Origin of the sequence: Thiohalomonas denitrificans (assembly GCF_900102855.1) — a bacterium.
GTDB classification, from domain to species: domain Bacteria; phylum Pseudomonadota; class Gammaproteobacteria; order Thiohalomonadales; family Thiohalomonadaceae; genus Thiohalomonas; species Thiohalomonas denitrificans.
Genome location: NZ_FMWD01000005.1, coordinates 102,874 through 160,544 on the forward strand (window position 1 = coordinate 102,874; position 57,671 = coordinate 160,544).

At 58.8% G+C, this 57,671-nt stretch carries 51 protein-coding genes (2 of these 51 only partly in view); 22 read left to right on the forward strand and 29 right to left on the reverse strand.

Features of this window, described 5'->3' with window-relative positions:
- Both BLP65_RS09040 and BLP65_RS09045 read left to right on the forward strand, forming a co-directional pair.
- Window positions 1-637, forward strand: the 3' portion of a protein-coding gene (locus BLP65_RS09040; RefSeq protein WP_092995728.1) for a DUF305 domain-containing protein. Its footprint begins 269 nt before the window's first position; 637 of the gene's 906 nt are visible here — the last part of the coding sequence; its start codon lies off the left edge, out of view; it ends in the stop codon at window positions 635-637.
- Window positions 638-1,084: 447 nt separating this feature from the next.
- Entirely contained in the window at window positions 1,085-2,530 is a 1,446-nt protein-coding gene (locus tag BLP65_RS09045) for a sensor histidine kinase (RefSeq protein WP_092995731.1), read from the forward strand.
- A 69-nt stretch (window positions 2,531-2,599) separates the two neighbouring features.
- Here BLP65_RS09045 and BLP65_RS09050 read toward each other — a convergent pair whose 3' ends face one another.
- Window positions 2,600-2,956, reverse strand: coding sequence for a hypothetical protein (locus BLP65_RS09050; RefSeq protein ID WP_217631954.1), 357 nt, complete (start codon window positions 2,954-2,956; stop codon window positions 2,600-2,602).
- A 208-nt stretch (window positions 2,957-3,164) separates the two neighbouring features.
- Entirely contained in the window at window positions 3,165-3,317 is a 153-nt protein-coding gene (locus BLP65_RS09055; RefSeq protein ID WP_217631955.1) for a hypothetical protein, read from the reverse strand.
- A 389-nt stretch (window positions 3,318-3,706) separates the two neighbouring features.
- Between BLP65_RS09055 and BLP65_RS09060 the strand changes: the two genes are divergently transcribed.
- The 8 genes from BLP65_RS09060 (at window position 3,707) to BLP65_RS09095 (ending at window position 13,323) form a co-directional block, all read left to right on the forward strand.
- On the forward strand, window positions 3,707-4,348 hold the full coding sequence (locus BLP65_RS09060) for a hypothetical protein (protein WP_092995734.1): 642 nt from the start codon (window positions 3,707-3,709) through the stop codon (window positions 4,346-4,348).
- Window positions 4,349-4,356: 8 nt separating this feature from the next.
- Entirely contained in the window at window positions 4,357-4,890 is a 534-nt protein-coding gene (locus BLP65_RS09065) for a GTP-binding protein (protein WP_092995737.1), read from the forward strand.
- Between the two features lie 6 nt (window positions 4,891-4,896).
- Entirely contained in the window at window positions 4,897-6,243 is a 1,347-nt protein-coding gene (locus tag BLP65_RS09070; protein ID WP_092995740.1) for a phosphatase domain-containing putative toxin, read from the forward strand.
- A 20-nt stretch (window positions 6,244-6,263) separates the two neighbouring features.
- A complete protein-coding gene (locus BLP65_RS09075; RefSeq protein WP_092995743.1) occupies window positions 6,264-6,677 on the forward strand; it encodes a hypothetical protein in 414 nt (137 codons plus the stop codon).
- Window positions 6,678-6,747: 70 nt separating this feature from the next.
- Window positions 6,748-7,167 carry a roadblock/LC7 domain-containing protein gene (locus tag BLP65_RS09080; RefSeq protein ID WP_092995746.1) on the forward strand — a complete coding sequence of 140 codons (420 nt, stop codon included), beginning with the start codon at window positions 6,748-6,750 and terminating at the stop codon, window positions 7,165-7,167.
- A 1-nt stretch (window position 7,168) separates the two neighbouring features.
- A complete protein-coding gene (locus BLP65_RS09085) occupies window positions 7,169-8,035 on the forward strand; it encodes a 2Fe-2S iron-sulfur cluster-binding protein (protein WP_092995749.1) in 867 nt (288 codons plus the stop codon).
- A gap of 423 nt (window positions 8,036-8,458) precedes the next feature.
- Window positions 8,459-10,624, forward strand: a complete 2,166-nt coding sequence (locus BLP65_RS09090) for a DctP family TRAP transporter solute-binding subunit (protein WP_092995751.1) — start codon at window positions 8,459-8,461, stop codon at window positions 10,622-10,624.
- Complete coding sequence (locus BLP65_RS09095) at window positions 10,621-13,323, forward strand: EAL domain-containing protein (protein ID WP_092995754.1); 2,703 nt, start codon at window positions 10,621-10,623, stop codon at window positions 13,321-13,323. The genes BLP65_RS09090 and BLP65_RS09095 overlap by 4 nt, the downstream gene beginning before the upstream one ends.
- A 333-nt stretch (window positions 13,324-13,656) precedes the next feature.
- On the opposite strand, the gene BLP65_RS09100 is transcribed toward BLP65_RS09095, so the two are convergent.
- The 5 genes from BLP65_RS09100 to BLP65_RS09120 form a co-directional block, all read right to left on the reverse strand.
- The gene (locus tag BLP65_RS09100) at window positions 13,657-14,043 is read right to left on the reverse strand and encodes a cupin domain-containing protein (RefSeq protein WP_092995757.1); all 387 of its coding nucleotides are present in this window, start codon (window positions 14,041-14,043) and stop codon (window positions 13,657-13,659) included.
- A 618-nt stretch (window positions 14,044-14,661) separates the two neighbouring features.
- The gene (locus BLP65_RS09105) at window positions 14,662-15,786 is read right to left on the reverse strand and encodes an ABC transporter permease (RefSeq protein WP_092995760.1); all 1,125 of its coding nucleotides are present in this window, start codon (window positions 15,784-15,786) and stop codon (window positions 14,662-14,664) included.
- Between the two features lie 2 nt (window positions 15,787-15,788).
- A complete protein-coding gene (rbbA, locus tag BLP65_RS09110; RefSeq protein ID WP_092995763.1) occupies window positions 15,789-18,554 on the reverse strand; it encodes a ribosome-associated ATPase/putative transporter RbbA in 2,766 nt (921 codons plus the stop codon).
- Window positions 18,551-19,579: an HlyD family secretion protein gene (locus BLP65_RS09115; protein ID WP_092995766.1), complete on the reverse strand. Its 1,029-nt coding sequence runs from the start codon at window positions 19,577-19,579 to the stop codon at window positions 18,551-18,553. Before BLP65_RS09115 ends, rbbA begins: the two co-directional genes overlap by 4 nt.
- A gap of 599 nt (window positions 19,580-20,178) precedes the next feature.
- The gene (locus tag BLP65_RS09120; protein WP_092995769.1) at window positions 20,179-20,403 is read right to left on the reverse strand and encodes a hypothetical protein; all 225 of its coding nucleotides are present in this window, start codon (window positions 20,401-20,403) and stop codon (window positions 20,179-20,181) included.
- Between the two features lie 338 nt (window positions 20,404-20,741).
- Here BLP65_RS09120 and BLP65_RS09125 point away from each other — a divergent pair, with 338 nt between their 5' ends.
- The 4 genes from BLP65_RS09125 (at window position 20,742) to BLP65_RS09145 (ending at window position 25,260) form a co-directional block, all read left to right on the forward strand.
- The gene (locus BLP65_RS09125; protein ID WP_092995772.1) at window positions 20,742-21,572 is read left to right on the forward strand and encodes an alpha/beta hydrolase; all 831 of its coding nucleotides are present in this window, start codon (window positions 20,742-20,744) and stop codon (window positions 21,570-21,572) included.
- Window positions 21,573-21,938: 366 nt separating this feature from the next.
- The gene (locus BLP65_RS09130) at window positions 21,939-22,556 is read left to right on the forward strand and encodes an SCO family protein (protein ID WP_245688281.1); all 618 of its coding nucleotides are present in this window, start codon (window positions 21,939-21,941) and stop codon (window positions 22,554-22,556) included.
- 28 nt (window positions 22,557-22,584) lie between these two features.
- Window positions 22,585-23,073, forward strand: coding sequence for a copper chaperone PCu(A)C (locus BLP65_RS09135; protein WP_245688282.1), 489 nt, complete (start codon window positions 22,585-22,587; stop codon window positions 23,071-23,073).
- A gap of 882 nt (window positions 23,074-23,955) precedes the next feature.
- Entirely contained in the window at window positions 23,956-25,260 is a 1,305-nt protein-coding gene (locus BLP65_RS09145; RefSeq protein WP_139181462.1) for a hypothetical protein, read from the forward strand.
- Window positions 25,261-25,458: 198 nt separating this feature from the next.
- Here the strand turns inward: BLP65_RS09145 and BLP65_RS09150 are convergent, their stop codons facing one another.
- The 4 genes from BLP65_RS09150 to acnB form a co-directional block, all read right to left on the reverse strand.
- Window positions 25,459-26,670 (reverse strand): phosphorylase family protein, encoded by a 1,212-nt coding sequence (locus BLP65_RS09150; protein WP_175452506.1) that lies wholly within the window; start codon window positions 26,668-26,670, stop codon window positions 25,459-25,461.
- Window positions 26,671-26,681: 11 nt separating this feature from the next.
- Window positions 26,682-27,155: a response regulator gene (locus BLP65_RS09155; RefSeq protein ID WP_092995787.1), complete on the reverse strand. Its 474-nt coding sequence runs from the start codon at window positions 27,153-27,155 to the stop codon at window positions 26,682-26,684.
- A 4-nt stretch (window positions 27,156-27,159) separates the two neighbouring features.
- Window positions 27,160-30,672 (reverse strand): hypothetical protein, encoded by a 3,513-nt coding sequence (locus tag BLP65_RS09160; protein ID WP_139181463.1) that lies wholly within the window; start codon window positions 30,670-30,672, stop codon window positions 27,160-27,162.
- 702 nt (window positions 30,673-31,374) lie between these two features.
- Complete coding sequence (gene acnB / locus BLP65_RS09165) at window positions 31,375-33,942, reverse strand: bifunctional aconitate hydratase 2/2-methylisocitrate dehydratase (RefSeq protein WP_092995793.1); 2,568 nt, start codon at window positions 33,940-33,942, stop codon at window positions 31,375-31,377.
- 330 nt (window positions 33,943-34,272) lie between these two features.
- Between acnB and BLP65_RS09170 the strand changes: the two genes are divergently transcribed.
- The 7 genes from BLP65_RS09170 (at window position 34,273) to BLP65_RS09200 (ending at window position 41,437) form a co-directional block, all read left to right on the forward strand.
- The gene (locus BLP65_RS09170; protein ID WP_092995796.1) at window positions 34,273-34,503 is read left to right on the forward strand and encodes a hypothetical protein; all 231 of its coding nucleotides are present in this window, start codon (window positions 34,273-34,275) and stop codon (window positions 34,501-34,503) included.
- A 153-nt stretch (window positions 34,504-34,656) separates the two neighbouring features.
- Complete coding sequence (gene purB / locus BLP65_RS09175; protein WP_092995799.1) at window positions 34,657-36,024, forward strand: adenylosuccinate lyase; 1,368 nt, start codon at window positions 34,657-34,659, stop codon at window positions 36,022-36,024.
- 229 nt (window positions 36,025-36,253) lie between these two features.
- Window positions 36,254-37,414, forward strand: a complete 1,161-nt coding sequence (locus tag BLP65_RS09180) for a cupin domain-containing protein (protein WP_092995802.1) — start codon at window positions 36,254-36,256, stop codon at window positions 37,412-37,414.
- Between the two features lie 2 nt (window positions 37,415-37,416).
- Entirely contained in the window at window positions 37,417-37,845 is a 429-nt protein-coding gene (locus BLP65_RS09185) for a GNAT family N-acetyltransferase (RefSeq protein ID WP_217631956.1), read from the forward strand.
- A gap of 126 nt (window positions 37,846-37,971) precedes the next feature.
- Complete coding sequence (locus BLP65_RS09190; protein WP_092995808.1) at window positions 37,972-38,481, forward strand: DUF7931 domain-containing protein; 510 nt, start codon at window positions 37,972-37,974, stop codon at window positions 38,479-38,481.
- Between the two features lie 170 nt (window positions 38,482-38,651).
- Window positions 38,652-40,460: a M61 family metallopeptidase gene (locus BLP65_RS09195; protein ID WP_092995812.1), complete on the forward strand. Its 1,809-nt coding sequence runs from the start codon at window positions 38,652-38,654 to the stop codon at window positions 40,458-40,460.
- A 35-nt stretch (window positions 40,461-40,495) separates the two neighbouring features.
- Window positions 40,496-41,437: a peptidase MA family metallohydrolase gene (locus BLP65_RS09200; RefSeq protein WP_092995815.1), complete on the forward strand. Its 942-nt coding sequence runs from the start codon at window positions 40,496-40,498 to the stop codon at window positions 41,435-41,437.
- A gap of 95 nt (window positions 41,438-41,532) precedes the next feature.
- Here BLP65_RS09200 and BLP65_RS09205 read toward each other — a convergent pair whose 3' ends face one another.
- The 4 genes from BLP65_RS09205 to BLP65_RS09220 form a co-directional block, all read right to left on the reverse strand.
- Window positions 41,533-42,417, reverse strand: coding sequence for a DUF4382 domain-containing protein (locus BLP65_RS09205; protein ID WP_092995818.1), 885 nt, complete (start codon window positions 42,415-42,417; stop codon window positions 41,533-41,535).
- A gap of 115 nt (window positions 42,418-42,532) precedes the next feature.
- Complete coding sequence (locus BLP65_RS09210; RefSeq protein ID WP_245688283.1) at window positions 42,533-43,582, reverse strand: succinylglutamate desuccinylase/aspartoacylase family protein; 1,050 nt, start codon at window positions 43,580-43,582, stop codon at window positions 42,533-42,535.
- On the reverse strand, window positions 43,582-44,487 hold the full coding sequence (gene rimK, locus BLP65_RS09215; RefSeq protein ID WP_092995821.1) for a 30S ribosomal protein S6--L-glutamate ligase: 906 nt from the start codon (window positions 44,485-44,487) through the stop codon (window positions 43,582-43,584). Before rimK ends, BLP65_RS09210 begins: the two co-directional genes overlap by 1 nt.
- Before the next feature lie 87 nt (window positions 44,488-44,574).
- Window positions 44,575-45,024, reverse strand: coding sequence for an ATP-dependent zinc protease family protein (locus tag BLP65_RS09220; RefSeq protein WP_092995824.1), 450 nt, complete (start codon window positions 45,022-45,024; stop codon window positions 44,575-44,577).
- Between the two features lie 126 nt (window positions 45,025-45,150).
- Here BLP65_RS09220 and BLP65_RS09225 point away from each other — a divergent pair, with 126 nt between their 5' ends.
- Complete coding sequence (locus BLP65_RS09225; protein WP_092995826.1) at window positions 45,151-45,687, forward strand: hypothetical protein; 537 nt, start codon at window positions 45,151-45,153, stop codon at window positions 45,685-45,687.
- A 70-nt stretch (window positions 45,688-45,757) separates the two neighbouring features.
- Here the strand turns inward: BLP65_RS09225 and BLP65_RS09230 are convergent, their stop codons facing one another.
- The 14 genes from BLP65_RS09230 to BLP65_RS09295 all read right to left on the reverse strand — a co-directional run.
- Window positions 45,758-46,954: an iron-containing alcohol dehydrogenase gene (locus BLP65_RS09230; protein WP_245688284.1), complete on the reverse strand. Its 1,197-nt coding sequence runs from the start codon at window positions 46,952-46,954 to the stop codon at window positions 45,758-45,760.
- 8 nt (window positions 46,955-46,962) lie between these two features.
- Window positions 46,963-48,093 (reverse strand): NAD(P)/FAD-dependent oxidoreductase, encoded by a 1,131-nt coding sequence (locus BLP65_RS09235; protein WP_092995829.1) that lies wholly within the window; start codon window positions 48,091-48,093, stop codon window positions 46,963-46,965.
- A gap of 64 nt (window positions 48,094-48,157) precedes the next feature.
- Complete coding sequence (locus tag BLP65_RS09240; protein ID WP_092995832.1) at window positions 48,158-48,568, reverse strand: hypothetical protein; 411 nt, start codon at window positions 48,566-48,568, stop codon at window positions 48,158-48,160.
- A 79-nt stretch (window positions 48,569-48,647) separates the two neighbouring features.
- Window positions 48,648-49,316, reverse strand: a complete 669-nt coding sequence (locus BLP65_RS09245) for a TVP38/TMEM64 family protein (protein ID WP_245688285.1) — start codon at window positions 49,314-49,316, stop codon at window positions 48,648-48,650.
- A gap of 30 nt (window positions 49,317-49,346) precedes the next feature.
- Window positions 49,347-49,727: a holo-ACP synthase gene (gene acpS / locus BLP65_RS09250; RefSeq protein ID WP_092995835.1), complete on the reverse strand. Its 381-nt coding sequence runs from the start codon at window positions 49,725-49,727 to the stop codon at window positions 49,347-49,349.
- Entirely contained in the window at window positions 49,724-50,488 is a 765-nt protein-coding gene (gene pdxJ / locus BLP65_RS09255; protein ID WP_092995838.1) for a pyridoxine 5'-phosphate synthase, read from the reverse strand. The genes acpS and pdxJ overlap by 4 nt, the downstream gene beginning before the upstream one ends.
- Window positions 50,489-50,493: 5 nt before the next feature.
- Window positions 50,494-51,237, reverse strand: a complete 744-nt coding sequence (gene recO, locus BLP65_RS09260; RefSeq protein ID WP_092995841.1) for a DNA repair protein RecO — start codon at window positions 51,235-51,237, stop codon at window positions 50,494-50,496.
- Entirely contained in the window at window positions 51,227-52,126 is a 900-nt protein-coding gene (era, locus tag BLP65_RS09265) for a GTPase Era (protein ID WP_092995844.1), read from the reverse strand. Before era ends, recO begins: the two co-directional genes overlap by 11 nt.
- Entirely contained in the window at window positions 52,119-52,796 is a 678-nt protein-coding gene (gene rnc, locus BLP65_RS09270; RefSeq protein ID WP_092995847.1) for a ribonuclease III, read from the reverse strand. The genes era and rnc overlap by 8 nt, the downstream gene beginning before the upstream one ends.
- The gene (locus BLP65_RS09275) at window positions 52,793-53,161 is read right to left on the reverse strand and encodes a DUF4845 domain-containing protein (RefSeq protein WP_092995850.1); all 369 of its coding nucleotides are present in this window, start codon (window positions 53,159-53,161) and stop codon (window positions 52,793-52,795) included. The genes rnc and BLP65_RS09275 overlap by 4 nt, the downstream gene beginning before the upstream one ends.
- A 278-nt stretch (window positions 53,162-53,439) precedes the next feature.
- Window positions 53,440-54,270, reverse strand: coding sequence for a signal peptidase I (gene lepB / locus BLP65_RS09280; protein WP_092995853.1), 831 nt, complete (start codon window positions 54,268-54,270; stop codon window positions 53,440-53,442).
- Entirely contained in the window at window positions 54,267-56,072 is a 1,806-nt protein-coding gene (gene lepA / locus BLP65_RS09285) for a translation elongation factor 4 (protein ID WP_092996305.1), read from the reverse strand. The genes lepB and lepA overlap by 4 nt, the downstream gene beginning before the upstream one ends.
- Before the next feature lie 162 nt (window positions 56,073-56,234).
- The gene (locus BLP65_RS09290) at window positions 56,235-56,483 is read right to left on the reverse strand and encodes a glutaredoxin family protein (protein ID WP_281180197.1); all 249 of its coding nucleotides are present in this window, start codon (window positions 56,481-56,483) and stop codon (window positions 56,235-56,237) included.
- Window positions 56,483-57,671, reverse strand: partial view of a DegQ family serine endoprotease gene (locus BLP65_RS09295; protein ID WP_092995855.1) — the 3' portion only. 245 nt of this gene lie beyond the right edge of the window; only the last 1,189 of its 1,434 coding nucleotides appear in the window; its start codon lies beyond the right edge, outside the window — the gene reads right to left on this strand; it ends in the stop codon at window positions 56,483-56,485. Before BLP65_RS09295 ends, BLP65_RS09290 begins: the two co-directional genes overlap by 1 nt.

A 57,671-nucleotide genomic window follows, 5' to 3' on the forward strand; every position in this document is an offset into this window, starting at 1 on the left:
GAGCGGTGAGAGCTACATGCGAGCGATGATCCCACACCACTCCATCGCCATTCTCACCAGCAAACGTGCACAGATAACCGATCCACGCGTTCGCAAGCTGGCCGAAGAGATTGTCGAGGCGCAGGAGCGGGAGATTGCGGAGATGCGTTACCTCATCGCCGAGCTGCCTGGGAACATAGATCCGGAAATCTATAAAGGAAAGCCGGCCGAGGTCGCCTCGCTCGATGAGGCGCTCAGTAGCCCCGAGATCGCCACGCTCGATGCGGCGCCGATGCAACCAGCAGAGTTCAACAAGGTCCTTCCCGCCGCCCCGGGTTGCAGTTTCTCGCTGACCGCCACCGGACCGCCTGTGCTTGTCGCGCGGGCAACCGCGGGGCAAGGTGTCGCGGCCGAGGCGGTGACCAAGCTGAGCGGAACGCTGGTGCCATTACAGTCGGAAACGGCCACTGGCTTCGAGGGGCTGCTTCGTGGCCCGACGCTGCACGCCGACGGTATCCGCATGGTGGTCAAGCCGGTTCCGGATGAGGAGCCGGAAGCCATCAACGGCGTACGGCGCTGGAAGGCTGATCTTCGTTTGGAACTCGAACAGGGGCTCCGTGTCGGCTATCGAGGGTTTTACTTCTGCGATCCGGGCTGATGTGGCACCTCTCAATCTGGTTTCCTCGCAAACCATCTGACCGGTGGTAAAGAAGGCACTTTCGACAAAGCCTTCATGGCACTCAGGCCCGCATCCAACAAAAAGAGCGTACTGATTCCCCGGATGGGCGAGGAGAAAAGGTGTGCCGTGAGCGTGAGGTAGGTCTTGAGGATCTGTCCGGCCGTCACCGGACGTCACTTTCATCTACTCCAGTATAGAGCGTTCGACTCACAGTCCCCCTGGCCACTCCAAACGAAAGTTTTCTGGACTGGCCCTATCGGTGTATCGCCGCCCTTGCCGCACTGCGGCTCCCCAGAATCGCTCCGCAGGCTGAGAAAATGACACTTCAGCAACAGTTGATACTATTAACTGAGTGTTCCGAGTCAGCGGCATCATCCTGCAGGAGCGCCTCCGGAAAGGACATTCCCATACACCCGAGCGGGAGCCATGCCAGGACAGAACGAACAAAAGGACAAGTCCGTCAATAGCCATACACCATATGCGCCGTTGATCCTCGCCGAGCAGGTCAGACAGCTTTACACCATTGCTCCCATAGGCTTCGTGGCGAGCCTGCTCAATTCGCTTCTCGTGTTCTTCGTCACCAAGAGTGTGATGAGCTATCCAGTCATCGCCACTTGGCTCGCGAGTATATGGATCATCACACTCCTGCGTATGGGCCTGGTGGTATGGTTTCGCTCAATCCCTTTTGAGACCGAAACGGCGATCCTCTGGAAAAGACGGTTTCTTATCTCGCTTGTCCTCACTGGAGCCGCCTGGGGAAGTATCGGGCTTTTCCCACTTGCGGAAGCCTCTCTCGCCCACCAGGTTTTCCTCGCCTTTGTGCTCGGAGGAATGGCCGCAGGTGCATCTTCCACCTATTCCATGGTGAAGTCCGGTTATGCTGCATACACCATCCCCGCCCTCCTCCCGCTGGCCATACACTTCATCTTGCTGAACGATGACTTTCACTTCGCAATGGCAGCCATGGTTTTTCTGTTTGGAGGACTGCTATGGAGGATTTCCCTGCACAACTATTCTGTAAACAGGACATCACTTCTGCTGCGTTTCGAAAACCAGGAGATGATACACAGGTTGAAGGCAGCGAAAGAGCATGCGGAGGGGCTCAATAAGAAGCTTGTGGCTGAGATTGATGCCAAGCTCAGCGCCGAAGCCGAACTCAGACAATACCATGAACACCTCGAACGAATTGTCGAGGAGCGGACCGCAGACCTCAGCACGGCAAACAGGGAACTGGAACAGTTCGCCTACGTCGCCTCCCACGACCTGAAGGCACCGCTTCGCGCGATAGCCAATCTCGCGCTGATCATCGACGAAGATGCCTCCGAAAGGCTGGAACCCGAAAACCGGCGCCACCTCAAGCTGATGCGCGAGCGGGTCCGGCGCATGGATGATCTCATCGAAGGAATGCTCACCTATGCCCGACTGGGCCAACCGGCTGCCGGGCGGGATAGCGTGGCACTTGACGATCTTCTGAACGATCTCCTCGCTGACCTGCCGCTACCTGCGGACTTCGATCTGGAATTGCAGCAGCCGCTGCCGCGCCTGAATGCCGATCCTTTACATGTACGGCAGATCTTCCAAAACCTGATCAACAACGCAGTCCAGCATCACGACCGGCCCATCGGCCACGTGTGGGTCCGTGCCCGTGACGCGGGCGAACATTGGCACCTTGAGGTGGTGGATGATGGGCCGGGCATTCCCGAGAAGGAGCGGCAGCAGGTGTTTCGTATGTTCGCCACCGGCAGCAAAGAGGCACACACCGGAATCGGTCTCGCGGTAGTCCGAAAACTCGTACTCGGCTATGGGGGGCAGGTGGAAGCCCTGCCGAACCATCCGCGAGGTACCGTCATCCGCATCACCTGGCCCAAGTAGTCACAACCCTACCTGCTTCAATCCCTCGCCCCAAATCCAAGTGATGAGCTTCATCTATTCACTTGCAGGTCAGTCTACCAGCAATCTCACCCGCGCTTCCGCCGTTGCTTTATCCAATTCGATTTCCACCTCGCAGTACTCGTGAAGTTCGTCCACAGGGGTGGGGTCATCGGCACAGTTGCAACCGGCAATGATGCTGAAATAGTGGATGCCGACCCGTGCGTGAATCATCCCGGGACTCTCCGATACCGTCAGGATCATCACCTCAAACTGATCGCCACTCACATAGCTACCGTGTGAGAGCCCCTGTTGCAGGGGCAATGCATCGGGTGCCAGATTCTCCAGCTCCGATTTCAGAGTGTCCGCGAAATCCGAGGTTCCCCACGCTGTAACGGCCTCGGGCAGCCTTGAAATCGATACGTTCATCTCTCCTCCGCGTTTTACGTTTCCATGGCCGGCCACCAGATTGACTTCGAATCGCCCAGAGGCTGGGCTCCTGTCCGACACGCACGATGACGGCTGCCTTGAGCCCCGCCTTAGCCTAAACTGGCAACAAGCCACACAGGGAAAGAGTGTCATGCCCACGGAGAAAGGACGACCGGAAGGGATGAATTGGCTAGTGGGGAATACGTCTTTAGTGCTGTGTATCCTTTCCAATCTGTTCGGCGCGGGCACGCTGCCGCTCTTCTTGGGCCCGCAACTCGGGCGTGAACTCGGCCCCGAAATCCTCCGCCTCAAACACCGGGCGCAGTTCAATCCCGGTTAGCTCTTCGGTGGTTGGTATCACGCGAGCCTCGGAATATTTGGAAACACTCGGCTACCGACGAACACCCGGGATTCGCGCCTGCCGAACCGGCTGGAGCAGCGCACTTTCCTTCCTATCACGCTGGTCGCCAGACCGGCGAATTACGCTCGCGACAATTGCCCGTTTTTCCCTGTTAGTTAAGATAACCTGCAGCTATTTAGAATAAGTCTAGATTTTTGTGACGCAATTCACGATAATGGCAGCTCAGCCGGAATCCTATTCCAAAAAAATTGCCGGTTAGAAAAACCGGGTCGGTACTGCGCGACGTAATTTTTCTTTCTCACTTGCGTGTACCTGTGGAAATTCAAACCGGCCAATGAATAAAAAATTAACCAGTCCGGGCGTTCAAGGTCCGAGAAAAGGGGGAGAAAATGGGGGCCACCGAATATCGTGTTAATGATGAGATCCGTAAGAGCGGAGTGGACTACTTCGATCCTGAGGAGTATCTGATCGATAGTGTTCGCCGTGCCACAGTGAATGAACAAAACGTCGCCATTTCCCTCCTTGGGGCGGGTGAACTCATTGTGCTCAGCACCCGGGGCGAATACTTTGTCGATGGTCCCTCCCTGGAGCCTTTCTGCCGTGCGCCTGCCGACCAGCTGGAGGTGACGGTTCTCGCCAAAGCCGACCCGCGCATACTTTCTATCAAAAGGGGTCGTGATATCGACGAGCTGATGTGGCAAGCCGGTTTTCACGCATCCGCGGGACGTCTGATGGATGGCTGCTATCGGGACGATGTCATTAAACTGAGCCACTGGCCCAACCTCAGCCGTCTGCCGACCACCCCAAACACTACCCGTCTCTGCGCGGTGTTGACCCGCTACCCGACTTCAGTCGTGCTAATCGGCTCTTTGCTAAAAGTGCCGAGCGATGAACTCTATCAGTTCTACAGTGCGGCTCGATGCGCCGGGCTTGCTCACACCGTAAATCGCGAGCCCGACGAGCCAGCCCTGCCACCCCATCGCAGCCAAACCCTGCTCTCCAAACTGATCGACCGAATCATGAGGCTATAGGAGACGCTATGGAACACAAACTTACCTTTGCCGGCCCGGTCGGCGCAGGCAAAACCACTGCGATTGAATCCATCAGCGATATCGAAGTGGTACGCACAGACGCAGGCGCTACCGACGACACGCTCTTGCGCAAGGCCAGGACGACCGTGGCCATGGACTATGGCATGCTCAACCTTGAGGGTGGGGTGAAATTGCACCTTTACGGCACTCCCGGTCAGGAGCGCTTCAGTTTCATGTGGGACATCCTGGCCCAGGGGAGTATCGGGCTGGTACTACTGGTGGACAACTGCCGCGAGGATCCGTTGGCAGATCTGGAACTCTATCTCGACTCCTTCAACTCGTTCGTCCAGAAAAACGCTGTCGTGGTCGGCGTTACCCGCATGGATATCGAGGGCCGACCCGGGCTCAACGCCTATCACAGTAAACTGGCCGAGATGGGTCTGAATCTGCCGGTACTCGAGATGGATGCCCGCGAGCGAAGCGATATCAAGGCGCTGCTACTAGTGCTGATGTCCATTCTCGACCCCACTCTCAAACGTTGAGCCACCATGACTACCCCCATTCTTTCCCTGCAAGGATACGGTGTCGCGTTTGGTGAACGAGTCATCCTCAGTTCGCTGGCGCTGGAAATCAACGATCGACAGATTACGACCTTATTGGGACCTGCAGGGACGGGAAAGTCGACGCTGCTGCGTACCCTTGCTGGTTTTAACGACGCTAATCCATCACTTCGCACCTGGGGAAGGGCAACTTACCTGGGCGAAGAGTTAAACCAAGTGGGACGGCCAGCGCTGGTTTCCCAAAGCGCGCAGCTGATGATGTCCAGTGTTCTGCAAAACCTGGTTCAGGAACTGCCGGAACGGCATACTCTCACACCTTTTCAGCAGCGCGAACTGGCCCAGCGATTGCTCAGTGGCGCAGGTCTTGACTCCCTTGTGGATCGACTTGATGAACAGGTGGTACGCCTGCCCCTGGCCATCCAGAGGCACCTGGCCATCCTGCGCCTGACGGCCACCGGTGCCCGGCTACTCTGTATCGACGAGCCAACAACCGGGCTCGAGCGCGACGAAGCTCACCGGCTCCTGGATTATATCCGCAAGGAGAGCGCCAACCGTGCCATCGTCGTGGTGCTGCATAGCCAGGAACAGGCTCGACATATGGCCGGTGAGATCGCGCTGCTTGCTGGTGGGATGATTCAGGAGATCCGCCCCAATTCAGCCTTCTTCGAAGAACCGGAGAGTAAAGCCGGCAAGCAGTTCGTCCAACACGGCACCTGTTGCGTCCCGGCACCGGACGCCGACCCGAAGACTCTCGACGAAGCCATACTGCCGCCTCCTCCTTTGCCCAAAGAGGCAACCACCTTTGTCAGCGATGCGTTCGGTCCCCGCGGATTTCTCTGGCTCAAAAAAGGCTCGCTCGCAGGAACACCGCGGCCGGGGATCTTTCTTGATATGGATTACGACTTGAAGTCGTTGCGCCGGGTCGGAATCAACACCTTGATTTCGCTCACCCAGACACCGGTAGATCCGGAGGTGCTCAAATCCCACGGCATCAAATCATTACGTTTTCCCATCATAGACATGCAGGCCCCCGACTATGCGTTCGCCGTCGACATTTGCGAACACATAGAGGTCCTGCTGGGGCAAGGAGAGGTTATCGCCGTCCACTGCCGCGCTGGTCTCGGCCGTACCGGCACTGTCCTCGCAGCCTATTTAATCTGGGAAGGGAAATCGGCGCTCACCGCACTGGAACAGGTGCGACGTGTAGAACCCCGCTGGGTCCAGTCGCAGGAGCAAGTAGCATTTCTGGATGATTTCGCAGCCCAGCTGGCCGACAACCGTGCGGAGCGGGGATGCTCCGGCGGAGATAGCAATCCAACGGCATCAAACCAATAAACTTACTTAGGAGAAAACACATGGCGAACGACCTCAATGCAGCCTTGCAAGCGTCAGTGGCATCCATTCCCGAATGCCTGGCAGCAGGCTATGTCGACCTGAGCACCGGCATGCTCTTGGACATCAGAACGGTGGACTCTCATCCCAACGAGGTGTTGGAGCTCCTCGCCGCTGCCACTGCCGATCTTTTCCAGGGCCAGAATGTGCAAACCATAGAGAACCTGTTCAAGCGTTCCCGTGGGCTACCGGAAAACGACGGCCATCACTATTTCCAGGAAATGATCATCAACAGCGACAACCTTATTCACATTTTCCTGCGCGGCAAAACGAACCCCGAGCACGTCGTCACCTTCGTCTGCCGTTTATCAGCCAACCTCGGCATGGTATTGACAAAGGCGCGCTCATCGATGCCCAGTATAGAGAATGCTTTATAACAAAAAGGGCCAGGACCGCCGGCAAAAAGTGCCGGCAGTCTCCCCTTTCACGACTTAACAGGTTACCGAAATGGTTACAATTCCGGAGAGTGGCGCCCACCCCAAGGCTAGCCAGGTACGTTCCGTGCTGCGCGCGCTCAATGCCACCAACAATGATATCGAGGCTGCTGCCGCAGTCACAACGGACGGATTGATTATCGGTTCGGTCCTCGGGGATGAAATCGATCAGGACCGTTTTGGCGCCATGTCCGCCTCGCTACTGGCACTGGCGGAACGGGCAGCAGCGGAAGTGGCGCGCGGTCAACTCAAGCAGGTACTCATCGACGGGACCTCTGGCTTAATGCTGCTGGTGCAGGCGGGGTCGGACGCAGTGCTAGCCCTCGCTGCCAAGCCGACACCCAATCTCGGGCGGGTATTCATCGATGCCCGCACGACCGCCGAGAAGATCAATATCCTGATCAATACCTCAAGCACTGGCAAGGAGCACTGACATGACACTCATTGAATACAACGGCGACCACTATGAATGCCGAAAGGGTGAAGTACTCCTCGATGCACTGTTGCGCCAAGGCGCCGATGTCGCTTTCTCCTGCCGCAACGGCATCTGCCGTGTCTGCCTGAAACGCTGCACAGAAGGAAAGATTCCCCCACAGGCGCAACAAGGGCTGGCCCCTGAGCTTTGCGCCGCGGGTGAATTCATGCCCTGCCGCTGCGTACCTACCAACAACATGGTGATCACGGACAGCGCGGCTGCATCCGCGCATAGTGCACCAAAGAAGGCAAATTCCGGCCCACGCCTTCCTGATCCCGACCTATGGGCCGCCCTCGGCAACGGCGTGGTCCTGCGGCAAATCCTCGAAGACTTCTACACCCGGGTCTACGGCGACGAAAGGCTGTCTCCCTTTTTCAAAGACACAACCAAAACCCGCTCCGTCGATAAGCAGTACCTTTTTATGCGCCAGTTGATCAGCGGCGAAAAGGTGTTCTTCGGCGACCGGCCCAAGAACGGTCATCACTGGATGGTCATCTCCGATGAGTTGTTCGACTACCGCCGGGACCTGATGATGGAATGTCTGGGCCGCTCCGGTTTACCCGACTCACTCATCGCCCGCTGGATGCAGATTGAAGACAGTTTTCGCGATGACATCGTCAAGAGCAAGCCCCACCCGAAAGTGATCGATGGCATGGAACAGCCGCTGGACGGCTTCGGAGAAGAGACCCTTGACGTCGGCTCACTCTGCGACGCGTGCGGCGAGGAGATCGATCCCGGCGTTACCGTCCGTTACCACCTGCGACTCGGAACGATCTACTGCCCTACCTGCGCGCACTTGACCCCGACCTCGATGACGACTGCATAGGCCGGTTTAGCAGCCAACCGGCCAGGCCGAGCATCCAATGGCCAGGGCCGGTTGCCAGTCCAGCGCCCTGACTTCCCGGCCAGGAACTCCGCTCGATCTCACGCAGCAAATTTCCCGCAGCAAGTCCAGATTCGCGCCGCCTCCACCTGCGTGAGGAGCACAGCAGGTGATCAGGGTCCACCAAAGTTAGCTCTCAAAAACCGGCCATCTCTAACGATGGGTGTCCATGCTGGTTCCTTTTTCCCGTCGTCTATTGCCCAAGCGGGTAACCCACGTCGCCCCCTGGCGCATGCGGCACATTCTCGTTGATGGCCGTCCGGGATTCGGCGTACTATGTGACCTGGTGAACAAACCACCAATCGGCCCTTCGCCATGAATCCCTAACACTTCCGTGGAACATTCGGCGCACCAGAGGGCAGCACCATGAATAGACTTGCGGCAGCGATGGGGCTCGCACTCCTTTTCGCTGTCATTTATGTCATCTGGCCCGCGCCGAGGCCAGGCTCCGTGGCGCCGGAGACGCCCTCCACCACCGGAGCCGAGTGGGTTTTACGTTTCGGCCACAACATTCCCGCCGACAGCGCACTGCACCAGGCCTCCGTCCGCTTCGCCGAGGAGGTCCAGAGCAGGAGCGGCGGCCGGGTCCGGGTCGACGTCTATCCGGCACAGCAGCTCGGCAACGATCACCAGATGGTGGAGATGGCGCGTGCCGGCGAACTGGATATCATCCTGACGCCGACCGCCAAGCTGAGCGTCCCGTTGCCGGCGATGCAGTATGCCGACCTCCCCTTCTACTTCCCGTCGCGAAATGATCTCTACGAGATGCTCGACGGGGAGCCCGGACAGATACTGCTCGACAAGCTTCGCAGCATCGGCCTCATCGGCGTCACCTTCTGGGAAAATGGCTTCAAACAGTTCACCGCGAATCGTCCGCTGCAGCGTCCCGAGGATTTCGCCGGCCTAAACATGCGGATCATGAAAAGCCGCATCCTGATGGAACAGTTCAGGGCGCTCGACGCCCACCCCATTCCAATCGACTTCCATGCCACCCGCGAGGCGCTGCACGATGGTGTGGTCGATGGCCAGGAGAACCCGCTGGTCGCCATCGTCAGCATGGGCATCCACCAGGAACAGTCGCATCTGACGCTGAGTAATCACGGCTACATGGGCTACGTCTTCTCCATCAGCGCCGCGGTGTTCGAACGGCTGCCCCAGGAGATCCGCTCAATCCTGATCGATACCGCCCGTGAGTTGACCCCGTGGGAACGTGCGGAGACCCACCGCCGCGAGGAGATGCTGCTCGAGGCAATTCGCGAGGCGGGCGTTACCATTCATCGGCTCGACAGCGAGGCACAGCAGGCGTTTGCCGAACGCACCACCCATATCGCCGACATCTTCGAGCCGGTGATCGGCGCCGATCTGCTCTCCAGGACCCAGGAGCTGCTCGACCGAAAATACAGCGGCAAGGGGAACCGTTCCATCGTGGTGGGGCTGGACGCCGATCTGTCAATGGATGGCGGGAGCTCGGGGCTCGCTCTCAAACGCGGCGCCGCGCTCGCCATCGAGGAGATCAACGTCGCCGGCGGCGTACTCGACAAGCGCCTCAAGCTGCGCACCCGGGACCACAAGGGGATGCCGAGCCAGGGGGTGCGCAATCTGAGCCGTTTTATCGATGAGCCCGAGGTTATCGCCGTCATCACCGGCCAAAACAGCCCGGTGACCACCGCACAATTGCAGCCGGCGCACGAGGCCGGGCTGCCGCTGCTGGCCGCCTGGTCCTCCGCCACCGGCGTGGTCGAAAACCGCTACTCCCCCAATTTCGTTTTCCGGGTCTCGGCCAACGATCGGTTGGTCGCACCGTTCATGCTTGATCATCTGCTGCAAGCGTACCGGCGACCGGCGATTCTGCTCGAAAACAGCGTCTGGGGCCGCAGCAGTCTCAAGGCGATGAGAGAGGCCCTGGCGAAGCGCGGCCACACATTTGCGCATACCGAATCGTTCAACCGCGGAGAGACCGAGTTTGCCCCCTATCTGACACGTATAGAACAGAGCGGGGCCGATGTGATCGTGATGGTCACCAACCCGCATGAGGGGCAGCTCATCGTCGACGTACTGGCGCAGCGCACTGCTCCCCTGCCGCTCTTCTCCCACTGGGGTATTACCGGCGGCGACTTCTGGAGTGCCAACCGGGAGGCGCTCGAGCAAATCGACCTCACATTCTTTCAGACCTTCTCCTTTCTCGAGCCGCGGGGCCCCGCCAGCGCGCATCTCGCCAGCCGCTATAAAGAACGCTATGCCGTCTCTTCCGATCGGAAGATCCTCGCACCGGCCGGAGTCGCCCACGCCTACGACCTGGTGCACCTGCTCGCCGCCGCCATTGAGCAGGCCGGCTCCAGCGACCGCGCTGCAGTGCGGGACGCTCTGGAGCGGTTGAAGCGCCACGATGGTGCCGTGAAACGGTATTCACCGCCGTTCACGCCCGAGCGCCACGACGCGCTCGGCCCTCGGGACTACCGCATGGCACGGTTCGCAGAGGATGGTGCCATCATTCCCCTGCGCCCCGGCCCCGATGACGGAATCGCTCCATGAGAGCGCATGCCGCCAGTGAGCGAAAATTCAGCTTGAAGCGCAAGCTGATGCTTCAGACTTCCGTCTTTGTGGCAGCCATCATGATGCTGGTGACGGTGCTGGTCGCCGTCCTGCTCAACGGCTACCTGAGCCGGCAGATGCATGCGACGCTCGAGGACGTCAGCCGCTCGGCACAGATGCTGCTGGAGCAGCGCATCGCCTACCTGGTAGAGAATACCGGACGGCTCGCAGGCAGCCAGCTGGTCATCAACGGCCTGCTCGACCCCCAGGGGCGCCAGACCTACCTGCCGGAACTGGCGAAAAATTTTGCCGCCGGGGGCGACGTCGCCGCCTTCTCACTGGTCGACTTCGACGGCCGGCCGATCTACCAGAGACAGAGCGAACTGCGCGAGTACAACCGTTCCACCGAACTCCGTGGGGCGCTCGCCATGGGTCAGCTCACCCTGTTCATCCGTCCTTCAGAAGAGCGCCTGATAGTCGCCGCGCCCGTCGAGTACTACGCCACCACCCAGGGCGCACTGGTGGTCGAATTCGATCTCGACGCCATCAGCCAGCGCAGCCGGCTGTACCAGAGCGAGGGCTATTACAAGCTGCTGGTCGGCGGAGAGGAGGTCGTCTCCCACCGCCACTCCCCAGACGAACGCTATATCAGCCAGCGCGTAAGCGCCGACAGCCGCACACCACTGCTCAACACTCTTGGGCTTGAGGTTGAAGTCGGGTTTCCCGAAAGGATCTATCTGGCGCCGGTATGGGACGCGGTCCAGCGGTTTATCTTGCTGGGTGCGGTGCTGACCCTGGCGGCGGTTTTCGTCTCCGCCTGGATCGGCAACACCATCGCCCGCCCGATTCTGGCGCTGCACCGCCGCGTGACCGCCGACGAGTCTCCCGAACTTCTCGGGCGCCCCCTCGGCACCGGAGATGAACTGGAGGAGCTCGCCCAAGGGTTTGCGCACCACGCCGCCGAACTCCAGCGCCAGCAGCAGAGCCTGGAACAGATGGCGCACTTCGACTCGCTGACGCGACTCCCCAATCGCGTACTGCTGGCCGATCGGATACAGCAGGCACTCGCACGGGCCAAGCGCTCCAATACGCTACTGGCCATCTGCTATCTCGATCTGGACGGCTTCAAGCCGGTGAACGACAACTACGGCCACGACATTGGTGACCTGCTGCTGGTCAATGTGGCCGAGCGCCTGCACCGTTCGGTGCGTGGTGCCGACACCGTCGCACGCCTCGGCGGCGACGAGTTCGTACTGCTCTATGGCGATCTGCATCAAGTCGAGGAGGCGGAGCAGGCGCTGGAGCGCCTCTTGAAGACACTGGCACACCCCTACCGTCTCGGGGCCGAGCGCAAGGTGGAAGTGTCGGCAAGCATCGGCGTCACCCTTTTCCCATACGACAACAGCGATCCAGACACACTGCTGCGCCATGCCGATCAGGCGATGTATCTGGCCAAGCAGAACGGCCGAAACCGCTACCACCTGTTCGATCCGGAACATGACCGCGAGGTCCGCACCCGGCGCGAGGCGCTCGGCCGGCTGGAACGGGCGCTGGTCAACGGCGAGTTCGTCCTCCACTACCAGCCGAAGGTGGATATGCGCAGCGGAACCCTTGTCGGCGCCGAGGCGCTTATCCGCTGGCAGCACCCGGAACGCGGACTGGTTCCGCCCGGCGAGTTCCTGCCGCTACTGGAGAACACCGACCTTATCGTCAGCATCGACCAATGGGTGCTGGATCAGGCGTTAACCGATCTGGCGGCGTGGCGCACGGCGGGAATCGACCTGACCGTCAGCATCAACATCTCCGGACGGCACCTGCAGAAATCCGATTTCCGCGCCAATCTCGAAGCGGCATTGATGGCCCACCCCGAGGTGCCGCCGAGTGCGGTGGAATTGGAGATCCTGGAAACCACCGCCTTTGCCGACATACGCCAGGTCTCCGTCGTGCTCGAGTCATGCCGCAAGCTCGGCGTCAGTTTCGCCCTGGATGATTTCGGCACCGGCTACGCGTCGCTGGGTTACCTGAAAAAGCTGCCGGCCCAGACCCTCAAGATCGATCAGTCCTTCGTGCGGGACATGCTCACCGACAGCCAGGACCTGGCGATCGTCGAGGGTATCATCGGCCTCTCCCGCGCCTTCCACCGGCAGGTTATCGCCGAAGGGGTGGAAACCGAAGAACACGGTGCCGCACTACTCCAGCTCGGTTGTGATCTCGGGCAGGGCTACGGCATCGCCCGTCCGATGCCGGGCTCGGATTTTCCCTCCTGGTTCGAGGATTATCGCGCCCGCCCCTTCAGCACCGCGAGCACTCCGCCCCTCGGGCATGCACTCTCGCCGGTGACGGCCGAATTCGAACACCGGCGCTGGGTCCGGGAGCTGATCGCCTGGCTCGAGGAGGAGAAAGGCACCCGCCCCCTGCCCGCCCTGGACGAACACGCGTGTTACGTTGGCCGCTGGCTTGCACAGCAGCGCGGGACAACCCTCGGCAACCGCCCTGAACTCAAGCAGCTCGACGCGATCCACCACGAATTCCATGCACTGGCGGTGGAGCTGTCGCAATCACACCACAGCAGCCGCAGAAATCTGCAGAAATACCGCGCCGCCCTCCTTCGCCTCCGCGACCGGCTGGTGACACAGCTCCGCAGCCTGCCATCGAAACCCGAAACGGAGATAACCTCAGTCACACCACGGAAAACGTGATCACATATTTCTGGCTATTCACCTGACCATCTCCCTTGGCATCACGATCCCGAGTTCCCGCAGTTCCGCTGAAGCGCCAGAATCGAAGCTACGCCTCTATGCCGGACACCGCCGATCCAGTCAGCAGGCTCCCGATGGACTCGTCCCGGGGATAGTTGTGGCCCCCGGTTTTGATGTTTTTTTATCAGTTTCGACACCTTCACAATGGTTCGCTTGTACTCGTCTTCTCGATCCACCGGGCTGCTGCGGCACACACAACTATCCTGACACAAGGGGCCGAACCCCAGCCGCCGCCCCCAGGCAAGAGGGCGGCAGTTCTTCGATAAGACCGGGTTAAGAGTGGAGCTTGCGATTGATGTGATCGAGCACGGGGGTATGCTCGTGTTGAGGGCTGAACAGGACGAATTCGGCATCCTGCGTCGCCTTGACCGTGTGGCCCGGCGGCCAGTAGAACAGGTCTCCCGAGCCCACCGCCTCCTCACTGCCATCCTGATAGCGCACCGTCAGCTCACCCTTGATCAAATAGCCCCAGTGGGGCGCTTGGCAAAGGTCACCCTCGAGCCCCTGAAGCAGCTCGGAAATGTCCGTTCCCTGGGCCAGAGTAAAGTGTTCGCCGCCGATCTTCCCGTACCCGCTCGCATCACCAAAGTCAGTTTGCTGGCGGGCCATTGCACCGGGAACATCGATCTTCACCGGCATTTCGCTCTTCGGAATCCTCATGATCGGTTCCTTCCTTGTCAGCTTCCCTTCCGGGCACGTCCCACGTGCGCTCCAGGACGTGTTCACCAACGATCTTAGCGCACAAGCGAGAAAGCCCAGCGTCTTCACCGGGCCCCTTGCAAACGTCCGCTCTTCCTCATCCCTTCCTCATCCCTTCCTCGTCCTGGCGTCGTCGGCAACCGATTGCATCACAGCATCTTGTTCGCCTTTTCTGCCTTGGCAGCCTTCTTCTCCTTAGGATTCTGCGCGGGCTTCTTCTTAGTCTCTTTCTTGCGATCCATACCTTTACTCACGGCTGCTTGCCTCTTTTGATGGTTCGGAAGGGATGTTTCTGTCGCGCCCAGTGTAGCGGTATCCGTGACCACGCTATACGGCCACGGGACAAACAAACAGGTTAATTGCCGGTTGGTGCATCATCGGTCCCGCTGGGGATACGATTTTAGGCTAAAAATGGGGGGTTAAGGCCCAAGTACGGCCATTTTCGAGTTAATAAACCTTTATTTTCAATCCGTTACTGTGGTCAGACCCCGCACAAGGGAGAGCCGCCAGGCTTCCGGCGGCGGGCGACCGGCGCGTACGAATGAAGGCCGATGGCCTTCCCGGAGGCCTCTGACCACCTCAACCGCTCAGGCTCATCGAGCGGCGGAAGAGGACAAGGCTGGCCGCGAAGAAGGCGGCCCCCAGCCCCGCCATTAACATGAGTTCGAGCCAGACCGATTCGACGCCCGCGCCGCGGAACGCCACCGCCTTGGCGAAGGCCAGGAAATGGCGCGAGGGCAGCGCCAGCGTCAGGCGCTGGACCATCTCGGGCTGGCTCTCCACAGCGCCCATGCCCCCCGACAGCATGATCACCGGGATGATTACCATGATCACCAGCAACGCGAACTGCGCCATGCTGCGCGCCATGGTACCCAGAAACATGCCGATCGCAGCGGCCGCCCACAGATAAACCGCCGCACCTGCGACCAGCAGCGGTACCGACCCGGCCACCGGTACCTGCAACACCCCCTGCACCACGAAGAGAAGCGAACCGATGAAGGCCGCCAGTACCACCGCCATCGTCGCCAGCACTTTGGACAGCGCCACCTCCACCGGGGTCAGCGGCATCACCATCAGATGCTCGATCGTGCCGTGTTCGCGTTCGCGCAGCATTGCCGCGCCGGTCAGCGCGATGGTCAGCAGTGACAGCTGGTTGAGCAGCGAGGACACCGCCTTGAACCAGACCGGATTGCCGTTGGGGTTGAAGGCCCGGCGCAGTTCCAGCCGCAGTGGCGGATCGGGCGCATCCGGGTTGCCCGACAGGAAGGCACGGGTTTCCGACTGTAGGATGTTGCTGATGTAGTCTGTGCCGAGCTGCGCCTGCGAGACCGCCGTGGCATCGACCTGAAGTTGCGCTGCGGGCCTCTTGCCGGCAATCACGTCCGCTGTAAAGTCGGGTGGAAAGGATAGAACGAACATGATCCGTCCCGTGTCCATCGCGGCACTCGCCGAAACGGGGGACATGGCAACCGGCGTCTGGAACCAGGGTGGCGCCAGCGCCGCGGATATCTGCCGGCTAAGGGGGGACTGATCTTCGTCCACGATGGCGATGGCGGCGTTGCGCACTGTGTCCCCTGCCCCGCTGGCCTCCAGCATCACGGCGACGACGAAGGACCACAGGATCAGGACCACCATCACCGGATCACCAAGCACGCTTTTCAGCTCCTTACCGAAGAGCCAGAAGATGTTGACCAGGCGATGCATGATCACCGCTCCTGCTTGCGCAGTGCGAGGATGGCCAGGCCGGTGAAGATCGGCCCGAAGGCCGCCAGCCGTATCAGCGCTCCGCTCAGATCGGCCAGTCCCAGCCCTTTGGTAAAACTGCCTACGCTGATCGCCATATACCAGGTCGTGGGCCAGAAAGTGCCCAGCAGCCGCGCCGGGCCTTGAAGCGAGGAGACCGGCTCCATCATGCCGGAGAACTGCAGGGTGGGCATTACCGACAGGATGGTGCTGGCAAAGACCGCGGTGACCTGGGTCGCCGTCATCATCGACACGACCAGGCCAAAACCGGTTGCCGCCACCGCATAGATCAACGCCGCCAGCGCCAGCACCAGCGGGTCACCGCGCAACGGCACGCCCAGCACCAGTACCACCAGCGCGGTCAGGATGGCGAAATTCAACAGGGTGATGGCGATATAGACCAGCTGCTTGCCGATCAGAAACTCGGCCCGCCCGGTGGGGGTGACGTAGAAATTGGTGATCGTGCCGATCTCCTTCTCGCGCGCCACGCTGACCGCCATCAGGATCGCCGGAAACAGCAGCAACAGCAGCGGCGGGATCGAGGGGCCGATGGCAGGCAGGCTGGCCATCGCCGGGTTGTAGCGGAACCGCGGCTCCAACTCGACCGGTGCGGCGGGCCCTGCAGTTTCGGACTGTGCGAGCATATCGAGCGCGGGCGCTGCGCCGGCACCCTCGGCCAGCACATGGGCGTGGGCACCCGCGACGTAGCTTTCGATGGTGCCTGCGCGAACGGTATCGGCCCCGTCGATCATCGCCGCCACCTCGGTCCCGGTGCCGCGCCGCAGATCGACGCCGAAGCCGGGGGGGATCTGCAGGGCCAGCGCCAGTTCGCCGCTGGCCAGTCGCCGTTCCAGCCCGTCGGCATCCACAATTGGGACATGACCTTGAAACCAGACTGAATCCTCGAACGTCGAGAGATAGGCGCGGCTTTCGGGGCTGCGGTCCTGATCAAGTGCGGCGAAGGGGATGTTGCGCACCTCCTGGGAAATGCCAAACGACATGATCAGCAGCAATAGCGCGCTGCCCAGAAAGGCGAAGGCCAGCCGCACCGGATCGCGCCGCACCTGCATGGCCTCGCGCGCGGTAAAGGCCAGCAGGCGGCGCGGACTGAAGCCGGTGACAGTATGCGCCGCGCCCGTCCCCTCGGCCGCGACGGTCAGCCCGTCGCCGGTGGTGGGCTCGGGCGGAATCTCGGCGGAGATGTAGGCGATGAAGGCCTCTTCCAGCGTCGCGGCGTTGCGCGAATCGGTGATCGCCGCCGGCATGTCGGTGACCAGTACCCGGCCGGCGTGCATCAAGGATATGCGATCGCAGCGCAGCGCTTCGTCCATGAAATGCGTCGAGATGAAAATGGTCACGCCATCCTTGCGTGACAGATCCAGCAGGAGCCGCCAGAAGTCATCGCGCGCCTGCGGATCGACGCCCGATGTCGGCTCGTCGAGAATCAGGATCTCCGGCGCGTGAATCACGGCCACCGCCAGCGACAGCCGCTGGCGCAGCCCCAGCGGCAAGGCGTCGGCCCGCTGATCGAGGTAGGGGTCGAGGCCGAAGCGCGGCACCAGGTCGGCCATCCGCCGATCCGTCTGCGAGTGGCCGAGATGAAACAGCCGTGCGTGCAGCAGCAGGTTTTCGCGCACGCTCAGTTCGCCGTAGAGCGAAAATGCCTGCGACATGAAGCCGACACGGCGACGCGTCCCCAGGTCCTGCGCATCCACCGGCCGGCCGAAGATCCAGGCCTCGCCCTCCGAGGCGGGCAGGAGCCCGGTCAGCATCTTCATCGTCGTGGTCTTGCCGCAGCCGTTGGAGCCGAGAAAACCGAAGATCTCGCCCCGCGCGATGTTGAAGCTCACCGCATCCACCGCCGTGAAATCGCCGAAGCGCCGGGTCAGGGCGCGGGCGCGGATCGCCGGCTCACTGTCTCCACTGGTCGGGGATGTGTCCGGCTCACGGTTCGATGTGGACTCCGGCGTTTTGCCCGCACTCGGTTGCAGCAATGCAACATAGGCCTCACCCACCGAGCCGGTCCCGGTCTGCTTCATCAGCTCCCCCGGGCTGCCTTCGGCCAGCATGCGGCCCGCGTTCATGGCCACCAAATGGTCGAAGCGCGCGGCCTCTTCCATATAGGCGGTGGACACCAGCACGCTCATCCCCGGCCGGCCGGCGCGGATCGCGTCGATCAGGTCCCAGAACTGGCGGCGCGACAGCGGATCGACCCCGGTGGTGGGTTCGTCCAGTAACAGGAAATCCGGGTCATGGATCAGCGCCGAGCACAGGCCCAGTTTCTGTTTCATGCCGCCCGACAGCTTGCCCGCCGGCCGGTCGAGGAAGGGGTGTAATCCGGTGGCGCGGGTCAGCCGCTCGATGCGCGCCGTCCGTTCGGCCCGGCCCAGGCCGAAAAGCTTTCCGAAGAATTCAAGATTCTCGCGCAGGCTTAGATCGTGATAGAGGTTGCGCCCCAGTCCCTGGGGCATATAGGCGATGCGCCCGCCCACGGCGGTACGGTGGTGCGCATCGGCCATGTCGCCGTCCAGTGTTCGCACCTGGCCCTGTTGGAGTCGCTTGGCCCCCGCTACCAGGCCCATCAGCGTCGACTTGCCGACACCGTCGGGGCCGATCAAGCCCACCATCCGTCCCGCCGGCAGTGCCAGCGTCAGATCGCGAAGCGCGGCCACCTTGCCATAGCGGTGGCCGACACGCTCAAGACGCGCGACGGGCTCTACCTGTGTCATGGCTGATCGGTGAGAGGTTTGTCGGGCTCGGCGAGCAGTGGTGGGGTCAACCCCTCCGGCCAATTCGGCAGGCTGCCATCGTCCCGCGCGAGCCGTACCCAGGCGACGCCGCGCACGCCGGTCTTGACCTGTTCCATCCGCGTTGCGATCAGTTCAGCCGGAATGCTCACGCGGACCCGGAACATCAGGCTCTCACGCTCGGTCACGGTTTCCACTTGCTTGGGCGTAAACTGTGCCTGCGGCGAGACGAAGGACACGACAGCGGGCACGGCGGTGTCGGGCATGATGTCGGGGACGATGCGCGCCTCGTCCCCGATCCTGACGCGAGGAGCCTCGGTGGCGGACAGGAAGAATTCCATGTAGACATCCTCGAGGCTGACCAGCGTCAGCAATTTGCCGCCGTTGCCCATGATTTCGCCCGGCTGCGCCAGACGATAAAGTACCCGCCCCGCGCCCTGCGCATAAAGCGTGCTGTCGGCAATGCGTGCAGCGATCTCGGTACGCCCGGCGGCTTCGGCGTCGACGCCGCGCTGCTTGGCCCGCAGGTTCGCCCGGGCAGCGGCCAACGCGGCCTTGGCGACCTGCGTCTCGGTGCGGCGTATGTCGAGGTCTTGCGGCGAGAGCAAATCACGCGCGCTCAGCGTTTCGGCGCGTGCCTGTTCGCTGCGCGCCAGTGCCAGTTTCGCCTCGGCCTCAGCCACCTGTGCCGCCGCCATCCCGACCGCCGCCTCGGCGCTGGCCACCGCTGCCTCTGCTTGCATCAACCGGGATTCCAGTTCGGCGGTGTCCATGACTGCCAGTGCATCGCCGGGCTGCACTCGAGCACCCTCCCGCACCTTGATTTCGGCCACGCGTCCGGCCAGGCGCGGTGAAACGTCGATGAGGTCCGCCTCGATCCGGCCATTGCCGCGGGCAAACCCCTCGGGCGGCAGGCCGGAGGGCTTGAACAACACCGTCCATGCACCGAAACCCAGGAGAGCCAGAAGGACGATAAGTACGATGGAAATGGAGATCTTGCGGGACATGTATTCTCCTTGCTGGCAAGCTCCTTCTGGCAAGTCAATCTGCCCACGCCCACAGGGAGCATAATAATAGTAAGCTACGACACTAACCTTAGCTGACAGGAAAAGGTAATGTGGATCCCATTGTCAAGACAAAAAGAGCAAGAGTTTAAGCTGCGCACCCAATCACATCTGCAGCTGGACGGCGCTGCCAAAAATGGGGAGATTACCGGTCCACGCAGGGCTATTTAACCGTAGCGATAAGAGTGAAGCTGATAAGTATACTGTCCCCGGAATTGGGGATGGTTCGGAATGGATGTTTCTGTCGCGCCCAGTGTAGCGGTATCCGTGACCACGCAATACGGCCACGGGATAAACAAACAGGTTCATTTATCACCAGCACGGGCCAGCTCAGACACCGCCGCCTGGCGCAGGGTTTCCTGAACCCGGTTCGCCCGGCCGATGCGCCCGCCCGGCTCCTGCGCAACGCCCCGCCATCGACACTGGCAACTCCTATTCGGCATCAATTGCCTTTTGAACGCAGCGGGCCCAAAAGCTGTGGCCTATCCCGCCAAAGCTCCTTTGGGCGTTATTTTACTCTGACCCAATTATCCTGACCCCAATTATCCCACCCATTTTTTTCCATTTTCTGCCAGACGGACCACCGGCCCCCTGCCTTCCTCGTCCGTCTGCGGACCGGCTAGCAGCGCGTGCAGTGCGTCCTTCTCCTGGTACAGGTCGATGGCTTTCGGGAACTGTGAATCGTCGAAACAGCGAAAGGCGGCATCGGTCGAAGGAGCAACGACGACGGCCAGGAGTGCGGAAAACAAAAGCAGGCGGTCCTTCATTCCAAATCCATTCGAATTAACAGAAATAGGACCTTACTGAGCTTGCTTTGGCAATGCAATTGTCCAGCATGTTCGTGTAAAAGGGGACGGGAGAGTTTTCGTCTGATCTTTTTTCGGTTGCGCAGCCTGACAAGCTCGAAAAACGGCAGTTAATTCCTCCGTCTTTTTTTGCTGCCGCCTCGTCCACCACTGGGGAGTCGTTGCCTTTGATCTCCAGGTACGCCCTGGCTTATGGCGAACCAGCCGGACGAATACCGTAATCTGTCCCTTATCGTGCGTGTCCCACGCAGGGGTGTATTCTGTTCAGGTGGTAATCCGTCTTCCCGTCGCTGGATCACATGGAACAATTGATTCGATTGCTGATTGTCGCGGCCATTGGCTATCTCGCCCTGGTCGTGCTGATGTATCTGCTGCAATCACGCCTGGTTCACCTTCCGCACATCCCCGGCAGAACCCTGGTGACAACTCCCGCCACCCTTGGCCTGGAATACGACTCCGTGGAACTGGTCACCGAAGACCGCATTCGTCTCCATGGTTGGTTCGTGCCGGCAGAAAAGGCGCGAGGCACTCTCCTTTTCTTCCATGGCAACGCCGGCAACATCTCCCATCGACTGGACTCCTTGCAACTCTTCCGGCAACTGGGCCTCAACAGCTTCATCATCGATTACCGCGGCTATGGCAACAGCGAAGGAAGGCCCTCGGAGCACGGGCTGTACCGAGATGCCGAGGCGGCCTACCACTACCTTGTCGAGTCCCGTGATATCCCGCCCGAACGGATCGTCCTCTTCGGCCGCTCGCTCGGTGCGGCGGTCGCCGCCCGTACCGCACGGTATTACCCCGCAGCCGGATTGATCGTCGAATCCGGCTTTATCTCGGCGCCCGAACTCGGCGCCGACCACTACCCATTCCTGCCCGTGCGCCTGCTCTCGCGGCTGCAATACGACACTCGCGCTCACCTTGTACAGTCGAAAGTTCCCGTGCTCGTCGTGCATAGCCGCGACGACGAGATCATTCCCTACCGCCACGGACTCGCGCTGCACTCCGCGGCGGGCGAGCGTGCGCGCCTTCTGACAATCACCGGCGACCATAACACCGGCTTCCTGCGCAGCGGCGAGCGTTATCGCCAAGGTCTGGCCGCGTTTCTCTACGAAGTTCTGAGTGAATCCTGACAGGATTCGTAGCGCCGAGGGTGCGAAGTCACTGCCGCAACTAACCTGGACACCCCTCCAAGCCATTGCCATCCTTGCCCAAGCCTGTTGCGTACGCCACGCCTTTCTCGACAATTGCTCCTGCATTGCTCTGCCACCTACATCCATGTAAGCGTCTGCGGTGAAGATGCCGCCTCCCTCCAAGCCTGATTATCGCTGCCACTGTGTGATTTGACTGAGTGACGTCGTCATTTCCCTCACTTGCAACTCTTTGTTGCCAAAAGCTTTTCTATTGCAAGGGCCATGGATATATAATCGCCCATCGCCTATTGATCGCGTCATTCCGGTTGAAACACACCAATAATGTTGAATGAGGTAACCAGAATTGTGAGAAAGATCGGACCGCTTTTATTAATAGCCGTTCTATTGGGCCTTGTGCTTTGGTTTGCCATGGAATGGCAACCAAATCAAAAGCCGGATCAACACCAAGGCCTGACCGTTTCGAAAGCCCCCACCGGCGGAGATTTCACCCTGTATTCACAGCAGGGGCCGATTTCTCTTCAAGATCTGCGCGGCAAGGTGGTCCTGCTCTATTTCGGCTACACCTTTTGCCCGGACATTTGTCCCACTTCACTGGCATTGATGGCCCAAGCCTTCAAGGAGATGACGTCGGAGGAGCTGGACCAGGTTCAAGGGGTCTTTGTCAGTGTCGACCCCCGGCGCGACACTCCGGAGCGGCTGGCGGAATACAGCCGGTATTTCCACCCGAATATTGTCGGCGTGACCGGCACAGTAGAGCAGGTGGATAAAGTCGTCGCGCAATACGGAGCCGCCTATCGCATCGCGGAGTCAGACAGTGCGATGGACTATTCGGTCGACCACTCTTCTGTTACCTATGTCATCGATCAACAGGGTAGGCTGCATGCTCCATTGATGCATGGCACCTCCCCTGATCGTATTCGGAAAACGGTACGAGACCTATTGAACGATGTTTCTAATTCGTAAAGGCAACAAATGAAAAAGGAGTAATGCAATGATCCGTTCAGTACGTGCTTGGACCTTTGGTGTGATGACCCTTTGTTTGTCCTCTGCTGCCTTCGCAGATTCCCATGGTGGTACGAATTCCGCCGATGCTGTCATGGTGGAAGACCCCTATGTGCGTGCCGTGCCTGCGGGCCAGCCCAACAGCGCTGCCTTCATGACCTTGGCAAATCACAGCGACGAAGACGTGGCCATCATCAACGGCAGCAGCCCTGTGGCCAACGTAGTCGAATTGCACACCCATGTGCATGAAGGTGGCATGATGAAGATGCGCCAGATCGACAAGATTGATGTTGATGCCAATGGCTCGACTGAGCTGAAGCCGGGTGGTCTGCATGTCATGCTAATTGGTCTCAAACAGGAACTACACGAAGGCGACCACGTTAGCGTGACCTTGGAATTCAATGACGGCAGCAGCAAGACTATCGACGCGCCGGTCAAGAACGTAATGAGCGGTATGAAGATGAATGGCGGCAAGTAGCAGATGCAGTACAATATGAAGCACTGATTATCCTCGCTTCAGGTCCGAAGGGCGCCATCCCGGAATGGCGCCCTTCGCGGCGTTCCCCGAGCACCTTCCATCCATCCTCCAGCTCCTGGCGATCGATCCCGAGCAGTGGGGCTATCTGACGACCCGGTTTGAGACCGCCTTCAAGAAACTCGTAGGCGCAACCCACAACCTCAAGAAAGTCTGCCAGCAACTCGGCTACCGACGAACGCCCGGTATTGGAGCCTGCCGAACGCTGTTGGCCAGACGCTTTCCTTTCCGATCGCGCTATTCTGCTGCGGACGCCAGACCTGTGAACTACGACCGCGCCGAGTTCGGACTATGGCGCCAGAAATCATCTAAGCATGTCCATATTTGCGCATGCCGTTACCGTGACTAGCGAAAAACCGCAGCTTTGAGTGAAAACACTCGTCATCGCCACCGCGAAAGCTTTTCTCTTCGTCTCCTTACGTTGGGTGTCCTGTAGTAGTGGTCACTGACTACCGAACAGCTCTCATCTCGGGGCGAACAGCCGCGAAAATGAGGGCTTCCATGAGTGTATTGGGGTTGACAGGGGGCAGCCTAGCGGGGAAAACTGGCCCGAAACCGCAGGGACCAATAAAAAGGAGGCTGGAAATGGCGATCGTTCGGGAGTCTGAGGCGTTTGTGGCGGTGTCTGATACTTCGCGATTGCGAAGCAAACTCCTGTCTTTTTGACTTGTTTGAGTTGTGTGAATTCCGAGTGCGATTGATATGATTGTGCTTGATTCGCTGGAGTGCTATAGGATGAACAAAAGGATATTTGAACTGTTCAGTATATGGTAGCCGAACTTCTTGGGAGAGGAGTTCGGTTTTTTTGTTTGGGGTGCCAATGAAATGCAGACAATACGATCAAACATAACCCGCATTAAAACGGGAATCGAAGCAAATTTCCCAAGTGAACCCGATATTCTTGGATATGCAGGCATTGACCGTGCAGGATTGCTAGAAATGTTACAGTCTGCATATGCCGAATCATACAAGCTATCGGACTCGGAAAGTGATTTCGAAGTAACGCTGCTGAAGCGAAAGATTACCGACAACCTCGATTATTGCCGAAACTTTGCGAATAACTTCTTTAATGAAAAGAAGGCAGAGAAAAAGTTTGATGAGTTTCTCCGACGTCTTACTGCAATTCGCGATGACATTCGCCTTGCCTACCTTGTTACGTCTGCGGGGGGATTAAGAGACGAAGAGTATCTACTAAGAGCCGAACAATCACGCAAAAAAACCCAAGCCGCTCTAGAACAAAACCTGTCTGCGTTTGAGAAGATCGAGTCTCGAGTCAAAGCGTTGGGTGAGGCGACGAAAACCCTCGAAGAATCGGCCGCTGAAAGTGACCGAACTCTTGAAGGTATAAATGAAGCGGCCGCCTCCGCTGAGACCCTTAAAGCAAAAATGGCCGCTTCATTCGAAGTGGTTTCGAAATACGAACAGCAAGTTACAGATGCACATTCAACGGTCAACGAGTCATCAGCCGAAATTGCAACTCTCCTAGCCAAATCACAAAAATCCGCTGAAATTCTAGCAAGCTGTCAAGAAGACCTAGATCGCATTCAGCAGGAAACAAATGAACAACTGGAGTGCAACAGGAAACAACAGAGTGAAATAGAGCAGACGTTAGCAGCCGCGAACCGAGTTGGTATGGCGGGTTCGTTCCATAGCAGGAAAACAGAGCTTCGTGCTAGTCTCTTAACGTGGGGTGCATGCTTTGTTGTAACTGTATTGGCGATATTCGGAGTTAGTTTCTACTTCCTATATCCCTATATCACTACGGGCGTCGGGGCGCTTGGAACACCGGAGTTCCTTTTCAAACTGGCAGTTGTCGCACCTTTAGTTTGGTTGGCATGGATGAGTGCCAGGCAGTTCGGTTACGTTTCGAAAATTAGAGAGGATTACGCATTTAAGTACGCTACTGCAATGGCATTTGAGGGCTACCGGAAGCACGCACACGACATTGATGAAGACTTGCTTAGAAGTTTGCTTAATCAATCACTTGAGACAATGGCGCTCAACCCCATCCGACTATATTCAGAAAAGCAGGACCATGCGAGCCCTTTACATGAACTAGGCGAAAAGGTGATGAAAAAGGTTCCAGATGTGAATTTAGGCAGGAAGTCAACGGCAGAGCCGTCGGAATAATAAAGGACTGATAATTGGGTCGCCCATTAGCCGCCTCCGATCGACTGGCAATACCGTGTCTCGAAGCCCCGACTTCTCGACTCTTCTGAATAGGTAAACTGTCCCCGGAATTCGCAATCTTCTACCGGTTTATCTCGGCGCACTGGGTGTCCCGGTAAGTTCTAACTTTGACACCAATTTTTCCCGGACAATAGTGTTTCAAAACGCCAAAAAAGGGCTAACCAACAATTGTTGAGCAAACGCCGCGCTGGTGTATGAAGCATACCGTTGCCATAGATCATTCTTGTTGCTGTCTGCATAGTCACATACAGACTTGATCGCGATCGCAACCGGCTTTGGGTCTGTCGAATATTCTGCCGAAGCCATTACCGCGTACGCCTCCATTTCAATCGCAAGCAATTCTTTGTGCTGAGTCACGACCGACCGTGCGGAAATGTCATCCGCGATCACGCTAGCCCCAGATGCCATTGGCCCAACATGAACATCGAAGATCCCTTCGGGCACAGCATCATCCCACCCTGCTCTAATACTCCTCTTGACTTCGGAGCTTTCTCCAAGGTCGGCCGCGATTTGGCTTACCGATGAATTCAACGCGAGCTGGTAGGGGGCGGCTCGGAAGACCGCTGAACCATTCTCGTCCTGCCCCCGCTTGCCACTGCCCCAATCCCAAGCTGGATCGGCGATTACTACGTCTCCCAAATTCGTCTTCCCTTGAATTCCTGCGCATATTCCTAGCATAATCATATATCGGGGGCGAAAGCACGCACTCATTTTGCTCGCCAGCGCTGCCGCTGAGGGCATTCCTTTTCGATGTGCACTCGCGGCTACAATCGTTATTTCCCGGTCTTCTCTAACAAGACTACCAACATGAAACGTGGTCGGCTCGCCTCGCATTCGCTTTGACTCCCAACCGAATGGCAACTCCAGTACTGCGGCAAGCTCCGGATCACGCATCGCCGTCACAATAGCCACGTCTGCCTCAATTTCAAACCCCTTCTTCCTTGCGATCCTCTCGGTCCCATACCGAATTCTTCCTATCAATACTTTTTTCCATTCTGACGAATCGGAACGGTATTGGCACAAAACCGCTCCTCTTTCCAGAACCTCGGCGTTTGCCTCCATCACAAGTTCTTCCCGGCCGGTAATGAAGAGGACATCCTCCGGCAGCGGCACATTTTCATCCATTTTAATCAAGTCAAAAAAGGAAAGCCCGCCGTCTGCGCTAGGCATAGCTCCTAGCGCATCAGGAAGATGAAGATCTATTATCAAGAAATCAAAAGTGCTCGCACGGAGGCATTGCCTAGCCGCTTGCGCGGTTGTCTCATGCCGAATAATTAGCCCGTCAACGCCACTATTACGCAGCACTTCGGAGATCTCCTGCGCTTTCGTATATTCGTCATCAACTAGCAAGACCCTCATCTTTAAGATGCCCCTATACCAATATTTTCTTTTATCATTTTATCCAATGCGGCACGCCATCCCTCTTGAGCCGAATTGTAATACACATAACCTTTAAATTGCGCTCCATACTGAGAGCTAAGTTCCGTCGCCAGTGTATTCAGGGAAACCTTTGCATCCCCTTCACCAAACGAGTCAAATTGAGTTACGACAATCGTTGGAATCTCAATTCCCCTGAGCTTCATCTGAGCCAGTAATTCGCGACCGGCAAAATTCTCCGGGGCACCCCCACTAGGTTCTTGCGGCGACACATCAAAAGATGGAAGCGTCATGTCTAATAGAACGACGTCCAGTGAGCCGACTCCGGAAATAAGCGCTCGAAGCCCGCTATTTATTGATCTAGCGACCGCAATTTCCGCCCCCTTATATTCAGAAGACACAAATCCAGATACTTTTGTCGCTTTTTCTTCATCATCTTCGATTAACAGCACTTTCATATTCCTACCCCTCCAACTTAAAGCCAATATTTACCACAAAGAAATTCTCTTCGTGATAAAAATCCAAAAAAGGCTCCTTATAAATTGGCGAGTTTATCGCTAGCCATATTTTTCGAAGACCACTCCTTCCTTCCGACTGAGCGCGACGGATCGACTCCCCACTGTTTAACGACTTCCTAAGAGCACTCACTTTCTCTCTCTCTTCCCGAGTAAGAATGGTTGAGTTTACAGGATTTACAATATTTGCAGAAAATAACCCATTCTCAAAAGATATTTCTGCTTTCACCGTCAAATCTTCAGCCGAAAGTCCGGCACGAAGGATTGCGTTTTCCAAAAGTCCGTAAAATACGTATACCATTCCGTCCAGCGTTCGCCCCGGCATGAGCGATGCACCTTGCGAGACCTCGATTGACGCTCCTTCCCAGCGCGAAGCACTCGAAATTGTGTTGCTAATCATGTTAAGCGCAACATGAAACGGAAAATCAGGGTGATAGTCTTGTCGATCGTAGACTTCGCTTCGCTTAAACCAGGAAACGACAAATCCGAGCCTTGCTTGCGTATTAGTTTTTGCCCGAGCTACTGCGTTTATAATATCGCCAACTCCTGGAACATGAGATAGGGAAGTCAATGAATTTGACAGATCATCAAAAGGTAACATCAGACGGCGCCTGATAGAATTGTTAAGAACTCTCTGAACCGACAATAAGTTATCATCGGTCTTTTCCCATAAGATATCAACACAATACCCTACAAACTCGTCCATATCGGACATATCTTTTACGTATTCCTGAACGTACTTTCTCTCCAGTGCCGAAGATCGATAGACAAACAAAGCATTATCACTACTACCGTCATCCTGAAGATCGGTAATAACTTTTATTTGAATTAACTCATCTTTTACATAATCAATAACACTATCAAACTCAGCCGAAAACTTATCTAATGCATCACAAATGTCGTTCCATTCGTCGTCGAATTTTGGTTTTTTGCCCCAAAGGTTACGCCAATACTCGTTCCTAATATAAGAGGAACTTCCCTCCTCTCGCTCTGTAACAAGCTGCTCATCAGCGACTGGTTTTCTAAGGGTGTTGCTGAGGGTCCCGTGGCGCACACGGGTACTGAGATAGGCATTTAGCCCGTGTGCGCCACGCAAAAACTCATTCGTGACCTCAGAAAATAGTGCCTCAAACTGGGCATCCGACTCAGTACTAGCAATTTCTCCAACCAGATGAACCTTAGATAGCAACATCGCCATCGATACCCCACCTGCATCAGCTTGCTCGCCGAACAAGTCATACATCAGTTGAGACGACTTCGAGGAAGAACTCTGAAACGAACTTTTGTAACGTGCATATGAATCGCCAAGAGTCGACCTCAACGACTTTTTTATTGCCTCAACATCCACATACACTTTGCTTTGCTCAATAAGCGTGGTCCCTTTAGCAATTTCCTGTTGCTTAACCCTTTCTTTAATCTCTTCGACATACTTTGTCGAGTTCTGCGGATCGACGTCAACAAGGACTCTACACACCCGTACTCTAGTATCCTCGATCTCTTTAGTTCCAGTATAAAGTATGGTTTGCCGCATAACTTCCGGCCGCCAAACCCTGTCCATGTACGCAACTACCAAATCCTTTCCGAACCGATCCGCTTGTGCGGCTAACTCTTCGGGCGAATTTATCTGGTTTTTAACTTGGAAACGTTCGAAAGCATACCGCAAGTGCGACAAGCGGTCGCGATCGTGCATTGTAACGTATAACTCGAACGCCAGTGGCACAGCAACACTGGCAGGCCACTGCGGAGGTTCTCCTAGAGAACCGATCACTTCTTGTAAAGGCAAAATGTTATGAGCATTTTTTTTACGGACTGACGCAACGACAGTAAGTTCTACAGCCTGTTCGATTCGCTCCAATTTTAGGTATGAAAGGGCAGCCCCGGCGGCACAACGCAACCAGTCGTTCCCCTCAGCCTTGCCCATCAACCATTCGAATCGCGACGCGGCCTCGCTTGGATCCCCAAACGCCAAATGGTAGCGACCCAAGTACTTATTGAGTCTAACTTGATCGACTGTATGCACATGGCATATTTTGCCCGTGGTCATAGCATCAAGGGCCGCAAATGTGTACGGAAATAGCTCCCGCAATGTTTCATCTCTAAGTATTTCGTCCCGAGCATGCCCTTGAGCTGCCAATGCGCCAAACGGACTTAAATTCAGATCTCTTACATAAATGTCACGTAACCAAAGAGGAGGAAATGACGCACTTTCTTGCCTGAGTTCGTAGAGAACGACAGCTCTTAGATATGTGCTCCAGTTGTGACCGTAGAAACGGTCGGTCAATGTTAAGAGCTCATATGCCGCCAAGTAGGTCTCGTCAGAGGTACTAAGTATTTTTAACAGCCGTTCAGATATCTCTTGCATGACCCCTTTGCCTTGGGCAGGAACGGTCGCTGTCTGAAGCCCGGCCTTCAAAGCCAAAACCTGCATTGATAAATCGTCTGAGTGCCGCGAAAGGTATTCTTGCGCGATGCTTGTCACGCATTGGTAGTCACCTTTTGTATACGCCTCAATCAACAAAGCTCGCTCACGATTGTGGCTGACACCCGAATTAGGGACGACTCCTAGTCCTCTCATGATTCCTAGGAGCCGAGCGTCGCCAGTTTGCTTGTGGAGAGCCAACAAGGGCTTAGACAGAGCCGCATTAAATCCGGTGGGAGACACTTGGTCTGATGCAACCGACTGAAGCGCAAGAATTAAGGTTTCGTAGTAATCAATTATGCAAGATTGTGCATCCCAGAACAGGGTTGCAGACAGATCTCTTGCACTCATACTCGGCAGCTCAAATAGCTTCACCCGTAGATACGCAGAAAACGATTCGTTTTTGTAAGGTTCAAGAGTGCGAACGAGTTCATTCTTGAGATGATCCCGGATACCGGTCGCTTCGGTTCGCCTCCCCACAAACCACAATATAAACTTCACTAGCGACCCGTCTGGAACACTATCCTCCAAAGAGCGCAGAAATTTGCGCGTTTCTTCTACGCCCTGCCAGACTCTGGTTAATGCGAGTTCATTCTGTACATGCCATAACGATGCCCCAAACTTGTCCTTAACTTGCCCCAGAAGCATCTCACAAGTGGCTCGTTCATCCTTTAAAAGAGAACGTTCAAACTCCTCCCTAATCGAGTTAAACTCTCGAAGCTCAGGACCGAATTGGAGACACGTCGCAATCGCCCAAACCGCTTCATTTGTTGGGTGTACCGGAACATAAAGAGGCTCTACCGAATACAGCGAATCCAGTCGCTCCGGGAATGCTTCCCCATGAAATATCTCGATATACTTGCGGTCTCGAAATAATGTTTTAAAAGACGGAAGTAAGCTACTCGGATCCGCTGACTCTTTAAAGAAAAAAAGTTCTGGCCGAGTGTTTCGTCCAGCAATTCGAATTGAGCTAGCGATCTTGCTTATTTTTTTGTTACGCGGCCCCTTGAAACGGCGAGTTTTTCTCTTTGGTTTCGTCATTCTTATATTCCTTTGGCACTATTCTTCCCCAGGACTCTAACCAAAAAACCCGCCGAGTTCCCACCCGGCGGGTTTTCATCGTTCAATCCTGAACCCCCTTCCCTCTATGCCTAGAATTAGTGGGGTTTCGCCCACTCCCCGCCTCATTCTCCCCCGCTGTGAATGTCCCCTGTTGGCGATAGTTGCGGTAGAGAAAGGCAACGGCCGGGAACCGCGATCGGTTCGTTTGCCGCCGACGGGCGGTGTTCGGTGTGAAACCAAAGGTTGTAGAGGGCTCCTGCTCCCCTTCGGTCCGCATCATCCTGGCGGTCTCGATTCCTAACGATTTGTGAATCCTACCGGAGGCGGGGTGTGGGGCCAAGGGGCTGTGACAAATTGGATTCGCCCAGAGGGCTGGGCTCTTACAGGTGAGGTCGGAGTAATTGGTTGGCTCAGGCCCTTTCGATCGCTTCCGGTTGCCTCATAGGCGAATTCCCGAACGATGAAAAGAGCTGCGCGATGTACCTCGCCGGTGCAGCAATAGATCGATCAGTTGCGGTCCGAGCTTTTCCCAGACTTCCCTATCACTCTTCCCCCTTACCCCAACCCCTCTCCCACGAGGGGAGAGGGGCTTTTAGGGGAGCCTCTCTCAGCAAGGGGAGCGACTTTTTAGGGAGGCCTCTCCCGCCAGGCTAGAAAGGTTTTTTGGCTTCGACTTGGCTTTTACACCGCAGCGATCGGAATCACCTTATCCGCCACCTTTTTGTACTCCCCAATCTCGTGGAAGTTGAGGTAGCGGTAGACTTCGGCGGCCATGGTGTCGAGGGTTTTAACCTGCTCCATGTACTCCTCGACGGTGGGGATCTTGCCCAGGATGGCGGCGACGGCGGCCAGTTCGGCGGAGCCGAGGTAGACGTTGGCGCCCTTCCCCAGCCGGTTGGGGAAGTTGCGGGTCGAGGTGGAGAAGACCGTGGCGTTGTCGGCGACCCGGGCCTGGTTGCCCATGCAGAGCGAGCAGCCGGGCATTTCGGTGCGGGCGCCGGCCTTGCCGTAGATGCTGTAGTAGCCCTCCTGCACCAGTTGGTGCTCATCCATCTTGGTGGGCGGGGCGATCCACAGCTTGGTGGGCACGGTGGTGCCGGATTGTTCCAGTACCTTGCCGGCGGCACGGTAGTGACCGATGTTGGTCATGCAGGAGCCGATGAAGACCTCATCGATGCCCTGCCCCGCCACCTCCGAAAGGAGTTTCACGTCGTCCGGATCATTCGGGCAGGCGACGATGGGCTCCTTGATGCTGTTCAGGTCGATCTCGATGACCTCGGCATATTCGGCGTCGGCGTCGGCCTGCATCAGCTCCGGATTTTCCAGCCACTGCTCCATGGCGTCGATGCGACGCTGGATGGTGCGCTTGTCTTCGTAGCCATTGGCGATCATCCACTTGAGCAGGGTGATGTTGCTCTGCAGGTATTCGATGATCGGCTCTTTGTCGAGCTTCACGGTGCAGGCGGCGGCGGAGCGCTCGGCGGAGGCGTCGGAGAGCTCGAAGGCCTGTTCCACCTTGAGGTGCTCCAGCCCCTCGATCTCGAGGATGCGGCCGGAGAAGGCGTTCTTCTTGCCCGCCTTGGCCACGGTCAGGTGGTTCTGCTGGATGGCCGCGTAGGGAATGGCATTGACCAGGTCACGCAGGGTGACGCCGGGCTGCATTTGGCCCTTGAAGACCACCTTTACCGATTCGGGCATGTCCAGCGGCATCACACCCAGCGCAGCGGCGAAGGCGACCAGGCCGGAGCCGGCCGGGAAGCTGATGCCGATGGGGAAACGGGTATGCGAGTCGCCGCCGGTGCCGACGGTGTCGGGCAGCAGCATGCGGTTCAGCCAGGAGTGGATGACACCATCGCCGGGGCGCAGACTGACGCCGCCGCGGTTGGTAAAGAAGCCCGGCAATTCGTGCTGCAGCTTCACGTCCACCGGTTTCGGATAGGCCGCGGTGTGGCAGAAGGACTGCATGACCAGGTCGGCGTTGAAGCCGAGACAGGCCAGCTCCTTGAGTTCGTCACGGGTCATGGCGCCGGTGGTGTCCTGGGAACCGACCGTGGTCATGCGCGGCTCGCAGTAGGTGCCGGGGCGTATGCCCTCGACGCCGCAGGCGTGGCCGACCATCTTCTGCGCCAGTGTATAGCCCTTACCGGTATCGACGGGTGCGACCGGGCGCTTGAAGACGTCCGAAGGCTTCAGACCCATATGTGCGCGGGTCTTGTCGGTCAGCGAGCGGCCGATAATCAGCGGGATGCGGCCGCCGGCGCGCACTTCGTCCGTAATGGTCGAGGGTTTGAGTTCAAACTCGACGACGGTTTCACCCGCCTCGTTCTCGATCTTCCCTTCGTAGGGCTTGATGGTGATGACATCGCCGGTATTGAGTCCGGAGACGTCGCACTCGACGGGCAGTGCGCCGGCATCTTCCGCGGTGTTGAAGAAGATGGGGGCGATCTTGGCGCCCAGCACCACCCCGCCGGCCCGTTTGTTGGGCACGTAGGGGATGTCGTCACCGGTGTGCCAGAGCACGGAGTTAATGGCGGACTTGCGCGAGGAGCCGGTGCCGACCACATCGCCGACGAAGGCGACCGGAAGGCCTTTCTCCACCTTCAGCTTCTTGATGGTTTCGATGCCTTCGGGCATTTTCGACTGGAGCATCGCCATGGCGTGCAGCGGGATATCCGGACGGCTCCACGCCTCGGAGGCGGGCGAGAGGTCGTCGGTGTTGGTCTCGCCGGGGACCTTGAAGACGGTGACCTTGATCTCGTCGGCCATCGGCTCGCGCCGGGTGAACCATTGCGCCTCGGCCCAGGCATCAACTACGCGCTTGGCATGCTCGTTGCCGGCCTGCGCCTTCTCCATAACCTCGTTATAGGCATCGAACACCAGCAGTGTGGTGGCGAGCGCGTCGGCGGCGGTGGGGGCCAGTTCGGCATCGTCCAGAAGATCGACCAGCGGCTGAACGCTGTAACCGCCCTTCATGGTGCCAAGCAGCTGAGTGGCCTGCTTGCGATCGATCAGCGGCGTCCCGCTCTTGCCCTTGGCCACATCGGCCAGAAAGGCGGCCTTGACGTAGGCGGCCTCATCCACGCCGGGCGGGATGCGGTGGGTCAGAAGTTCGACCAGGAATGTCTCTTCCCCCTGGTGCGGATTCTTGATGAGTTCCACCAGTTCGGCCGTCTGAGCGGCGTCCAGCGGCAGCGGAGGCAAGTCCTGTTCCTCACGCTCGGCCACGTGTTTTCGGTAATTCTCCAGCATTTCAATACCCTACAAATTTGTTTTCGAAACTACCTGATTCCCGTTCACAAGCAGGATCCATCGCGAACGCGTTCGCAGGCTGCCGCCGGGCGCTTGCAGCCGGTGCCTGCTTGTGGACGGGAACCACCTGATTGTTTAACCAGCGAATCGGCCTAGGATACCGCAACCGCGAGGTAATGTGACCTTTCCTAACCGCGAACCCGGTCTCGATGTCGCCGTGAACCACTTCCGGACCCGGGCCTCCCAAACCCACTACTGTCACTATGGGCAATCCCAAGAGCGAGGTGCAGCATCCAGCCCAAACCTCGCTCCGTAGGGCAGGAGGTTCTTATGAACTCTGTGATTGGATTCCTCATTGTACTCGGCGTTCTCGGCGCGACCGAGGTCCCGGAAACCAACCGGGCCCCCGAGGAGCCGGTAACGGTCGAACAGGGAGTCGTAAGCAGCGAAGAAATCGAGGCCCGGCGCAAGCAAATCCAGCTGACGAACTCCTGGCTGCGCTCCCTCCGCCAGGTCCAGGCCCCGGATCAGAATCTGTTGGTCGCGGAGCGGAACCAATAGGTTCCGTCTTCAGGCCGATATCGATGACGGGCTGAAGCCCGACCTACAACTCGACCTACGGCCCGGATCTGCGCGCACGACTCAACTCGGCGGCAGCTTCCGACCCATTCGTGTATGATCGCCGGCTTCACGTGACCCCTGTGTGGAGCTGGCATGGAACTCACCCAACTGACCGCGATTTCCCCCATTGATGGCCGTTATGGCGGCAAAACGGCCGACCTGCGCCCTATTTTCAGCGAATACGGCCTTATCCGCCATCGCGTGAAGGTGGAGGTGCGCTGGCTGCAGAAACTCGCGGCGACCCCGTCCATCGCCGAAGTTCCCGCACTCTCCGAACATGCCGATAACGTCCTGGACAGAATCGTAGAACATTTCGACGTCGAGGATGCTCAGCGCGTCAAGAATATCGAGCGCACCACCAATCACGACGTCAAGGCGGTCGAGTACTTTATCAAGGAGAAGATCGCCGGCAACGACGAGCTGGAGGCGATTAGCGAATTCGTCCACTTCGCCTGCACCTCTGAAGATATCAACAACCTGGCCTATGCCCTGATGCTGCGCGAGGCGCGCACTCAAGTGGTTGTGCCGATGCTCGACGAGGTCATCGATGCCATTCGCGATCTGGCCCACAAGTTCGCCGAACTGCCGATGCTTTCACGCACCCACGGCCAGCCCGCCTCCCCCACTACGCTGGGCAAGGAGATGGCCAATGTCGTCTACCGACTCCGGCGGCAGGCGGAGCAGCTCAAATCCGTGCCGATGCTCGGCAAGATCAACGGGGCCACCGGCAACTACAACGCCCATTTCGCGACCTACCCCGAAATGGATTGGGAACAGTTTGCGGAAGAGTTCGTCACCTCCCTGGGTCTCGACTGGAATCCCTACACCATCCAGATCGAACCGCACGACTACATTGCGGAGTTCTTCGACGCGTTGGCCCGCTTCAACACGGTGCTGCTCGATTTCGACCGCGATGTCTGGTCCTACATCTCCGTAGGCTACTTCAAACAGAAGACGGTGGCCGGCGAAGTGGGCTCCTCCACCATGCCGCACAAGGTCAATCCCATCGATTTCGAGAATTCCGAGGGGAACCTGGGCATCGCCAATGCGCTCTTTGACCACCTGGCGGCCAAACTGCCGATCTCCCGCCTGCAGCGTGACCTCACCGACTCCACGGTGCTGCGCAACCTCGGCGTCGGTATCGCCCATTCGGTGATCGGCTATCAGTCGAGCCTCAAGGGCATCAGCAAGCTGGAGGCGAATCCGGAGCGCCTGGAGGCCGACCTGGACGCCAACTGGGAAGTGCTCGCCGAGCCGATCCAGACGGTCATGCGCCGCTACGGCATCGAAAAGCCCTATGAGAAACTCAAGGAGCTGACCCGCGGCAAACGCATCGACCAGGCCGGCATGCAGGCGTTCATCGACACCCTCGAGATGCCCGAGGAAGCCAAACAGCGCCTCAAGGCCATGACCCCCGCGACCTACATCGGCAACGCGGCGGAGCAGGCGAAGAAGGTCTAGGAAACTTGAAACCACAAAGGACGCGAAGAACACAAAGCTTTTCACGAATAACTACAGAGAGCACAGAGGAAACCATTGAGTTCGTATCCGTGCCGGCATCTCGCTTGGGAATACATGCGGTTCTGTCAGCACGTTTTTGATGAATCGGTGACTCTTTGTTCTCTGTGGTAAAAGTTCCAGCTGAAAGAATTCTTCGCGCCCTTTGCGCCCTTAGCGGTAAAAAATAGCCATGTCTCAACTCCTCGGCGGGCTCACCCCCGGACAATTCCTGAAAGAGTACTGGCAACAGAAGCCCCTTCTGGTTCGCCAGGCCGTGGCGGATTTCCCGTGCCCGGTGGCACCCGAGGAGCTGGCGGGGCTGGCCTGTGATGAGGAGGTGGAATCACGGTTGCTGCTGGAAAAGGGTGGCGAGCGGCCGTGGCAACTGGAGCATGGCCCCTTCTCCGAGGAGCGCTTTCCGGAACTGCCGGAGAGTCACTGGACACTGCTGGTCCAGGAGATCAACAAGCATGTGCCGGAATTCGCACTGCTCCAGGATCGCTTCAACTTCCTTCCCAACTGGCGCCTCGATGATGTCATGGTCAGTTTCGCCCCGCCCGGCGGAACGGTAGGTCCGCACGCCGACAACTATGACGTTTTCCTCATCCAGGGGCCCGGGCGCCGCCGCTGGCAGATCAGTTCCCGGACGTCTGGCGAGGAGGATCTAATCCCGGATCTGGATGTACGGATCCTGCGTGACTTTCAGCCGGAGCAGGAGTGGATACTCGAACCGGGGGACATGCTCTACCTGCCGCCGGGCATCGCCCACCATGGGGTGGCCCTGGAAGACTGCATCACCATCTCCGTGGGCTTCCGGGCACCGGCCGAGGCAGAGCTCATCGCCGCCTTTGCCGCACAGTTCCTCGACACCCTCGACCCGGAGCGCTTCTACCGCGATCCGGGTCGCTCGCCCGCACGCGTGCCGGGCGAGATCGATCAGCCCTCAAGGAAGCAGGTACACGCCATCATTCGCCAGATGGCGATGGACGATGGCGCCCTCGATCGCTGGTTCGGCCGCTTCACCACTGCGGTGCGCCCCGGGCACTGGCTACCCGAATCGGAGGCAGCGCTCGATTTCGATGCCCTTTTCCAGCGCATGAACGCCGGCGAGGCACTGTGGCGCAGCGAATACGCCCGTTTCGCCCATTTCAGTGACGAGGATGGCACGGTGCACCTTTTCGTAGCCGGCGAGGAGTACCCGCTTCCCGAAGCCCTGACCTCCGCCGCAGTTCTTCTGGCGGGTCAGAGACGCTTTACCGCAGCCGATTTCGTGCCGATTGCCGGTGAGGAGGCATTCCGGCAACTGGTGACCGAACTCTACGCCCGAGGCTGCCTGTTCTTCCCGGAATGAAAGTGTCGATCGATATCGAGGTCGTGCAGTGGTCATCCGAATCCCGGCCCGCGATCCGCGCCATCCGCGAGCGTGTGTTTATCCTCGAGCAGGGCGTTCCCGCCGAACTGGAGTGGGACGAGGAGGACGCAGCTGCCACTCACCTGCTGGCCCATGCTCCGGGAGGCGAACCGTTGGCTACCGCCCGCATGCTGATCGACGGCCATATCGGCCGGGTGGCCGTCCTGCCCGAATGGCGCCGCCGCGGCATCGGTTCGATGCTTGTTATCCAATGTATAGCCATCGGCCGTGAGCGAGGACTGAAACAGATCTGGCTGGATGCCCAGGTGACCGCTATCCCGCTGTACGAAAAGCTCGGCTTCGTTGCAGAAGGCGACGAGTTTCTCGATGCCGGCATTCCACACCGGAGAATGCGCCAGCAGTTGGGATAGAGGGCTTGTAGACGTTTCAGCCGTAGAATCGAAAATCCCCCGTGCGCTCCGCCGCTACTTGGCTAACCTTGTTTGAGGTGCACGGGCGATAACAAGGATAAGGCGACATATCCAGCAGGAGATCCCATGGCGTACACCGATTACACTCTTGGCGAGCACAGGGAGCTGATTGGATTCGGGACGGCCGATGAGAACCGCCAAATCGCCCGCTCGCTGGCGGAGCAGGCACGCCGCACGATTCACATCTTCACTACCGACCTCGATCCGGCCGTATTCAACCAGGCGGACTTCATCGAAGCGATTGCCCGAATGGCCCGTAGCCATTCCCGTGCGCGCGTCACCGTGCTGGTCCAGGACTCGGCCAGGGCGGTCAATCGGGGACATCGCCTGGTGGAACTGGCACGGCGACTCAGCAGTCGGGTGGAGATCCGAAAGCCGGTTGCGGAATACAGCGACCTCAAGGAGACCTTCATGGTCGCGGACGGAAGGGGCTACTTCCATCGCATACGGCCGGACCGCTACGAAGGCCAGGCCCGCTTCCACGACCCGTTGCAATGCCGCGAATACGTCCATCGATTCGATGAGATCTGGCAACGTTCCCACGGGGACCGGGAATTGAGGCGGGTACACCTGTGATGTCGAAAACCACCGCATAACGGTATTTGCCGACAGCGTCGGGGGACGCACCTTTGACCTGCGCGTCGCTGCACCCGGCGGGTTTCCGATGACTCCAGACGACGAAAAGAAGATCACCATCCGACGAGTCTTACGGGTGGACCCAACCGGACAACAAAGGGGGAACTGCAATGGCCCACTCCGCCATTCACTACACGATCCGACCGGCCCATCCCGAGGCTCATCTCTTCGAAATCACCCTGCGGATTGACGAACCCGCTTCCGAAGGACAGACGCTCTCCATGGCCGCCTGGATTCCGGGCAGTTACATGATCCGGGATTTCGCAAAGAACGTGGTACGCCTCTCCGCCAGCAGCGACGGCGAACCGGTGGCGGTGGAGAAGCTCGACAAGCAGACCTGGCAGTGCGCACCGTGTGAAGGCTCACTGGAGGTGCACTACGAGGTCTACTGCTGGGATCTGTCGGTACGCGGCGCCCACCTGGACCCGACTCACGGCTATTTCAACGGCACTGGCGTCTTTCTCAAGGCCGATGGTCACCACCACACACCCTGCAGCGTCGATATCCGCCCTCCCGAGGATGAGGCGTACGGGCGCTGGCGGGTCGCCACTACGCTGCCCGCCGACGGCGCCGCCCCCTACCGCTTCGGCCGCTACCGGGCCGACAGCTATGCGGAACTGGTGGACAATCCGGTGGAGATGGGGAAATTCGACCTCATCGAGTTCGAGTCGCGGGGCAAACCCCACGCCATGGCCCTGACCGGCCGTTACAGAGCGGATACGGCACGCCTGGCAACGGATCTGCAGAAGATCTGCGACTACCACATCGGACTGTTCGGGGAGCTTCCCGCAGAGCGCTACCTGTTCCTTACCATGGCCGTGGGGGACGGCTACGGAGGCCTGGAGCACCGCAGCTGCTCCAGTCTGATGTGCAAACGCGACGCCCTGCCCCGCCACGGCATGGTGGAACCGGACGATGCGTACCGCGACTTCCTCGGCCTCTGCAGCCATGAGTACTTCCACACCTGGAACGTCAAGCGGATCCGCCCAAAAGTGTTTCAGGAATACGACCTGTCCCGCGAGGTTCACACCCGTCTGCTGTGGGCCTTCGAGGGGATTACGTCCTATTACGATGAACTGGCACTGGTGCGCGCGGGCCTCATCAGCCCGGAAAGCTATCTGGAACTGCTCGGGCAGATGATCACCCGCGTCATGCGCGTGCCGGGGCGTCACAAGCAGACGGTAGCCGAATCCAGCTTCGACGCCTGGACCAAGCTCTACAAACAGGACGAGAACGCCCCCAACGCCATTGTCAGCTACTACAGCAAGGGGGCACTGGTGGCTCTGGCCCTCGACCTGACCATCCGCCGGGAGACCCACGGAAAGCGCTCCCTGGACGATGTCATGCACGCCCTGTGGAACGAATATGGTCGCAATGACCGGGGCATCGACGAGCGCGAATACGAAGCTTTCGTCGAGGAGGTCGCCGGGATCTCACTGAGTGGATTCTTCGACAAGGCCCTGCGCGGGACCGACGATCTGCCGCTGGCCGAGCTGCTCTCCTCTGTAGGGGTGGGCTATCACCTGCGCTCGGCCGAGTCGGACACCGACAAGGGTGGCAAGCCTCCCTCCCCCGACGCCAGCCACCCGGATCTAGGCATCCGCCTGGCACCCTCCACCGAGGAGGCAAAGATCCTCTTTGCCTTCGAGGGGCGTTCGGCCATGCGGGCGGGCCTTTCCGCCGGAGACGTGGTCGTGGCCATCGACGGGATCAAAACCACCCGTGGCAACCTGGATCAACTCTTGAGTCGCTATCAGGGGGGCGATAAGCTCGACGTACATGCCTTCCGCCGCGACGAACTGATGACCTTCGAGGTGGAGTTGCAGGAAACACCGCCCGATACCTGCTACCTTACGCTCGATGATGCGGAAGGTGAAACGCTTCAGTATCGCCAGCACTGGCTCGGCGGAGCGGGGTAGTTCAAACCGGTAAATAGGCCACATTGCGGAGCTGGATGATCCTTTTTCTGGTCGGTCTGCACCGCCCCGGGAGCGGCAAAAACCGCGATATCCCCCGTTCCGGTACCGCATCGCCAACATGGTCTTTGCCGCTGCTACGACGCGTCCGGGCTGCCATCCCCCTGTTCGCCCTAGTCCTCGCCACCGGTATGCTTCTGTCGGGATGTGGCTCGCCGAAACCGTCCGTAGCGGCCGCCACCGGACCCATGGACCATTTTATTGCCCTGGAGAGCGACGGGCGCATTCTCTACGAAGCGGGTGGAAAAGCCCTGGCGGCTCGCGTGCAGCAGCTGCTTGATGATGCCGTCAGCACCGTTGAGCGCCGCCATCGCCTGCCGTTTTTGCGCCCGGTCCGAGTGCACGTGTTCGCCAATGCACGGACCTTCGCCCGGGAAAGCCCTTCGCCCAATACGGCCGGCGTCACGGTTGGGGGCGAACTCTACCTTTCCCCACGGCTCGCCGAAGCCCCGGAGAAGCTCAGCGGTATTCTCACGCACGAACTGGCCCACCAGCACTTTACCCAGTATCTCGGGGTCCGAAACGCCTACGAGATCCTGCCGCGCTGGTTCGCTGAAGGCTTCGCAGTGGTAGTTTCAGGAGCCGGGGCCGACCGGGTGAGCGAACAGGAAGCGATTCGCGCCATCATCAACGGCGAACAACTGTATCTCTCGGGCGACCCTCGATCCTTGCCCACCAACAGCCGCTCATATGGAGTGCAGCCGCACATGTTTTATCGGCAAAGCACGATGTTCGTGGAGTTTCTGGAGCGAAACTACGGCGAGGAGAAATTTGGGAACCTGCTGCGTCGCCTCTTCGGGGGCGAGAGGTTTGACGGCGCCTTTGTAGCGGCCTTCGGTAGGCCCGTGCCGATAGCCTGGTCGGAGTTTGTCGACTCGGTCAAAACAACACACCTTGCAGAGCCGGATCGGAAGCCGTAAAAAAACCGGCGCAACCTGTACGCCGGCCAAAGAGCGAGAGTGTGGAAGGAAAGAAGCGACCGGATCGATGATGCCGATCCGGTCCAGGGGATCCGTTACTGAAAATCAACCATCACCGTTTCACCGGAAGTTACCGTTACATTCCGGGTCGAGCTGAAGGTGATGTCATCATCGGTATCGGGCTGGTCGGCCGCCGCGTCGCAGGTCAAGGCAACGGTGTAGTCGCCCACGCCGAGGAAAGAGACCGTATAAGTATAGGCCCCAATGGACTCATCCAGGGCCAGTGCTCCGCTGGCCAGCGGTGAACTGTCGCCGTTGGCATATTCATCATCCGGGACGACATCCGATCCCGAATAGACATAGGCCGCGCAGCCGCTTTCGGCATCGGCGTCGGCGTCTGCCGGCGTCGTCCCAGACACCTCGTAGTTGCCGGACACGGTACCCGCTATATTCCCGGCAGCCTCGGTCTGGACGATACGCAGCGTCGGCCGCAATTTATAGCCATTGGCGTCTTCATGGACCGACTTGCGCAAGTCGAAATCGATAGTGAAATCCACTCCGCCCCCCTGGGGAACCGTAAAACCGCGATTCAGTTTCAGCCCGCTTTGATCCGCGGAGGGGATCGTCAGAGGATGTATGGCTCCGTCTTTCAATTCGATATAGGAAGCTTCGGTGCCGTCGGTGACATGCAGCCGGATCCAGTTATAGCGCCCCGCTGCCACAGTCACTCCCTCCAGCAGGGGTGCCGTTTCGCCGTTCTGAAGAGCGAGCAGATCGATCTGTCCCCCTGCGGCATCGAAGGTAACGGCCTCACCATCGGCCGGCTTCAGTTCCACGCTGTCAAACTGAACGACCACCGCCGTTGCTCCGTCGACAGGCGCATCAGTCACCAACAGGTCGACAGTCCCCGTACCACCATCACTGCCGCCGCAACCGGCCAACAGGAACGGTACCGCGAAAAGCGCATAACGTGGATGCATGGTTCTTCTCCGTTTTGGCATCAAATTTTTCGATTCAGCCTAACGGGAAAAAGTAGAAGACAACGTGGCTTGGATCACGCTGGCGGCCGTTTAAATTCACCGGCCGTGACGGGTATCACACGATAGGCCCTTCGGTGCCGTCGTCAGGCAGTTCTTCCGGAAGCAGATCTTCATGAAAAGCATCAACCCGGGCGGAGACGGCGTCCACCTTCTGGAAGCGGGCCAGGTGAAACAGCGCCTCACCTTCATGCACGAGCGGAAGATTACTGCGCCCGATAACGATTCCATCGCTCGGCGCACGCACTTCCAACTCAGATTCACCAAAGGAGTCGGAGACCATGCCGAGAAGGGTGCCCTTTTTCACCTTCGCGCCAATCGGGACCGATGCCCGAAAGATTCCACTCTCGGGCGCACGTACCCAGTTACTGGCCCTCGCCACGACGGGTCGGGGCTCGCTTTTTCGGGGGTGTCCCGTCGGGGGCAGCATTTTCAGCTCGCGAAGGACATTGACGATTCCACGGACACCGGCCCGAATGGAGACCTCATCGAAGCGCAGGGCCTCCCCCGCTTCATAGAGAAGCATCGGTACTCCCTTTTCGACCGCTGCCTGGCGCAGAGATCCGTCACGCAAGTCGGCATTGATCATGACCGGGGTGCCGAAGGCCTTGGCGATGCGGGCGGTCTCCTGATCATCGAGATAAGCGCGAATGTGCGGCAGGTTGGTGCGGTGCACACCGCCGGTGTGCAGGTCGATGCCGTACTGGCTCTGGGCGACGATCTCGGCCATGAACAGATTGGCGATACGTGCCGCCAATGAGCCGCGCTCCATGCCGGGGAAGCTGCGATTGAGATCGCGCCGGTCCGGAAGATATCGGGAGCGATCGAGGAAGCCGTGCACATTGACGATGGGGATGGCAATGAGCGCCCCGCGCAGCCGTTTCACAGCCGGATGCTTCAACAATCGGCGGATAATCTCGACACCGTTGAGTTCATCGCCGTGAATCGCGGCGCAAACAAACAGCGTCGGACCCTCACGGCGCCCGTTGATGACATGCACGGGCATGGCCAGATTGGTATGGGTATAGAGCTTCGCCACCGGCAGATTGATGGTCCGCCGCTCCCCGGGACCTACTGTCGATCCATTGATCGAAATCGCAGCGCCCACTATCCCGTACCCCGTGTCCGGGTCCGATTCGGGCGGGCGTGGGTTTCAATAAAGCGATAGATCATGCCTGCAATATCCTTGTGCGTGGCCGTCTCGATACCTTCCAGTCCGGGGGACGAATTCACTTCCAGGACGACCGGTCCTTCCCGGGATCGCAGAATATCCACGCCGGCCACGTTCAGCCCCATGGTTCGGGCCGCGCGTACGGCCGTAGAGCGTTCTGCGGGGCTGAGCTTGATGACCGAGGCCGTGCCGCCGCGATGAAGATTGGAGCGAAATTCGCCCTCCCGCGCCTGACGCATCATTGCCGCGACCACCCGTTGACCGATTACCAGGCAGCGGATATCGGCGCCGCCGGCCTCCTTGACGAACTCCTGCACCAGGAAGTCGGCTTTCAGTTCACGAAAGGCATCGATGACACTCTCGGCAGCCTTCTTGGTTTCCGCCAGCACCACCCCTTTACCCTGGGTACCCTCCAGCAGCTTGACCACCAGAGGTGCGCCCCCCACCAGGCGAATCAGGTCTTCGGTACTCTCCACACTGTGCGCGAAACTGGTGATGGGAAGACCGATACCTTTGCGCGAGAGTAGTTGCAGAGAGCGCAACTTGTCGCGACTGCGGCCGATGGCGACCGATTCGTTGAGCGGGAACGTATTCATCATTTCGAACTGCCGCAGAACCGCCAGTCCGTAAAAGGTGATCGATGCCCCGATACGGGGAATCACCGCATCGAAATGTTCCAGGCGTTCCCCCTTGTAGTAGATAGCCGGCCGCATGGTGGCGATATCCATATAGCATTTCAGGGTATCGAACACGTGGACCTCATGGTCCCTGGCATGGCCAGCCTCCACCAGACGGCGAGTGGAGTAGAGGTTTCGGTTGCGGGAAAGAATGGCGATTTTCATTTGACAACCTTTACAGGAACATTCAGGAAAACGATTTCATCGGCCAATGAACAAGCGGTCCGAACCGATTGGTTGCCGAAACAAGGACTACGTCGGTTCGGGCGGCCTGCCTATGAGATAGGAACTGCCTGGATGTACGACAAAACGGCCCTTGAGCGCCGTGCGCCCCAGCAGCATTCGGAACTGCATGGTATCCCGATGGGTAAGCGTCATTTCAATGGGCCATTCAAAGCCGCCCACACGGACCGGCGTAACAATCACAAAACGCTGTTCGCGATGTCCGCCGGAATCACTGACCCAGCGAAAATCGCTCACTTCCGCAAAACACTCTGCAACCGGTTTTTGGCGTTTTTGCATCGGATGCACAGCGAAGCGCACATGAAGGCTCCCCCGCTCCCGATAAGGCTTTACCGAGAAGGCATGGAGGGCCGATGTACGGGCGCCGGTGTCCACCTTGGCCTTGATGTGATCGATCCCCAGTTGCGGCAGCGAAACCCACTCACGCCAACCCACTCCCGGCAAATCCCGCTTGGGCATTTTTTCCCCTTGTTCAGACAGGTGAATCGCCCTGCCCTCGACCCGCAAAGTGAACGGCTTTTTTAATGAATAGGCAGAGGACACCTGAAGTATACTACCCGCCCGTTCTCTGCCAATCGCAACCCAATGCCTGAAAACCTGCTCATCTTACATCCGGCCGAACCGTACACCTGCATTTCCGAAGTCGAAATTCTGGAGGCCCTGCGCGAGATCGGCCTGGCAGATGACGAATTCGAATGGCAGGAAGAGCGCCATTTCCGCCCCGGTGAACGGTATCTACAGCTCATCACCTTTCTCGGCTGCTCTCCGGTCGTTTCGCTGGGCGAGCCGGGTGTCACCGGCGATGAATTTGCACATCTGGCGATCGAGGTGAAAGACGACCACCCGGTGCTGATGGCCGGCAGTAACATCAAGCAGCCTCGCTGCCCGAAGTGCCGCGAGCGGGTGACATCGGTTCAGGAAAACAGCAATTGGCAGTGTCCCGCCTGTGCCCACGAAACCACCACCGAATGTCTCGACTGGCGCCAAAGCGCGGGATTTGGCCGGATCTTCGTCAAGATTTGGGGGGTGTTCGAGGGCGAGGCCGTGCCTTCGGATGAGCTGCTGCGTCGCCTGGGGGCCATTGCCGATACGCCGTGGAAATACTTCTACCTGCGGCGCTAACAAAAACCGCAGGCGAACTGGCGACCGCGAAATCCGCCAAGGGCGGACTCCCGCCAATCCACCCTGCCGGTTAGAGGCGCTTGCGGACGATCGCGGCGATCTCCTCGTCGGAGAGGTCCACCGGGTTGCTCTTCATGCTGTTATTGCGCGAGCCGGCGACAATGCGGGGAATGTCCGCTTCACCGACACCGAACTCCGAGAGGCGCGGCAAGTCCAGCCGCCGGGTCCACTCCTCGAGGCTCTTCACCAGGACCCGGCAGGCGGAGCGCACCTCACCGGCTTCCCCGCCACTCAGCAGCCGGCCGACGGCCGCATACTTTTGCAGGGAGCGGTGTTCCGGATCGCGTACCTCCAGCGCATGCACGTTGACCTCGGTAGCAGCGGCCAATACGGTACCGCAGGCAACACCGTGCGGGATGGGAAACAGCGATCCGAACGGCTGCGCCAGCCCGTGCACGGAACCGAGACCTACCTGGGCCAGTGTAATCCCCGAGATCAGGGCGCCATAGGCCATGGCCGCACGTCCGCTGCGTGCCGCTTCCCCTTCGCCCCCCTGCAACGCATCGAAAAAACCGCCCGCAACTGCTTCAAGGCCGCTCCAGGCCAGCGCGTCGGTTACCGGATTGGCCCGCCTGGAAACATAGGACTCGATGAGTTGCGTGAAGGCATCCATACCCTGTGCCGCCATCAATTCACGCGGACAACCCGCCAGCAGCATCGGATCGATCAGGGCCACCCGGGCAACCATGGAATCATCACGAAACGATTTCTTGAAACCATCCGTGCCGCGCTGACTGAGCACCGCATTCTTGGTCGCCTCGCTGCCGGTGCCGGCGGTGGTGGGCACGGCGACCAACGGCAATGGAGTTCCCTCGTAAGGTAGACCGCGCCCCACGTCCTCCAGGTGGTCAAAAACCGAGTTGCCCCGGGGCAGTAGAGCGGCAATCGCCTTGGCGGCGTCCAGCACACTGCCGCCCCCGATCCCGGCCACCACGTTGATCTCACGCCCCACGCCGGAAACGATGTCATCGATTTGTCGGGGCGAGGGCTCATCCTCGACGGAGACGCATTCAAAGCGAACGCCCTGCTCTACTAGGCCACGTTTCAGGACCTCCCAGTGTGGTCCGGCCCGAAACGACTTGCCGCCCATCACCAGCAGCACAGAATCACCGTAGCTGCTGATCAGCCCGGGCAACTCCGAAAGGCGACCGTCACCAAAGACGATGCGGGGCAGGTTTCCTATCGTGAAAGCGTCTATTTTCATCATATTTGCCATCAACGGAACTTGCGCAGATACCACTTCTCGAAGGCAATCTTCGACCAGTGCCAGAACCGGCTGGCAGGCAGGACCACACCACGGCTGGGGTTGCGCATCACCAGCATTCCCTTGTCCACGCTATCGACAATGCACATCAGCTCAACCTTGAAGGTTTCGTTCGGTTCCCGTCCATTGAGCTCCGCTATCAGATTAGCGGCCGCGGCACCCGCCTGCAGATCGGCCATGTGCGCCTGTTTGGGCATCCATTCGGGCCCCGGAAACGAACCGCTGTCACCGGCCACATAGATCCGCTCACTGCCCTCCACGCGGCACTGGGCATCGGCCTTCAGCAGACCACCTTCGGAGCGGGAGAGTTCGGTGTTGTCGAACCACTGGTTGCCGGTCATGCCGGGCATGAACAGAATCAGATCGGCACTGAACTCGCCGCCCTCGGTGATCACCCGGTCCGCTTCAAAGGCTTTCATCTTGTGACCGAGGTGGGTGTCGATGCCCCGCTTCGCCATCTCATCCAGCAATCCCTTGACCGCCTTCGGACCCAGCCGTTTACCCGGTTCCGGTGCCGGGCTGAAGAACACCAATTTGAACTTGTCCCGCCGCCCCTGCTTGCGCAGCAGTGTGTCGATACCAAACAGGAACTCGAACATGGGTCCCCCGCGCATGGCCGACGGCTCCTTGGGATTGCCGCCGAAACCGATGGCGATAGTGCCGCCCTCCATGGACTCCAGCCGGTCACGGATTTGAACGGCGGCAGGGATCCCCTCACAGGGCGTGATGGCGTGTTCGATACCCGGGAGTTTCTTGATGAAACGGCCGCCAGTGGCAACCAGCAAAGCATCATTTTCCACCTCGCCGTTGTCCGTGAGCACCCGCCGCCCGTTGTCGGCCAGCCCGGTCACCGTACCGGCATGGAAACGCACATCGTGGCGGCGGAAAAAGGACTGCAACGGAACCACCAAATCCTCGGGTTTTCGCTGACCCGAGGGGATCCAGATCAGACTGGGCAGGAAAACGAATTCCGGCCGCGGAGCAATAACCGTGATCTCCGCTTCCTTGTCCAGAGCACGCAGACGCTCCACGGCGGTCACTGCGGCAAAGCCTGTTCCTGTCACCGTAATCCGCTGACTCATCCTCTTCCTCCCAATTCAAATACAGATAGTTTCCAAACTACACACGCCCTTATTACCTTTGCGGTTAGCTTTTCTTTCCATCAGGCGTGTGACAAATCGACTCATCATCGGGGTTTTCCACTGCCAGGGCGATGTCCTGAACCAGTTCACGCAGCTCTTCCAGGGTGATACAGCCGAGCATGCGTGCAAACAGATCAGGGTCGATCCGGACTTGGCATGGCGTACCATCCGATAATTGAACGCGGACGCCCGCGGCACTGTGTTCGATGACCTCGTCTTCGAGCAGTTCGGCAGTCTCCTGTAACAACTTTTCATACTGCTCGTCGATCGCCGCATCAAGCTCTTCGGACAGCTCTTCCGGGACCATGGCGATCAGCCCGTTTTTATCGGAGAAACGGTACTCCACGCCTTTCGTTTTCAGAAACTCTCCGAATCGATCCCTGATGCTTTCGTCAAAAAACAGGTATTCAAGCATTGTATTACTCCGCTAACGACGTGGAGGCCGACGAGCCATTGTGCCAAACCGCCAGTCTCTCATGCCACGCAAACGGCTTTTAATTTTGCTGCAGGCGTTTTCGGAGGAGATAGCGTCGGCGGGCCACAAAAGGCAGGAGTGTTATCACCCCCAGGAGGACGAATGCCAGCAAGACCTCGGGTGGAGCTGCATCTCCCTCCACGACCTCGCGCCCGGCAAAGCCCAGATAGGCATAGGCAAAGGAGCCGGGGCCCAAAAACGTGAAGGTGGTGAGCACATAGATCGAAAGGGAGATTCGGGTCAGACCGAATGCATAGTTAAGCAGGGCAAAGGGAAAGACGGGCACCAGCCGCGTGAAAGCCACAAATCGCCAGCCCTCCTTTTCCGCGCCGCGAATAACCTGCCGAAGCCGCCCATGGGTCTGTCGTCGTACCCAGTCAGAGGTGATGTAGCGTGCCGCGATAAACGCCAGAACGGCCCCCGTGGTGGCTCCGGCAAGGTTATAAAGCACGCCCCAGTAAGGCCCGAAGAGTGCCCCGCCGGCCAGCATCATCAAGGTCGATGGCACAAACAACACCACCCCAAGCGCAAAGATGGCAACGAACAGCAGCGGCGCCCAGAACCCGGCGCTCCGCACCGATTCCTCCAGTGCCTTACCCTCGAACTGGCCGCGATAGGCCAGAGCCAGGACGATGCCGAGTCCCAGCAAGACAATGATCAGGATGCGACCGATATGCTTTACCGCCACGGTTTTACCCCTAAACGCAGGTGTGCCGGACTACTGGCGGGCAAACGTCACGAAGGCGATGGCCTGTTCGCGTCCATCGGAAAGCGAGACAAACGTGTGAGTCACGCCCTGCTCGGCAAGCAACTCACGGGCCCGTCCGGAAAAGGTGAATTCAGGCCGGCCCAGTTCGTTATTGGCAATGCCGATCTGACGCAGACTCAAGCCGTTGCGAAAGCCTGTCCCGAATGCCTTGGCTGCTGCTTCCTTGGCCGCGAAACGCTTGGCCAGAAAAGCCGCGGGATTGCCCGCCCGTCGGTAGGCCTCCATCTCGTGTTCAACCAGGATGCGCCCGGCAAAGCGCTCCCCGTGGCGCTCTATGCTTGCGCGAATACGCGCGATGTCCACGATGTCCGTGCCTATGCCGACGATCATCGGCCGCTTCGCAGCAGTGTCCGGGTACGGGCCTCGACCATCAGCCGCTTCATTTCGCGAACGGACTCCTGCAAACCGCTGAAGAGTGCACGGGCGATGATCGCATGGCCGATATTCAGCTCCTGAATGGCGGGTATCCGGGCAATGCTTTCGACGTTGTGGTAGTGAAGACCATGCCCGGCATTCACCTGCAGACCCAGATCCCGGCCCCGAACGACGGCCGCTTCGATACGGTCCAACTCCACCGCGCTTTCGGCGGCATCTTTCGCGTCGGCGAAATGACCCGTATGGATCTCGATTACCGGCGCTGCCACTTCCGCTGCTGCCTCGATCTGCCGCGGATCGGCATCAATGAAGAGCGACACGCGAACGCCGGCTTCGGCCAACCGTTGACACGCCTCGCGCATGCGCGGCAATTGGCCGGCGACGTCCAGCCCCCCTTCAGTGGTGAGCTCTTCGCGTCGCTCCGGGACCAGACAACAATCCGAAGGTGCGATGCGTTCCGCGATCCCCAGCATCTCGTCCGTCACCGCCATCTCCAGGTTCATGCGCGTCTGGAGGATTCCCGCCAGGACCTCCACATCGCGATCCTGGATGTGACGGCGATCTTCACGCAGGTGAAGCGTGATTCCATCGGCACCGGCCTGCTCCGCCTCGATAGCTGCCTGTATCGGGTCGGGATACCGGGTTCCACGTGCCTGCCGCAGCGTTGCCACGTGATCGATATTGACGCCGAGGAGGATCTCCTGAATCTCGCCCACTTGCGTTACTCTCCTGATGGTTGTGGTCGTTTGCTACCCGCAAATTGCCGGAACAGGGCCCGGCTGGCGAGGGGCTTGTCGCCCAGATAGAGTCGGAGGGCGTTTCGCATCAGCAGCTTGGCCTCGGCCCGGCCTTGTGGATCCGGCGGCGGCAATCCGCTCGCCAGCGCCAGCAGGGTTTCGCCCCGCACCGGGATACCTCCGCCTCCCTGGTCGGGAACCGGGCCGCGCTCCAGATGATACCAATAACGACCTCCCGATTGTACGGGACCGCCGCCCTCCGCTTCATCCCCCAGCAACAGCCCGTATCCGAGACACTGCAGTAGATCCCGTTCAAACAGGCGTAGCGTCCATTCCATATCGGAACCCCTGGTCAACGCTGACACAGTACGGGCATAGACAGGATAGAGGTCCGGCTGGGGATCATGCCGCTCGACCAGGCGTAGCAGTACTTCATTCAGATAGAAGCCGCCCGCCAGGGCAGGACCGGCCGGAAACAGCGGCCGCTCCGCAGGTTCGGCACCGGTCAGGGTGCGGAGCTCGCCCCGCCCCGTCCAGGACAGCAGCAGTGGCTGAAAGGGCTGTAGCAGCCCCTTGAGTGCGGAGCGGGGTCGACGGGCGCCCTTTGCCACCAGTCCCACCCGACCATACCGGCCGGTGAATACCTCGAGCAAAAGACTGGTGTCGCGATAGGGTTTGCGGTGGAGAACGAATCCAGGTTCGAGAGATATTCGTCTCTCAGTATTCATCCCGGTAGCCGAAATTACGCAGGGAGCGCTCGCTGTCGGACCAGCCTTCCTTGACCTTGACCCAAAGCTCCAGAAACACGTGCTGTCCGAACAGGCGCTCCATGTCCAATCGCGCCTGCCGACCGACTTCCTTCAGAACCCGGCCGCCCTTGCCAATAACGATACGCTTCTGGCTGTCGCGCTCCACCCAGATGAGCGCATTGATGCGCAGCCGCTCCTCTTCTTCCCGAAACTGCTCGATCTCCACGGTCAGCGCATAAGGGATCTCTTTACCGAGGTTCCGCATCAGTTTTTCCCGGACCAGTTCGGCGGCCAGGAACCGTTCGCTGCGATCGGTCACCTGATCCGCGGGAAAGAGCGCGGGCCCTTCCGGAATCCGTTTTTCCACGACCGCTTCCAGCGCGCCGATATTGTCTCCCTTCAGGGCCGAGACCGGCAGCACCTCGTCAAACGCATGGCGCTGCCCCAATTTCGCCAGATACGGCAGCAATTCATTCTTTTCGTTCAGCCGATCGACCTTGTTGACCACAGCCATCACCGGAGCCCGGGCATTTTTCAGCTGCAGGAGAACGTTTTCATCCTCATCGGTCCAGCGGCCTGCCTCGAGTACGAACAGGATCAGGTCCACATCGCTCAGCGATGAGCTGGCCGCCCGATTCATGTAGCGATTGACCGCCTTTTTTGCCTGCAGATGCAGGCCGGGTGTGTCCACATAGATCACCTGCAGGTCACCCTCGCTCTTGATGCCGAGGATCCGGTGCCGGGTCGTCTGTGGTTTATGGGAGGTGATACTGATCTTCTGGCCGAGGATGTGGTTCATCAACGTCGACTTGCCTACGTTGGGACGGCCAACGATCGCCACGAAGCCACTACGCGTCACTTCAACCATTTTCCAGTTGCTCCAGAGCGGCCTTTGCCGCCGCTTGTTCGGCCTTGCGCCGGCTGCCCCCGGTTCCTTTCACCAGCATATCCAGTCCGGAGATGCGGCAGCCGACCACAAATGTCTGTTCATGGGCATCACCCTCTACCGAGAGGACGGAATAGCCGGGAAGGGGTTCATGCCGTGACTGCAGAAGCTCCTGAAGGCGTGTTTTGGGATCCTTGAGCACCTCCGATGGGGAAACGTTCTGCAGTTCTTCTTCAAAAAGTGACAGGATACGTGTGCGGGCGGCCGCAATACCGGCATCGAGATAGACGGCACCAATCAGTGCCTCAAGACCATCGGCCAGAATGGATTCGCGTCGAAAACCGCCGCTTTTGAGTTCACCCGGACCGAGTCTCAGGTGCTCTCCCAAATCCAGCGTGATGGCCAGGCGAGCCAGCGTCTCTCCTTTGACCAGAGCCGCCCGTAGCCGGCTCAGCGTGCCCTCGTTCGCTTTGGAGAAGCGCTCGTAGAGTTCGGCAGAGATGACAAAGCTAAGAACCGCATCACCCAGAAACTCCAGACGTTCATTGTTTGCACTGCCTGCACTGCGATGGGTCAGTGCCGCCTCCAGCAGTCGCTGATCACCGAACGTATGCCCCAGGCGCCGACTCAGTCGTTCCAGGTCGCCCCTCAAGGTGCCCTCACCTCTACGCGATCATCGAATGAAACCACGAAATCGATGTTCGATATGAATGGTGTGCGGACCTCATAGGCGATACCGACCTTGTAAACGCCCCGGCCGCGCTCGATTTCGATATCGGTGCGTTTCACGCTTTCCACGTCGTTGATATTCAGGCGTTTCGTCAGTTTACTGCGAATCTCCGAGGGCCCCATCGGCTCCTTCTCTTTGGCCAGGCTCTCAAGAGAGGAAGTCACTGCCATATGCTCGATATAGACAGGAAAAAGCTTCAGGACCATCATTGTCAAAAAGGCGATAACACCCAGAATCACAATCCAGCTAATCAGGGTAATCCCCTGCTCGCGAGTGTGCTGTTTCATGTTAGATGGCACTTTCAGAGTCCTCCAAAAGCGTCAGGACAAGGCGCAGCGCGCAGGCAATGGTCATCCCTTGTCAAGCGCTGCAACGCCGTCATGGCGCTTTTGGGGGGCTCCCTCCGGGCGAGCCGCTGGCCGGCCATCTGCGGCGTTACGCTTGCTTGAAAGGGGCCCGCCATTCCTGCGCAAGCGCGCCTTGCATCTGGCCGTCCAGCGGCTCGCTGAAAGCGCCATTTAACATGAAACAGTACACTAACCCGCATCGCGCTGCTCCCAAACAATCAATCGATCCGCGTACCAATCCGATCCCAGGCGATAATACCGTCCGCTCCCGAATCCCAATTCATCCAGACAAAAAACGCCTTGCCGACCACATTACGGTTCGGAACCGTTCCCCAGAAACGGCTGTCCCGGCTGTTGTCGCGGTTATCGCCCATGACGAAGTATTCGTCGTCGGGGACGGTGAAAGAAAAATCCCGATCCTGACGGTCCGGCCACACCAGGATCCGGTGCTCGTTTCCCGGCAATGCCTCTAGCCGCTCGCTGGCACCCGTCATCACGGCACCACCGCCGTTGCCGCTGTAAGGCCCCAAGGGTGTCTGCTCGGCCAACTCGCCGTTGATGTAAAGGACTTTTTCGCGGTACACCACTTCGTCGCCCGGCACCCCGACCACCCGTTTGATGTAGTCGATCCGCGGATTTTCCGGGTAGCGGAAGACGATGATATCGCCCCGCTCCGGATCGCCTAAATCAATGACTTCACTGTGCAATACCGGCAACCGCAACCCATAACTGAATTTGTTCACCAGAATAAAGTCACCGACCTCCAGCGTCGGCATCATCGAACCGGAAGGGATGCGAAACGGCTCCACCACAAAAGAGCGCACCACCAGCACCAACAGGATGATGGGAAAAAAGGAGCGGGCATATTCGACCAGTACCGGCTCCCGCTGCACCTTCTCACGGGTATTGGCGTCAAGGGTCTGTCCGGAGGACTCCAGCGCCGCCACCCGTTCCCGCCGCTTGGGTGCCAGTAGCAGCGCATCCAGGGCCCAGAGAAGGCCGGTAACCAGCGTGGCAACCACCAGAATGGTGGGAAAATCGATGTTCATTTATCCTTTCCTACATGCAGCACGGCAAAGAAGGCTTCTTGAGGAATCTCTACCGAGCCGACCTGTTTCATCCGCTTTTTGCCCGCTTTCTGTTTTTCCAGAAGCTTGCGCTTACGTGAGACATCGCCGCCGTAGCACTTGGCCGTCACATTCTTGCGCAACGCCTTGACCGTGGTGCGGGCAATAATGTGATTACCGATAGCGGCCTGAATGGCTACATCAAACATCTGCCGCGGGATCAGCTCACGCATGGTCTCCGCTAAATCACGCCCGCGCCATTGGGCCTGGTCGCGATGCACGATGAGCGCCAGCGCATCCACCCGCTCGCCGTTGATGAGAACATCCAGTTTAACCAGTTCTGCCATCTGGAAGCGCTTGAACTGATACTCGAATGACGCGAATCCGCGGCTGGAGGATTTCAGCCGATCGAAGAAGTCGAGCACCACCTCGTTTAATGGCAATTCGTAGGTTAGCGATATCTGTTTGCCCACAAACTGCATATTCTTCTGGACACCGCGCTTCTCCACACAGAGATTGATAACCGCACCCACATGCTCCTGTGGCACCAGAATGTTGGCCTCGATTACCGGTTCACGGATCTCTTCGATAAGGTTGGATTCCGGTAGTTCCGCGGGATTATCCACGTAGATCGTCTCGCCGGACTTTTTGAGTACCTCATAGATCACCGTCGGCGCGGTGGTAATCAAGTCCAGATCATACTCGCGTTCGAGTCGCTCCTGGATAATCTCCATGTGCAGCATGCCGAGAAAACCGCAACGGAACCCGAATCCAAGGGCCTGCGAAGTTTCCGGCTCATAGAAAAGGGCCGAATCGTTGAGACGCAGCTTACCGAGGGCATCGCGTAGATCTTCATAACTATCCGCGTTGATCGGGAACAGGCCCGCAAACACCCGTGGCTTGACCTCCTGAAACCCGGGCAGTCGCCCCTCGGCCGGACGATCGGTCGAGGTAAGGGTGTCGCCCACCGGAGCCCCGTCGATCTCCTTGATGCCGGCCACCACAAAGCCGACCTCTCCCACACTGAGTTCACCGGTATCTTTCATCTTGGGCGTAAAGATGCCGACCCGGTCCACCTGATGGCTGCGACCGGTCGCCATAACGGTGATCTTCTGCTTCTTTTTCAGGCTGCCCTGGACCACGCGTACCAGCGATACGACCCCCAGGTAGTTGTCAAACCAGGAATCGATGATCAGTGCCTGCAACGGCGCATCGATCTCACCCCGGGGGGGCGGAACACGGACCACGAGCTGTTCAAGCAGTTCATCAATGCCTTGACCAGTCTTGGCACTGACCAATACCGCATCGTGCGCCTCGATGCCGATGATCTCCTCGATCTCGTCGACAACCCGAGTGGCATCTGCAGCCGGCAGATCGATCTTGTTGAGCACCGGAACCACCTCGAGTCCCTGTTCGATGGCGGTGTAGCAGTTGCCCACGGTCTGGGCCTCGACGCCCTGGGAGGCGTCCACCACCAGCAGTGCCCCCTCGCAGGCAGCCAGGGAGCGCGAGACTTCGTAGGAGAAATCCACATGGCCCGGGGTATCGATAAAATTGAGGAGGTATTCCTCGCCGTTTTTCGCCTTGTAAACGAGAGAAACGCTCTGGGCCTTGATGGTGATGCCCCGCTCCCGCTCCAGATCCATCGAGTCGAGGACCTGTTCGGCCATTTCCCGGCTGGTCAACCCCCCGCAAACCTGTATGAACCGGTCTGCGATCGTCGACTTGCCGTGATCGATATGGGCGATGATGGAGAAATTTCGAATATGTTGGAGGTCGGTCACAATCTCAGCTTCGCGGTCGAATCCGCTCATCATAAAACAAAAAAGCGCCCGTGGGCGCCCCAGTAAACTTGCTAACCCGGCCTTGCCGGAGGCTGACTCGGCCCGTCATCCCCTTCAAACGGGAAACGGTCACCACTGCCAGCCCTGAATTCTATCAGGGAATCAACAGGCTGCGAAGTAGCGGTGCAGTACGTCGGGATCAAGGAAGTAGTGACAGAGTTCACCGTCGGGCCCGGCGAGTACCGGCACCCGTTCTCCATAGCGGCTTACGAGTTCCGGCGAGACATCGATATCGACCGCCTCGATCCGGAACCCGTACCGCTGTTGCAACGGCGCCAGTTCATACACCATCGCCTCACACAGTGAGCAGCCGCTACGCAGATAGGCCGTCAGTGTGACGGTAGCGCCCACTACTTCTCCGGCACCCGCAGGGCCAGGAACAGCGCTCCGCCATTTCGCTGCACCAGAACCGGGACCGACTTTCCGGCAGGTATCCCCTCGACCAGACGCCTGAACTGTTCGGGATCGGTCACTTCATCCCCGCCAATTCGGACGATGACATCACCGCGAAGAATGCCCGCATCGCGGGCGGCGCCCGCCTGCACCGATTCCACCAGAACGCCCTGATCCTTCGACAGCGAGAGCCGCTCCCGCTGCTCCGGCGTCGGTTCCGTCACAATCAGACCCAGCTTGTCCGTTTGCGCATCTGCTCCGGGTGCCGCCGGCTTCAGATCCCCTTCGGCAGGGAGTTCCCCGATGGTGACCTTGAGCTTGCGTTCGCGGCCCTCACGCAGGACCTTCGCCGTCACCGTATCGCCGACCCGGGTACTCCCGACCAGCGGCGGCAGATCCGAAGACCGCTCCAACGGCTGTCCGTTAAACTCGAGAACGACGTCCCCGGGCTGGAAACCCGCCTTTTCTGCCGGTGAATCCTCCAGCACCTTGGCCACCAGTGCGCCCACCGGGCGTTCCATATCAAAGGATTCTGCCAGATCCCGCGTCACATCCTGGATGAGAACGCCCAGCCAGCCACGCGTCACCTGCCCGTGCTCCTTGAGCTGCTTCACCACGTTCATCGCCACTTCGATGGGGATAGCGAACGAGAGTCCCATGAAACCGCCGGTACGGCTGTAGATCTGCGAATTCACGCCCACCACCTTGCCGTCGACGTTGAACAGGGGACCGCCCGAGTTGCCTGGATTGATCGCCACATCCGTCTGAATGAACGGCACATAACTTTCCGATGGCAGGCTGCGGCCCATTGCGCTAACCACGCCGACAGAGACCGAATGGTCGAAGCCGAACGGCGAGCCGATGGCCATGACCCATTCCCCCACCTTCAATTCATCCGCCGAGCCAAACTCGACGACCGGCAGGTCTTCGGCATCCACCTTCAGCAAGGCGATGTCACTGCGCGGGTCGGAACCTACCACTTCAGCGACCAGCTCCCGGCGGTCACTGAGTCGGACGATGATCTCATCCGCACCTTCGACGACATGGTTGTTGGTGATGATGTGTCCATCGCTGTCGATGATAAAGCCCGACCCCAGGGAACGGGCTTCAAACTCCCGTTCGGGCTGACCTCGCTCCCCATCGAAA

What these genes read in the sequence shown, in the direction of transcription:
- BLP65_RS09195 (WP_092995812.1), top strand. Translation starts at nt 38,652, where the DNA reads ATGGCCCACTCCGCCATTCACTACACGATCCGACCGGCCCATCCCGAG.
- BLP65_RS09060 (WP_092995734.1), top strand. Translation starts at nt 3,707, where the DNA reads ATGGGGGCCACCGAATATCGTGTTAATGATGAGATCCGTAAGAGCGGA.
- BLP65_RS09145 (WP_139181462.1), top strand. Translation starts at nt 23,956, where the DNA reads ATGCAGACAATACGATCAAACATAACCCGCATTAAAACGGGAATCGAA.
- BLP65_RS09235 (WP_092995829.1), bottom strand. Translation starts at nt 48,093, where the DNA reads ATGAGTCAGCGGATTACGGTGACAGGAACAGGCTTTGCCGCAGTGACC.
- BLP65_RS09170 (WP_092995796.1), top strand. Translation starts at nt 34,273, where the DNA reads ATGAACTCTGTGATTGGATTCCTCATTGTACTCGGCGTTCTCGGCGCG.
- BLP65_RS09080 (WP_092995746.1), top strand. Translation starts at nt 6,748, where the DNA reads ATGGTTACAATTCCGGAGAGTGGCGCCCACCCCAAGGCTAGCCAGGTA.
- BLP65_RS09190 (WP_092995808.1), top strand. Translation starts at nt 37,972, where the DNA reads ATGGCGTACACCGATTACACTCTTGGCGAGCACAGGGAGCTGATTGGA.
- BLP65_RS09230 (WP_245688284.1), bottom strand. Translation starts at nt 46,954, where the DNA reads ATGATGAAAATAGACGCTTTCACGATAGGAAACCTGCCCCGCATCGTC.
- BLP65_RS09120 (WP_092995769.1), bottom strand. Translation starts at nt 20,403, where the DNA reads ATGAAGGACCGCCTGCTTTTGTTTTCCGCACTCCTGGCCGTCGTCGTT.
- BLP65_RS09205 (WP_092995818.1), bottom strand. Translation starts at nt 42,417, where the DNA reads ATGCATCCACGTTATGCGCTTTTCGCGGTACCGTTCCTGTTGGCCGGT.
- rimK (WP_092995821.1), bottom strand. Translation starts at nt 44,487, where the DNA reads ATGAAAATCGCCATTCTTTCCCGCAACCGAAACCTCTACTCCACTCGC.
- purB (WP_092995799.1), top strand. Translation starts at nt 34,657, where the DNA reads ATGGAACTCACCCAACTGACCGCGATTTCCCCCATTGATGGCCGTTAT.
- BLP65_RS09160 (WP_139181463.1), bottom strand. Translation starts at nt 30,672, where the DNA reads ATGACGAAACCAAAGAGAAAAACTCGCCGTTTCAAGGGGCCGCGTAAC.
- BLP65_RS09135 (WP_245688282.1), top strand. Translation starts at nt 22,585, where the DNA reads ATGATCCGTTCAGTACGTGCTTGGACCTTTGGTGTGATGACCCTTTGT.
- BLP65_RS09180 (WP_092995802.1), top strand. Translation starts at nt 36,254, where the DNA reads ATGTCTCAACTCCTCGGCGGGCTCACCCCCGGACAATTCCTGAAAGAG.
- recO (WP_092995841.1), bottom strand. Translation starts at nt 51,237, where the DNA reads ATGAATACTGAGAGACGAATATCTCTCGAACCTGGATTCGTTCTCCAC.
- acpS (WP_092995835.1), bottom strand. Translation starts at nt 49,727, where the DNA reads ATGATCGTCGGCATAGGCACGGACATCGTGGACATCGCGCGTATTCGC.
- BLP65_RS09050 (WP_217631954.1), bottom strand. Translation starts at nt 2,956, where the DNA reads ATGAACGTATCGATTTCAAGGCTGCCCGAGGCCGTTACAGCGTGGGGA.
- BLP65_RS09155 (WP_092995787.1), bottom strand. Translation starts at nt 27,155, where the DNA reads ATGAAAGTGCTGTTAATCGAAGATGATGAAGAAAAAGCGACAAAAGTA.
- BLP65_RS09125 (WP_092995772.1), top strand. Translation starts at nt 20,742, where the DNA reads ATGGAACAATTGATTCGATTGCTGATTGTCGCGGCCATTGGCTATCTC.
- BLP65_RS09085 (WP_092995749.1), top strand. Translation starts at nt 7,169, where the DNA reads ATGACACTCATTGAATACAACGGCGACCACTATGAATGCCGAAAGGGT.
- BLP65_RS09100 (WP_092995757.1), bottom strand. Translation starts at nt 14,043, where the DNA reads ATGAGGATTCCGAAGAGCGAAATGCCGGTGAAGATCGATGTTCCCGGT.
- BLP65_RS09200 (WP_092995815.1), top strand. Translation starts at nt 40,496, where the DNA reads ATGATCCTTTTTCTGGTCGGTCTGCACCGCCCCGGGAGCGGCAAAAAC.
- BLP65_RS09070 (WP_092995740.1), top strand. Translation starts at nt 4,897, where the DNA reads ATGACTACCCCCATTCTTTCCCTGCAAGGATACGGTGTCGCGTTTGGT.
- BLP65_RS09065 (WP_092995737.1), top strand. Translation starts at nt 4,357, where the DNA reads ATGGAACACAAACTTACCTTTGCCGGCCCGGTCGGCGCAGGCAAAACC.
- BLP65_RS09275 (WP_092995850.1), bottom strand. Translation starts at nt 53,161, where the DNA reads ATGAAACAGCACACTCGCGAGCAGGGGATTACCCTGATTAGCTGGATT.
- BLP65_RS09105 (WP_092995760.1), bottom strand. Translation starts at nt 15,786, where the DNA reads ATGCATCGCCTGGTCAACATCTTCTGGCTCTTCGGTAAGGAGCTGAAA.
- lepB (WP_092995853.1), bottom strand. Translation starts at nt 54,270, where the DNA reads ATGAACATCGATTTTCCCACCATTCTGGTGGTTGCCACGCTGGTTACC.
- BLP65_RS09090 (WP_092995751.1), top strand. Translation starts at nt 8,459, where the DNA reads ATGAATAGACTTGCGGCAGCGATGGGGCTCGCACTCCTTTTCGCTGTC.
- BLP65_RS09225 (WP_092995826.1), top strand. Translation starts at nt 45,151, where the DNA reads ATGCCTGAAAACCTGCTCATCTTACATCCGGCCGAACCGTACACCTGC.
- BLP65_RS09075 (WP_092995743.1), top strand. Translation starts at nt 6,264, where the DNA reads ATGGCGAACGACCTCAATGCAGCCTTGCAAGCGTCAGTGGCATCCATT.
- BLP65_RS09220 (WP_092995824.1), bottom strand. Translation starts at nt 45,024, where the DNA reads ATGCCCAAGCGGGATTTGCCGGGAGTGGGTTGGCGTGAGTGGGTTTCG.
- BLP65_RS09115 (WP_092995766.1), bottom strand. Translation starts at nt 19,579, where the DNA reads ATGTCCCGCAAGATCTCCATTTCCATCGTACTTATCGTCCTTCTGGCT.
- BLP65_RS09045 (WP_092995731.1), top strand. Translation starts at nt 1,085, where the DNA reads ATGCCAGGACAGAACGAACAAAAGGACAAGTCCGTCAATAGCCATACA.
- BLP65_RS09095 (WP_092995754.1), top strand. Translation starts at nt 10,621, where the DNA reads ATGAGAGCGCATGCCGCCAGTGAGCGAAAATTCAGCTTGAAGCGCAAG.
- era (WP_092995844.1), bottom strand. Translation starts at nt 52,126, where the DNA reads ATGGTTGAAGTGACGCGTAGTGGCTTCGTGGCGATCGTTGGCCGTCCC.
- acnB (WP_092995793.1), bottom strand. Translation starts at nt 33,942, where the DNA reads ATGCTGGAGAATTACCGAAAACACGTGGCCGAGCGTGAGGAACAGGAC.
- rbbA (WP_092995763.1), bottom strand. Translation starts at nt 18,554, where the DNA reads ATGACACAGGTAGAGCCCGTCGCGCGTCTTGAGCGTGTCGGCCACCGC.
- BLP65_RS09240 (WP_092995832.1), bottom strand. Translation starts at nt 48,568, where the DNA reads ATGCTTGAATACCTGTTTTTTGACGAAAGCATCAGGGATCGATTCGGA.